Annotated in this window: 65 protein-coding genes and 1 pseudogene (1 of these 66 cut by a window edge); 38 read left to right on the top strand and 28 right to left on the bottom strand. The window is 56.0% G+C overall.

Annotation, left to right across the window (positions count from 1 at the left end):
- Nucleotides 1-208: the 5' portion of a redox-regulated ATPase YchF gene (gene ychF / locus H7K56_RS22070; protein WP_150361520.1), read on the bottom strand. Its footprint begins 884 nt before the window's first position; only the first 208 of its 1,092 coding nucleotides appear in the window; the start codon lies at nt 206-208; its stop codon lies off the left edge, out of view.
- A 107-nt stretch (nt 209-315) separates the two neighbouring features.
- On the bottom strand, nt 316-903 hold the full coding sequence (gene pth / locus H7K56_RS22065) for an aminoacyl-tRNA hydrolase (protein WP_021509932.1): 588 nt from the start codon (nt 901-903) through the stop codon (nt 316-318).
- 261 nt (nt 904-1,164) lie between these two features.
- On the opposite strand from pth, the gene ychH reads away from it, so the two are divergent.
- Nucleotides 1,165-1,443, top strand: a complete 279-nt coding sequence (gene ychH / locus H7K56_RS22060) for a stress-induced protein YchH (protein WP_021509933.1) — start codon at nt 1,165-1,167, stop codon at nt 1,441-1,443.
- Here the strand turns inward: ychH and H7K56_RS22055 are convergent.
- The 4 genes from H7K56_RS22055 to lolB all read right to left on the bottom strand — a co-directional run bounded on the left by H7K56_RS22055 (nt 1,440) and on the right by lolB (nt 5,400).
- Nucleotides 1,440-2,609 (bottom strand): GGDEF domain-containing protein, encoded by a 1,170-nt coding sequence (locus H7K56_RS22055; RefSeq protein WP_058780682.1) that lies wholly within the window; start codon nt 2,607-2,609, stop codon nt 1,440-1,442. The two genes, ychH and H7K56_RS22055, sit on opposite strands and share 4 nt — an antisense overlap.
- Nucleotides 2,610-2,834: 225 nt before the next feature.
- Nucleotides 2,835-3,782, bottom strand: coding sequence for a ribose-phosphate diphosphokinase (gene prs / locus H7K56_RS22050; RefSeq protein ID WP_006118899.1), 948 nt, complete (start codon nt 3,780-3,782; stop codon nt 2,835-2,837).
- Between the two features lie 137 nt (nt 3,783-3,919).
- The gene (ispE, locus tag H7K56_RS22045) at nt 3,920-4,777 is read right to left on the bottom strand and encodes a 4-(cytidine 5'-diphospho)-2-C-methyl-D-erythritol kinase (protein WP_150361519.1); all 858 of its coding nucleotides are present in this window, start codon (nt 4,775-4,777) and stop codon (nt 3,920-3,922) included.
- Nucleotides 4,774-5,400: a lipoprotein insertase outer membrane protein LolB gene (gene lolB / locus H7K56_RS22040; protein WP_021509937.1), complete on the bottom strand. Its 627-nt coding sequence runs from the start codon at nt 5,398-5,400 to the stop codon at nt 4,774-4,776. Before lolB ends, ispE begins: the two co-directional genes overlap by 4 nt.
- Nucleotides 5,401-5,616: 216 nt before the next feature.
- Between lolB and hemA the strand changes: the two genes are divergently transcribed.
- The 6 genes from hemA to kdsA are packed head-to-tail and all read left to right on the top strand — an operon-like array spanning nt 5,617 to nt 10,923.
- On the top strand, nt 5,617-6,873 hold the full coding sequence (gene hemA, locus H7K56_RS22035; RefSeq protein WP_059009568.1) for a glutamyl-tRNA reductase: 1,257 nt from the start codon (nt 5,617-5,619) through the stop codon (nt 6,871-6,873).
- Between the two features lie 41 nt (nt 6,874-6,914).
- A complete protein-coding gene (gene prfA / locus H7K56_RS22030) occupies nt 6,915-7,997 on the top strand; it encodes a peptide chain release factor 1 (RefSeq protein WP_058780680.1) in 1,083 nt (360 codons plus the stop codon).
- Nucleotides 7,997-8,827 (top strand): peptide chain release factor N(5)-glutamine methyltransferase, encoded by an 831-nt coding sequence (gene prmC, locus H7K56_RS22025; RefSeq protein ID WP_058757489.1) that lies wholly within the window; start codon nt 7,997-7,999, stop codon nt 8,825-8,827. The genes prfA and prmC overlap by 1 nt, the downstream gene beginning before the upstream one ends.
- A gap of 9 nt (nt 8,828-8,836) precedes the next feature.
- Nucleotides 8,837-9,235 carry a SirB2 family protein gene (locus H7K56_RS22020; protein ID WP_150361517.1) on the top strand — a complete coding sequence of 133 codons (399 nt, stop codon included), beginning with the start codon at nt 8,837-8,839 and terminating at the stop codon, nt 9,233-9,235.
- Nucleotides 9,232-10,041: an invasion regulator SirB1 gene (gene sirB1 / locus H7K56_RS22015; RefSeq protein WP_021509943.1), complete on the top strand. Its 810-nt coding sequence runs from the start codon at nt 9,232-9,234 to the stop codon at nt 10,039-10,041. Before H7K56_RS22020 ends, sirB1 begins: the two co-directional genes overlap by 4 nt.
- 27 nt (nt 10,042-10,068) lie before the next feature.
- The gene (gene kdsA, locus H7K56_RS22010) at nt 10,069-10,923 is read left to right on the top strand and encodes a 3-deoxy-8-phosphooctulonate synthase (RefSeq protein ID WP_021509944.1); all 855 of its coding nucleotides are present in this window, start codon (nt 10,069-10,071) and stop codon (nt 10,921-10,923) included.
- 299 nt (nt 10,924-11,222) lie between these two features.
- Here the strand turns inward: kdsA and H7K56_RS23440 are convergent, their stop codons facing one another.
- Both H7K56_RS23440 and chaA read right to left on the bottom strand, forming a co-directional pair.
- A complete protein-coding gene (locus H7K56_RS23440; protein WP_249042758.1) occupies nt 11,223-11,597 on the bottom strand; it encodes a hypothetical protein in 375 nt (124 codons plus the stop codon).
- A 996-nt stretch (nt 11,598-12,593) separates the two neighbouring features.
- Nucleotides 12,594-13,685: a sodium-potassium/proton antiporter ChaA gene (gene chaA / locus H7K56_RS22000; protein WP_021508693.1), complete on the bottom strand. Its 1,092-nt coding sequence runs from the start codon at nt 13,683-13,685 to the stop codon at nt 12,594-12,596.
- Nucleotides 13,686-14,054: 369 nt separating this feature from the next.
- Between chaA and chaB the strand changes: the two genes are divergently transcribed.
- Nucleotides 14,055-14,285 carry a putative cation transport regulator ChaB gene (gene chaB / locus H7K56_RS21995; protein ID WP_021313035.1) on the top strand — a complete coding sequence of 77 codons (231 nt, stop codon included), beginning with the start codon at nt 14,055-14,057 and terminating at the stop codon, nt 14,283-14,285.
- Nucleotides 14,286-14,523: 238 nt separating this feature from the next.
- On the top strand, nt 14,524-15,195 hold the full coding sequence (locus H7K56_RS21990; RefSeq protein ID WP_021508695.1) for a gamma-glutamylcyclotransferase: 672 nt from the start codon (nt 14,524-14,526) through the stop codon (nt 15,193-15,195).
- 2 nt (nt 15,196-15,197) lie between these two features.
- Here the strand turns inward: H7K56_RS21990 and H7K56_RS21985 are convergent, their stop codons facing one another.
- The 8 genes from H7K56_RS21985 to H7K56_RS21950 all read right to left on the bottom strand — a co-directional run bounded on the left by H7K56_RS21985 (nt 15,198) and on the right by H7K56_RS21950 (nt 24,196).
- On the bottom strand, nt 15,198-16,613 hold the full coding sequence (locus tag H7K56_RS21985) for a serine/threonine protein kinase (protein ID WP_058771211.1): 1,416 nt from the start codon (nt 16,611-16,613) through the stop codon (nt 15,198-15,200).
- A 66-nt stretch (nt 16,614-16,679) separates the two neighbouring features.
- A complete protein-coding gene (locus H7K56_RS21980) occupies nt 16,680-17,630 on the bottom strand; it encodes a hypothetical protein (protein WP_058757494.1) in 951 nt (316 codons plus the stop codon).
- Nucleotides 17,631-17,644: 14 nt separating this feature from the next.
- Nucleotides 17,645-18,421, bottom strand: a complete 777-nt coding sequence (locus H7K56_RS21975; RefSeq protein ID WP_150361898.1) for a PP2C family protein-serine/threonine phosphatase — start codon at nt 18,419-18,421, stop codon at nt 17,645-17,647.
- Nucleotides 18,418-19,548, bottom strand: coding sequence for a type VI secretion system-associated FHA domain protein TagH (gene tagH, locus H7K56_RS21970; RefSeq protein WP_150361899.1), 1,131 nt, complete (start codon nt 19,546-19,548; stop codon nt 18,418-18,420). Before tagH ends, H7K56_RS21975 begins: the two co-directional genes overlap by 4 nt.
- 33 nt (nt 19,549-19,581) lie before the next feature.
- Nucleotides 19,582-20,280, bottom strand: a complete 699-nt coding sequence (gene tagF, locus H7K56_RS21965) for a type VI secretion system-associated protein TagF (protein ID WP_058771215.1) — start codon at nt 20,278-20,280, stop codon at nt 19,582-19,584.
- Between the two features lie 13 nt (nt 20,281-20,293).
- Nucleotides 20,294-22,408: a type VI secretion system membrane subunit TssM gene (gene tssM / locus H7K56_RS21960; protein ID WP_150361900.1), complete on the bottom strand. Its 2,115-nt coding sequence runs from the start codon at nt 22,406-22,408 to the stop codon at nt 20,294-20,296.
- Complete coding sequence (gene icmH / locus H7K56_RS21955) at nt 22,408-23,619, bottom strand: type IVB secretion system protein IcmH/DotU (protein WP_058774571.1); 1,212 nt, start codon at nt 23,617-23,619, stop codon at nt 22,408-22,410. Before icmH ends, tssM begins: the two co-directional genes overlap by 1 nt.
- 85 nt (nt 23,620-23,704) lie before the next feature.
- Entirely contained in the window at nt 23,705-24,196 is a 492-nt protein-coding gene (locus H7K56_RS21950; protein WP_021509952.1) for a hypothetical protein, read from the bottom strand.
- Between the two features lie 641 nt (nt 24,197-24,837).
- On the opposite strand from H7K56_RS21950, the gene flhB reads away from it, so the two are divergent.
- Genes flhB through flhE form a run of 3 tightly spaced genes read left to right on the top strand, consistent with a single transcriptional unit; the run spans nt 24,838 to nt 28,476 of the window.
- Nucleotides 24,838-25,989: a flagellar biosynthesis protein FlhB gene (gene flhB, locus H7K56_RS21945; RefSeq protein WP_021509953.1), complete on the top strand. Its 1,152-nt coding sequence runs from the start codon at nt 24,838-24,840 to the stop codon at nt 25,987-25,989.
- Nucleotides 25,982-28,069: a flagellar biosynthesis protein FlhA gene (gene flhA, locus H7K56_RS21940; protein WP_150361901.1), complete on the top strand. Its 2,088-nt coding sequence runs from the start codon at nt 25,982-25,984 to the stop codon at nt 28,067-28,069. Before flhB ends, flhA begins: the two co-directional genes overlap by 8 nt.
- Nucleotides 28,069-28,476: a flagellar protein FlhE gene (flhE, locus tag H7K56_RS21935; RefSeq protein WP_104093213.1), complete on the top strand. Its 408-nt coding sequence runs from the start codon at nt 28,069-28,071 to the stop codon at nt 28,474-28,476. The genes flhA and flhE overlap by 1 nt, the downstream gene beginning before the upstream one ends.
- 50 nt (nt 28,477-28,526) lie before the next feature.
- On the opposite strand, the gene argS is transcribed toward flhE, so the two are convergent.
- Together argS and H7K56_RS23435 are read right to left on the bottom strand one after the other, a co-directional pair.
- Entirely contained in the window at nt 28,527-30,257 is a 1,731-nt protein-coding gene (gene argS, locus H7K56_RS21930; protein WP_150361855.1) for an arginine--tRNA ligase, read from the bottom strand.
- A gap of 166 nt (nt 30,258-30,423) precedes the next feature.
- On the bottom strand, nt 30,424-30,546 hold the full coding sequence (locus H7K56_RS23435; protein WP_007889544.1) for a hypothetical protein: 123 nt from the start codon (nt 30,544-30,546) through the stop codon (nt 30,424-30,426).
- 313 nt (nt 30,547-30,859) lie between these two features.
- Here H7K56_RS23435 and H7K56_RS21925 point away from each other — a divergent pair, with 313 nt between their 5' ends.
- Nucleotides 30,860-31,420: a VOC family protein gene (locus H7K56_RS21925; protein WP_141495350.1), complete on the top strand. Its 561-nt coding sequence runs from the start codon at nt 30,860-30,862 to the stop codon at nt 31,418-31,420.
- On the opposite strand, the gene H7K56_RS21920 is transcribed toward H7K56_RS21925, so the two are convergent.
- On the bottom strand, nt 31,417-32,556 hold the full coding sequence (locus H7K56_RS21920) for a MalY/PatB family protein (protein WP_125310396.1): 1,140 nt from the start codon (nt 32,554-32,556) through the stop codon (nt 31,417-31,419). The genes H7K56_RS21925 and H7K56_RS21920 overlap by 4 nt on opposite strands.
- Before the next feature lie 85 nt (nt 32,557-32,641).
- On the opposite strand from H7K56_RS21920, the gene cutC reads away from it, so the two are divergent.
- Complete coding sequence (cutC, locus tag H7K56_RS21915; RefSeq protein WP_021509959.1) at nt 32,642-33,394, top strand: copper homeostasis protein CutC; 753 nt, start codon at nt 32,642-32,644, stop codon at nt 33,392-33,394.
- A 225-nt stretch (nt 33,395-33,619) separates the two neighbouring features.
- Here the strand turns inward: cutC and H7K56_RS21910 are convergent, their stop codons facing one another.
- The 9 genes and pseudogenes from H7K56_RS21910 to H7K56_RS21870 form a co-directional block, all read right to left on the bottom strand.
- Nucleotides 33,620-33,880, bottom strand: coding sequence for a pyocin activator PrtN family protein (locus H7K56_RS21910; RefSeq protein ID WP_150361854.1), 261 nt, complete (start codon nt 33,878-33,880; stop codon nt 33,620-33,622).
- Between the two features lie 38 nt (nt 33,881-33,918).
- Nucleotides 33,919-34,026, bottom strand: a pseudogene (locus tag H7K56_RS21905) (3'-5' exoribonuclease domain-containing protein); the annotation flags it as partial.
- Nucleotides 34,027-34,049: 23 nt separating this feature from the next.
- Nucleotides 34,050-34,394: a hypothetical protein gene (locus tag H7K56_RS21900; protein WP_150361853.1), complete on the bottom strand. Its 345-nt coding sequence runs from the start codon at nt 34,392-34,394 to the stop codon at nt 34,050-34,052.
- Complete coding sequence (locus H7K56_RS21895) at nt 34,387-34,905, bottom strand: hypothetical protein (protein ID WP_150361852.1); 519 nt, start codon at nt 34,903-34,905, stop codon at nt 34,387-34,389. The genes H7K56_RS21900 and H7K56_RS21895 overlap by 8 nt, the downstream gene beginning before the upstream one ends.
- The gene (locus tag H7K56_RS21890; protein ID WP_150361851.1) at nt 34,905-35,270 is read right to left on the bottom strand and encodes a hypothetical protein; all 366 of its coding nucleotides are present in this window, start codon (nt 35,268-35,270) and stop codon (nt 34,905-34,907) included. The genes H7K56_RS21895 and H7K56_RS21890 overlap by 1 nt, the downstream gene beginning before the upstream one ends.
- Nucleotides 35,263-35,892 carry a hypothetical protein gene (locus H7K56_RS21885; RefSeq protein WP_150361850.1) on the bottom strand — a complete coding sequence of 210 codons (630 nt, stop codon included), beginning with the start codon at nt 35,890-35,892 and terminating at the stop codon, nt 35,263-35,265. The genes H7K56_RS21890 and H7K56_RS21885 overlap by 8 nt, the downstream gene beginning before the upstream one ends.
- Before the next feature lie 10 nt (nt 35,893-35,902).
- Nucleotides 35,903-36,064, bottom strand: a complete 162-nt coding sequence (locus H7K56_RS21880; RefSeq protein ID WP_127833981.1) for a DUF1317 family protein — start codon at nt 36,062-36,064, stop codon at nt 35,903-35,905.
- A gap of 761 nt (nt 36,065-36,825) precedes the next feature.
- Nucleotides 36,826-36,981 carry a hypothetical protein gene (locus H7K56_RS21875; RefSeq protein WP_170264776.1) on the bottom strand — a complete coding sequence of 52 codons (156 nt, stop codon included), beginning with the start codon at nt 36,979-36,981 and terminating at the stop codon, nt 36,826-36,828.
- Between the two features lie 157 nt (nt 36,982-37,138).
- A complete protein-coding gene (locus H7K56_RS21870) occupies nt 37,139-37,969 on the bottom strand; it encodes a S24 family peptidase (RefSeq protein ID WP_249042769.1) in 831 nt (276 codons plus the stop codon).
- Between H7K56_RS21870 and H7K56_RS21865 the strand changes: the two genes are divergently transcribed.
- From H7K56_RS21865 to H7K56_RS23605, 24 genes are all read left to right on the top strand, one after another.
- Nucleotides 37,947-38,189 carry a transcriptional regulator gene (locus H7K56_RS21865; RefSeq protein ID WP_127833982.1) on the top strand — a complete coding sequence of 81 codons (243 nt, stop codon included), beginning with the start codon at nt 37,947-37,949 and terminating at the stop codon, nt 38,187-38,189. The two genes, H7K56_RS21870 and H7K56_RS21865, sit on opposite strands and share 23 nt — an antisense overlap.
- A 19-nt stretch (nt 38,190-38,208) precedes the next feature.
- The gene (locus H7K56_RS21860) at nt 38,209-38,742 is read left to right on the top strand and encodes a YmfL family putative regulatory protein (protein WP_150361849.1); all 534 of its coding nucleotides are present in this window, start codon (nt 38,209-38,211) and stop codon (nt 38,740-38,742) included.
- 276 nt (nt 38,743-39,018) lie between these two features.
- Nucleotides 39,019-39,201, top strand: coding sequence for a DUF4222 domain-containing protein (locus H7K56_RS21855; RefSeq protein ID WP_150361847.1), 183 nt, complete (start codon nt 39,019-39,021; stop codon nt 39,199-39,201).
- Nucleotides 39,198-40,076, top strand: coding sequence for a conserved phage C-terminal domain-containing protein (locus tag H7K56_RS21850; RefSeq protein ID WP_150361846.1), 879 nt, complete (start codon nt 39,198-39,200; stop codon nt 40,074-40,076). Before H7K56_RS21855 ends, H7K56_RS21850 begins: the two co-directional genes overlap by 4 nt.
- Before the next feature lie 2 nt (nt 40,077-40,078).
- Complete coding sequence (locus H7K56_RS21845; RefSeq protein ID WP_150361845.1) at nt 40,079-40,489, top strand: MarR family transcriptional regulator; 411 nt, start codon at nt 40,079-40,081, stop codon at nt 40,487-40,489.
- Nucleotides 40,486-40,608 (top strand): hypothetical protein, encoded by a 123-nt coding sequence (locus tag H7K56_RS23430; protein ID WP_259395522.1) that lies wholly within the window; start codon nt 40,486-40,488, stop codon nt 40,606-40,608. The genes H7K56_RS21845 and H7K56_RS23430 overlap by 4 nt, the downstream gene beginning before the upstream one ends.
- The gene (locus H7K56_RS21840; protein WP_150361844.1) at nt 40,605-41,435 is read left to right on the top strand and encodes a ParB/RepB/Spo0J family partition protein; all 831 of its coding nucleotides are present in this window, start codon (nt 40,605-40,607) and stop codon (nt 41,433-41,435) included. Before H7K56_RS23430 ends, H7K56_RS21840 begins: the two co-directional genes overlap by 4 nt.
- The gene (locus H7K56_RS21835) at nt 41,435-42,061 is read left to right on the top strand and encodes an MT-A70 family methyltransferase (RefSeq protein ID WP_150361843.1); all 627 of its coding nucleotides are present in this window, start codon (nt 41,435-41,437) and stop codon (nt 42,059-42,061) included. The genes H7K56_RS21840 and H7K56_RS21835 overlap by 1 nt, the downstream gene beginning before the upstream one ends.
- Nucleotides 42,058-42,525, top strand: coding sequence for a hypothetical protein (locus H7K56_RS21830; protein WP_150361842.1), 468 nt, complete (start codon nt 42,058-42,060; stop codon nt 42,523-42,525). The genes H7K56_RS21835 and H7K56_RS21830 overlap by 4 nt, the downstream gene beginning before the upstream one ends.
- Nucleotides 42,525-42,896 carry a RusA family crossover junction endodeoxyribonuclease gene (locus H7K56_RS21825; protein WP_150361857.1) on the top strand — a complete coding sequence of 124 codons (372 nt, stop codon included), beginning with the start codon at nt 42,525-42,527 and terminating at the stop codon, nt 42,894-42,896. The genes H7K56_RS21830 and H7K56_RS21825 overlap by 1 nt, the downstream gene beginning before the upstream one ends.
- Before the next feature lie 125 nt (nt 42,897-43,021).
- Complete coding sequence (locus H7K56_RS21820; RefSeq protein WP_150361841.1) at nt 43,022-43,807, top strand: KilA-N domain-containing protein; 786 nt, start codon at nt 43,022-43,024, stop codon at nt 43,805-43,807.
- Between the two features lie 7 nt (nt 43,808-43,814).
- The gene (locus H7K56_RS21815; RefSeq protein ID WP_150361840.1) at nt 43,815-44,831 is read left to right on the top strand and encodes a DUF968 domain-containing protein; all 1,017 of its coding nucleotides are present in this window, start codon (nt 43,815-43,817) and stop codon (nt 44,829-44,831) included.
- Between the two features lie 16 nt (nt 44,832-44,847).
- A complete protein-coding gene (locus tag H7K56_RS21810; RefSeq protein WP_150361839.1) occupies nt 44,848-45,663 on the top strand; it encodes an antitermination protein Q in 816 nt (271 codons plus the stop codon).
- 549 nt (nt 45,664-46,212) lie between these two features.
- Nucleotides 46,213-46,554 (top strand): hypothetical protein, encoded by a 342-nt coding sequence (locus H7K56_RS21805; protein ID WP_127833994.1) that lies wholly within the window; start codon nt 46,213-46,215, stop codon nt 46,552-46,554.
- 2 nt (nt 46,555-46,556) lie between these two features.
- Nucleotides 46,557-47,096 carry a lysozyme gene (locus H7K56_RS21800; RefSeq protein WP_150361838.1) on the top strand — a complete coding sequence of 180 codons (540 nt, stop codon included), beginning with the start codon at nt 46,557-46,559 and terminating at the stop codon, nt 47,094-47,096.
- Nucleotides 47,093-47,548, top strand: a complete 456-nt coding sequence (locus H7K56_RS21795; protein ID WP_150361837.1) for a lysis protein — start codon at nt 47,093-47,095, stop codon at nt 47,546-47,548. The genes H7K56_RS21800 and H7K56_RS21795 overlap by 4 nt, the downstream gene beginning before the upstream one ends.
- A gap of 267 nt (nt 47,549-47,815) precedes the next feature.
- Nucleotides 47,816-48,130 carry a hypothetical protein gene (locus H7K56_RS21790; RefSeq protein WP_150361836.1) on the top strand — a complete coding sequence of 105 codons (315 nt, stop codon included), beginning with the start codon at nt 47,816-47,818 and terminating at the stop codon, nt 48,128-48,130.
- A gap of 32 nt (nt 48,131-48,162) precedes the next feature.
- Nucleotides 48,163-48,504, top strand: coding sequence for an HNH endonuclease (locus tag H7K56_RS21785; protein WP_150361835.1), 342 nt, complete (start codon nt 48,163-48,165; stop codon nt 48,502-48,504).
- A gap of 117 nt (nt 48,505-48,621) precedes the next feature.
- Nucleotides 48,622-49,089 (top strand): phage terminase small subunit P27 family, encoded by a 468-nt coding sequence (locus H7K56_RS21780; protein WP_119177142.1) that lies wholly within the window; start codon nt 48,622-48,624, stop codon nt 49,087-49,089.
- Nucleotides 49,043-50,788 carry a terminase large subunit gene (locus H7K56_RS21775; protein WP_150361834.1) on the top strand — a complete coding sequence of 582 codons (1,746 nt, stop codon included), beginning with the start codon at nt 49,043-49,045 and terminating at the stop codon, nt 50,786-50,788. Before H7K56_RS21780 ends, H7K56_RS21775 begins: the two co-directional genes overlap by 47 nt.
- Nucleotides 50,788-52,092, top strand: coding sequence for a phage portal protein (locus H7K56_RS21770; RefSeq protein WP_150361833.1), 1,305 nt, complete (start codon nt 50,788-50,790; stop codon nt 52,090-52,092). The genes H7K56_RS21775 and H7K56_RS21770 overlap by 1 nt, the downstream gene beginning before the upstream one ends.
- Before the next feature lie 11 nt (nt 52,093-52,103).
- Nucleotides 52,104-52,952, top strand: a complete 849-nt coding sequence (locus tag H7K56_RS21765) for a head maturation protease, ClpP-related (protein WP_150361832.1) — start codon at nt 52,104-52,106, stop codon at nt 52,950-52,952.
- A 9-nt stretch (nt 52,953-52,961) separates the two neighbouring features.
- Nucleotides 52,962-54,179, top strand: a complete 1,218-nt coding sequence (locus H7K56_RS21760; protein WP_150361831.1) for a phage major capsid protein — start codon at nt 52,962-52,964, stop codon at nt 54,177-54,179.
- Between the two features lie 2 nt (nt 54,180-54,181).
- The coding region (locus H7K56_RS23605) for a DUF7210 family protein (protein WP_510630249.1) at nt 54,182-54,363 on the top strand (182 nt) is incomplete at its 3' end.

Raw genomic sequence — 54,363 nt, 5'->3', positions numbered from 1 at the left:
ACTCCATGGTGGTTGGCACCACGCGCTGTGGCTTAACAATCTCGCTCAGCTGATCGAGGCGCAGGTCAGGCATCGGCACCACGCCGGTGTTGGGCTCGATGGTGCAGAACGGAAAGTTGGCTGCTTCGATACCCGCTTTGGTCAGCGCGTTGAACAGGGTGGATTTACCGACGTTCGGCAGGCCCACAATACCGCATTTAAATCCCATGATCTTACCTTTCTCACTGAGTGTGCAGCGCTGGCAGACAGCGCCGACTGATTCAAAAATTTTCGCGCATTATACACAGAATTCCCTGCGGCGGCGCGGGAATTGGCTTAGCTGGCTTTGAAGGCGTGCAGGCGGTTCATCGCCTTAATCTTGTCTTCTTTTAGCCACAGCTCGGTACAGCGCACCGCTTCGTCGACCGCCTCGTCAATCAGCTTCTGTTCGCTGGCCGGTGCCTTGCCGAGCACAAATCCGGTGACCTTGTTACGATCGCCCGGATGGCCGATACCGACGCGCAGGCGATGAAAATTGTTGTTATTACCGAGCTTGCTGATGATGTCTTTCAGGCCGTTATGACCGCCATGGCCGCCGCCCTGTTTGAATTTCGCCACGCCTGGCGGCAGGTCCATTTCATCGTGTGCCACCAGAATCTCTTCCGGCGTAATGCGATAGAACGTTGCCATCGCCGCCACCGCTTTGCCGCTCAGGTTCATAAAGGTAGTGGGCACCAACAGGCGCACATCCTCGCCGGCCAGCGACAGGCGCGCGGTGTAGCCGAAAAACTTCGGCTCCTCTTTGAGGGACTGATTATGGCGCGAGCAAAGTAAATCCACATACCAGGCGCCAGCGTTATGGCGCGTTGCCGCGTATTCAGCGCCGGGATTGGCCAGCCCCACAATCAGTTTAATGCTGCTCACGATGTTTATCCTGTCTCGCTGCGAAAGGGCGATAGTTTACTGCCTGCCGGCGGGGATGACAAAGGGCGTAATGGCAGATTAATGACCTGAGGTGACTAATCAATTTCTATCGAAATCAAGGCGCTGGCGGTAAAGTTTTGTCAGACATTGTGAAGGATGTGTGATCCTGTACGCATCTTAACCGCCAGTCATTGCCTAAACTTATGGCCAGTTAACCAAACGTGCTGTTTTCTGCGTTGCTGAAAAGGATGGAGGTAAATCATGAAACGTCAACACTGCCGCACCGTCGGTAATGGTTTGATGTGTCTCGGCTTGTTAACCATGGTGCTCGGAGTGGGTTATTCCATCATTAACCAGCTACCGTCGGTCAACCTGCCACAGTTCCTCGCGCATGGAGCGATGTTCAGTATTTTTGTGGGTGCCCTACTGTGGCTGGTCGGCGCACGCGTCAGCGGACGGGAGAGGGTGGAAGACCGCTATTACTGGCTGCGTCACTACGGTGACAAACGCTGCCGTCGCGATCACCACTCAACGCACTAACCGGCTTCCGCCATTGCCGCCTGCGGCGTCTGATAACCTTCGACGCGGTTACGTCCGGCGGCTTTAGCGCGATACAAGGCTTCATCAGCCAGCGCCAGCAGGGCGGGAAACGCCTGATGCCGCTGGCTGGCAGTGGCAAAGCCAATGCTCACCGTATAGCCGATGTCGTTGGGTAGCGACAGCTGTGTCGCCAGCCGGATACGCTCACATATGCGCTGCGCCTGCTCACTGTCGCCAGGAAGCAACGCGGCAAACTCCTCACCGCCCAGCCGGGCAAACTGACCCTCAACCGGCATTAACGCTTTTACCACCTGACAAAAATCGACCAGCACCCGATCCCCCTGCTGATGGCCATAACGATCGTTGATGCTTTTGAAATGATCGAGGTCGAACAGCACTGCACTGTAAATATAGGGCTGCGGCAAACGTGCGTGGCGCAGCAGCAGTTTTTCTGCGGCTTCAAACAGCGCGCGCCGGTTCCAGACGCCGGTGAGCGGATCGTGTAGCGACGCCAGCTTATGGGCGATCTGCGTCCGCTCATTAACCATCGCCAGGATAGTGAATGTCAGGCCGATGACGAAGAGGATCGACTCCAGAATCACATACACCGAAAAGCCGGAACCGCCAATGGCACCCGGCACGGGGGTGGCTACCGCATCGTCAAGGAAAATGCGTGCCAGATGGAACAGTAAGTGGATCCACAGCAGTATCTGCGCGGGCCAGAAAGTGACGGTCAGCGTGGCGCGCGCCTGCCACAGCAGACGAATCAGCGCGGCGGTAAAGATGATGCACAGCAGGCACATGACCAGCACGCGTTTCGGCTGGCCGTGATAGAACTGCGGAAAAGCACAAAGCAGCGCCCACAGCAGCGCGCCAGTGATCCAGCAAAAACCGAGCGGTAGGCGGCAAAAAGTACGAAAGGCGTTGAGCAGGGTGCCGTAGGCCAGCAGCATAATGACATTCCCGACCGCCACCGGCAAAAAGTGCAAACCGGCGCTGCGCAGGCTGCTGAGCAGCACGGCGGCAAGCGTCAGTATTAGCGTCAGGGTGGTAAAACCCAGCACCCGGTCGTACTGCGCCCCGACCCAGGCAAAAATCAAAATAATGCTCAGAAACCCCAGCACGTAGAGCTCGCAAATAAACAACGTATAAATGTCGAGTGGCATGGTGGTCGGAGTTCTCAGCAAAAGTGTGGTGAAAAATATCACTAATCACTGGACCGCTAAAGCCCGGATGCGCTTGTCTGATAAAAAGAGTGGAAGGCGGGGAGATTGGCGGATTTTGAGGCCATTTATCGCGCAAATAGTGGCGGCGGAAGCGGCTTTATCGGGATGTTACTCCGCGCACAGGCAATAAAAAACCGGGCAGGGCGCCCGGTTTTTCGCGAACAATTAATGTTCGAACATCGCCGAAATCGATTCTTCGTTGCTGATACGACGAATGGCTTCGGCCAGCATGCCAGACAGCGTCAGCGTACGCACGTTTGGCAGTGACTTCATCTCTTCCGACAGCGGAATAGTGTCGCAAACAATCACCTGATCAATCACTGATTTGCGCAGATTTTCCACCGCGTTGCCAGAGAAGATTGGATGGGTGGCGTAAGCGAACACGCGTTTCGCGCCGCGCTCTTTCAGTGCTTCAGCCGCTTTGCACAGCGTACCGCCGGTGTCGATCATATCGTCGACCAGTACGCAGTCACGACCGGCAACGTCACCGATGATGTGCATCACCTGCGACACGTTCGCACGCGGGCGACGTTTGTCGATGATGGCCATGTCGGTGTCGTTGAGCAGTTTGGCGATAGCGCGAGCGCGCACTACGCCACCGATGTCCGGCGAAACCACAATTGGGTTTTCCAGACCAATCTGCAGCATATCTTCCAGCAGAATCGGGCTACCGAACACGTTATCCACCGGGACATCAAAAAAGCCCTGGATCTGTTCAGCGTGCAGGTCAACCGTCAGTACACGGTCCACGCCGACGCTGGAGAGGAAATCAGCCACAACTTTGGCGGTAATTGGCACGCGGGCAGAACGCACGCGGCGGTCCTGACGGGCATAGCCAAAGTAAGGGATTACAGCAGTAATACGACCAGCAGAAGCCCGACGCAGTGCGTCGACCATCACAACCAGCTCCATCAAGTTATCATTGGTGGGGGCACAGGTGGACTGGATGATGAAAATATCACCACCGCGTACATTTTCATTAATCTGTACACTTACTTCGCCATCGCTGAAACGGCCGACAGCGGCGTCTCCGAGGCTGGTGTAAAGGCGGTTGGCAATACGTTGTGCTAGTTCCGGGGTGGCGTTACCAGCAAATAGCTTCATATCAGGCACGAGAAGAACCTCAGGCTTGGCGTCCAGAGAATGAACCGCTCAAAAATAACCGGCGAATACATTTGAGCCTGTTCATACGGGTGTGTTAATGCGTCACGTGCAGTGTCTGGAACAAGGTGACACTGTCACGTTTACGCTTAGAGCCCGGAAAGGGTGCGCTGTAACGGCGAGAGATTAAGCCCACGCGCCACAAATCCGCACATCCATTTCGGGGCAAGCTCCAGCACCTGACGAGCAGCGGACTCGGTGTCAAATTCAGCAAACACACAAGCGCCGGTCCCTGTCAGGCGCGACGGCGCGTATTCTAGCAGCCAGGAAAGCAGCGCATCAACCTCACGAAAACGTTTTCTTGCTACCGCTTCACAATCATTGTGAAAAGGACGCTGCAACAGTTCATCTAATGTGCGTATTGGTGAATCGCGCGTCAGTTCAGGATCGCGAAACAGATCCGGGGTAGCGATGCTGACGCCAGGATGCGCCACCAGATACCATTTTTCCGCCGGAAACGCGGGCTGCAATTGCTCGCCGACCCCTTCGGCAAACGCCGCATGGCCGCGCACGAATACCGGCACATCAGCACCGAGACGCACGCCAAGCGTAGCCAGCTCATCCACGCTGAGCTGGGTGCGCCACAGATGGTTCAGCGCCACCAGCACCGTCGCGGCATCAGACGAGCCACCGCCCAGACCACCGCCCATCGGCAGGCGCTTCTCCAGCGCGATCCGGGCACCGGCCTGCGGCGGCAGCGTGCCTTTGTCCGCCGCTGCGGCGCGCAGCGCCAGCGCCGCCCGCACGATCAGGTTGTCTTCATCAGCCACGCCGTCGAGCGGCGTCAGCAGGGTGATACTGCCGCTGTTATCCGGGGTAATCTCCAGGGTGTCGCCAACATCGAGAAACTGAAACAGCGTCTGCAAATTGTGGTAGCCGTCTGCACGACGGCCGGTAATGTAGAGAAACAGGTTGAGCTTTGCCGGCGCGGGCCAGGTGGTGATCATTGTGTGGTCCAGCTATCCATGCGCAGTTTGATGCGCTGACCGCCTTCGGTCAGTTCGAGGTTGGCCGGCAGCGGCGGGTTCACCTTGCTGTCGTAATCGCTGATATTCACCTTCCACTGCTGGCCGTTGCGGCTGTAGGTCAGGCTTTGCAGCTGATAATTGTTGTTCAGCTGGTAGTCGCTGGCGTCGCCTGGCAGCCCCATCATCCACTGACGCAGGTTCGCCAGCGGAATATCCATGCCGGTGAGCTGGGAAATCATCTTCTCCGCGTCGTTGCTGACGTAGCGTTTGCCTTTGTTATCGACAATCTGCACCACCGAACCCTGCGCGTCGAGCTGCAGTTCGGTGCTGCCGAGCGGGTTAGTCAGCAGCAGACGGTAGCGGTCTGCAGCAGTTTGCTGCCAGTTAAATCGGGCATAAACCTTTTGTTTATCCGACAGATAGGCAAACGCGCCGCGCGTCTGGTACTGGGTGATTTTCGCTACCGCCTGCTGATGTTGCTGCCACTGCGGCGATGTCGTGCTGGGACCGGGACCTTGCTGCGGTTTATTGATGCTACAGGCAGCCAGCAACACGCTGGCAAGGGGCAAAAGGCGCAACAGCTGGCGCGGGGGCAAATGCATCACGTGGTCGTCTCCTCAGACACGTTTTTACGTCGTAACAGGTAACGCTAACCATCCGTCTCTGTGCCGTCAATGGCGATGTCAGGATAATTGCGCACGATCAGTTTAATCTTATTACAGTCATAGGCTTTGTATGGCTTTTCTTGATCTGTTGCATCTTGTAGAATGCGCAGCACAAAACCTGACAATTATTGGGACTTCCCAACCCGAATCACCATGACGCTGCTTGCTCTCGGAATCAACCACAAAACCGCACCTGTTGCGCTGCGCGAACGTGTTTCGTTCACGCCAGACACGCTGGACCAGGCGCTGAACAGCTTGCTGTCTCAGCCGATGGTGCAGAGCGGGGTGGTGCTTTCTACCTGTAACCGGACGGAACTCTACCTCAGCGTAGAGCAGCAGACCGATCTGCAGGAGCGGCTGGTGCGCTGGTTGTGCGAGTATCACGACTTACGTGAAGAGGACGTGCGCAACAGCCTGTACTGGCATCAGGACAACGCGGCGGTCAGCCACCTGATGCGCGTGGCCAGCGGGCTCGACTCGCTGGTGCTGGGCGAGCCACAGATTCTCGGTCAGGTCAAAAAAGCCCATGCTGACTCCTCGCGCGACCATGCGCTGAGTAGCGAGCTGGAACGCATGTTCCAGAAAACCTTCTCGGTGGCCAAGCGCGTGCGCACCGAAACCGAAATCGGCGCCAGCGCGGTGTCGGTCGCCTTTGCTGCCTGCTCCTTAGCCCGTCAGATTTTCGAATCACTCAGCAGCGTTAACGTGCTGCTGGTCGGTGCCGGTGAAACCATCGAACTGGTGGCGCGTCACCTGCGCGAACACAGCGTGCGCAAACTGATGATCGCCAACCGCACGCGCGAACGCGCACAGCTGCTGGCGGACGAAGTGGGCGCCGAAGTGATTGGCCTTGCCGATATCGAAACCCGCCTGGCCGATGCCGATATCATTATCTCCTCCACCGCCAGTCCGCTGCCGATTATTGGCAAAGGCATGGTGGAACGGGCGCTGAAGGCGCGCCGCAATCAGCCTATGCTGCTGGTGGATATCGCCGTGCCGCGCGATGTCGAGCCGGAAGTGGGCAAGCTCGCTAACGCCTACCTGTACAGCGTGGATGATCTGCAGGCGATCATCGAGCAGAACATGGCGCAGCGCAAAGCGGCGGCGGTGCAGGCGGAAAGCATTGTGGTGCAGGAGAGCGGTGAATTCATGGCCTGGCTGCGCGCGCAAAGCGCCGGTGAAACCATCCGCGAATACCGCGCGCAGGCTGACGACGTGCGCGCCGAGCTGCAGGATCGCGCGCTGGCGGCGTTGCGTCAGGGTGCTGATGCCGAAAAAGTCTTGCAGGAGCTGGCACACAAGCTCACCAACCGTTTAATTCATGCACCAACCAAATCACTGCAGCAGGCCGCGCGCGACGGCGACAGCGAACGCCTGCAGATCTTACGTGACAGCCTCGGTTTAGAGTAATCTGGTCTGTCACGACCTATCACTGGGATACCCTCTATTAGATGAAGAGCTCGATTGTTGCCAAGCTGGAAGCGCTGCAGGAACGCCATGAAGAAGTTGAAGCGTTACTGGGCGATGCCGGCGTAATTGGCGATCAGGACCGTTTCCGCGCGTTATCACGTGAATATGCCCAGCTGAGCGACGTCACCCGTTGTTTCCGCGAATGGCAGCAGGTGCAGGAAGATGTCGAAACGGCTGAAATGCTGCTCGACGATGCGGAAATGCGCGACATGGCGCAGGAAGAGTTGAAACTATCGCGCGACAAGCGCGAGGTGCTGGAACAGCAACTTCAGGTGCTGCTGCTGCCGAAAGATCCCGACGATGAACGTCCGTGCTTTATCGAAGTGCGCGCCGGCACCGGTGGCGACGAAGCGGCGATTTTCGCCGGCGATCTGTTCCGCATGTACAGCCGCTATGCCGAAGCGCGCCGCTGGCAGGTGGAGATCATGAGCGCCAACGACGGCGAGCATGGCGGCTACAAAGAAGTCATTGCGCGTATTACCGGTGATGGCGCCTATGGCCGCATGAAGTTTGAATCCGGCGGCCATCGCGTGCAGCGCGTGCCGGAAACCGAATCGCAGGGGCGCATTCACACCTCCGCCTGTACCGTGGCGGTGATGCCGGAGCTGCCGGAAGCCGAGCTGCCGGACATCAATCCGGGCGATCTGAAAATCGACACTTTCCGCTCTTCCGGCGCGGGCGGTCAGCACGTTAACACCACCGATTCGGCGATCCGTATCACCCACCTGCCAACCGGCATCGTGGTGGAGTGCCAGGATGAGCGCTCGCAGCACAAAAACAAAGCCAAAGCGCTGGCGGTGCTGGGTGCACGCATTCACGCAGCGGAAATGGCGAAGCGCCAGGCGGCGGAAGCCTCGACGCGGCGTAATCTGCTGGGCAGCGGCGACCGTTCCGACCGTATTCGTACCTATAACTTCCCGCAGGGGCGCGTCACCGATCACCGTATCAACCTGACGCTCTACCGCCTCGACGAAACCATGGAAGGCAAGCTGGATACGCTGATCGAGCCGATTGTGCAGGAGTATCAGGCTGACCAGCTGGCCGCACTGGCCGGGCAGGAGTGATGAACGTCCGGCGCTGGCTGCAGCAGGCGCAGGCTGCGTTGTGCGGAGGCGATAGCCCGAAGCGCGACGCGGAGATTCTGCTGGGTTTTGTCACCGGCAAGTCGCGCAGCTGGCTGATAGCGTTTGACGACAGCCCGCTCGATGATGCGCAACTGGCACAGCTGGAGACGTTACTGGCACGCCGCGTGCGCGGTGAGCCGATTGCGCATCTGGTGGGCGAACGCGAGTTCTGGTCGCTGCCGCTACGCGTCAGTGATGCCACGCTGATTCCGCGTCCGGATACCGAAGTGCTGGTGGAGCAGGCGCTGCTGCGGCTGCCCGCGACGCCCTCCGCGGTGCTCGATCTCGGCACCGGCACCGGCGCCATTGCGCTGGCGCTGGCCAGCGAGCGGCCCGATTGTCAGATTACCGGCTGCGACCGCATCGCCGCTGCGGTTGCGCTGGCGCAGGACAACGCCCAGCGCCTGCACCTCACCAACGCCGGATTTGTGCTCAGCCACTGGTTCGACGATCTGCCCGCCCAACGTTTCGATCTGATTGTCAGCAATCCGCCTTACATTGATGCCGCCGATGAACATCTGCAGCAGGGCGACGTGCGTTTTGAGCCGCTCAGCGCGCTGGTGGCGGAGGAGGCCGGGCTGGCCGATTTACGATTAATCATTGAACGCGCGCCGCACTGGTTGCAGCCGCAGGGTTGGCTGCTGCTGGAACACGGCTGGCAGCAGGGCGAGGCTGTACGCGCGCTGCTAACCCGTAATGGCTTTCAGGCGGTCACCACCGTTGAGGATTACGGCGGCAATCCGCGCGTCACGCTTGGACAACTTACTTAAGGAAGCACTATGGCCAGCTGGTATCCGCTGATAAAAAATTTCCATCTGCTGACAGTCGCGATCACCATCACACTGTTTCTGCTGCGTTTTTACTGGCTGACCACCGGATCTGCCCTGCTGCAGCGCCGCTGGGTGCGCATTGTGCCGCACATCAACGATACATTCCTGCTGCTCAGCGGTGCACTGCTGGTGCTGATTACCCACTTTTATCCGTTTACCCCACAAGGAAGCTGGCTGACGGAGAAGCTGTTAGCGGTTATCATCTACATCGCCTTAGGTTCCGTGGCATTGAGTCGTCGCCCGCGCAGCATGGCGACCCGCTGGGTCGCCTGTTTAGTCGCCGTGGTCGCATTGTTGCTGGTGATTAAACTGGCGATGACCAAAATGCCGTTATTGGGGATAGTATGACCTCGCCAGTGCAACTTGATTACAGTGAAACACCGTTAAGTGAAGCGGTGATCGGCGCGACCTGCGCCATACGCAATGATTTTTCCGCGCCTTCCGTCCAGCAGCAGCTGGCTGACCTGGTTGAAGAGGCGCGGCGCTATGTCAGTAGCGAACAGGATGCGGATCTGCAGCTGGAGAAGCTGCTCGATCTGTTTTACCAGCAGTGGGGCTTTGGCGGTGCCAGTGGCGTCTACAATCTGTCAGACGCGCTGTGGATCGATAAAGTGCTGAAGAGCCGGCAGGGGACGGCGGTATCGCTCGGCGTGATTCTGCTGCACATTGCGGATGAGCTAGAGCTGCCGCTGATGCCGGTGATTTTCCCGACGCAGCTGATCCTGCGTGCCGACTGGCTCGACGGTGAAATGTGGCTGATCAATCCGTTTAACGGTGAGACGCTCGACACCCATACGCTGGAAGTGTGGCTGAAGGGCAACATCAGCCCGACGGCAAAGCTCTACTCTGACGACCTCGACGAAGCGAAAACCGTCAGCGTGATGCGCAAAATGCTCGACACGCTGAAAGCGGCGCTGATGGATGAGAAGCAGATGGAGCTGGCGCTCAATGTCAGCCAGGTGCTGCTGCAAATCGACCCGGACGATCCCTATGAGATTCGCGACCGCGGTTTGATTTACGCCCAGCTGGAGTGCGAGCATATCGCACTGACCGATTTGACCTATTTCGTTGAACAGTGTCCTGAAGACCCGGTCAGCGAGATGATTAAAGTGCAGATCCACGCAATTGAACAGAAACAGGTGACGCTGCACTAAGCGTCCCCCGACATTTAAGGAAAGGGCATGACACAGAAAGTAGTGAGTATCGGCGATATCAAGGTCGCAAACGATCTGCCATTTGTTCTCTTCGGCGGCATGAACGTGCTGGAATCCCAGGATCTCGCCATGCGCATCTGCGAACATTACGTGAAGGTAACCGACAAGCTCGGCATTCCGTACGTGTTCAAAGCCTCTTTTGACAAAGCCAACCGCTCTTCCATCAAGTCTTACCGTGGCCCTGGCCTCGACGAAGGCATGAAAATTTTCCAGGCGCTGAAGCAGGCGTTCGGCGTGAAAATTATCACTGACGTGCACGAAAGCTGGCAGGCGCAGCCGGTCGCCGATGTGGTGGACGTGATTCAGCTGCCGGCCTTCCTGGCGCGTCAGACCGATCTGGTGGAAGCGATGGCGAAAACCGGTGCCGTGATCAACGTGAAGAAGCCGCAGTTCGTCAGCCCAGGCCAGATGGGCAATATCGTCGATAAGTTTGCCGAAGGCGGCAACGACAAGGTGATTCTGTGCGACCGCGGCAGTAACTTCGGGTATGACAACCTGGTGGTTGATATGCTCGGTTTCAACGTGATGAAGAAAGTCACTAACAACAGCCCGGTGATTTTTGACGTTACCCATGCGCTGCAGACGCGCGATCCGTTTGGCGCGGCTTCCGGTGGTCGTCGTGCGCAGGTTGCCGAACTGGCGCGTGCGGGCATGGCGGTAGGCATCGCCGGTCTGTTCATCGAAGCGCACCCGGAACCGAACAGCGCCAAATGCGACGGCCCGTCCGCGCTGCCGCTCGATAAGCTGGAACCGTTCCTGGCGCAGATGAAAGCGATTGACGATCTGGTCAAAAGCTTCCCGGAGCTGGATACCAGTAACTGATTTGTCATAGCAACAGCAAAGGCACCCGCGGGTGCCTTTGTAATAGAATGGTAAATTCTGTCGCAGGCGCTTAACAACGAAGGGATTACATAAAGTATCAACTGAAATTGACCGTCAAAACCATCTAAAATATTTCACGTAGATAGCACCCATGGCAATGACCCAGAGTAGAGTCAATAACAGCCCATAATGAGGGAAAAGCGCTGTCAAAAGTATTCCACCTGCTACTGCCGCAATCACCGGTATTAGTGAAAAAAAAGACTGACTTAACCATGCATAGAACCAGGAAAAGATTCGTTTCATTTTGTCAGTAACCGTTCTACTAATGCCAATATTTGCTCATCATTTGTTGAGCCGGATTTGTTTAAGTAAATAATTTTAGACATTTCAGGTTCTATGAGATAATAAAGCATTTCTAATTTCTGTTGATTCAGATCGAAATAATACTCCGGATCCGCAAATTTCAAATGCTGAGCTGCTGTTGCAGCGATTTGTATTTTCCCATAAAATTTTAAAACTGTGACACTATAAAGCGATGTCCGGTCAATCACATCAACCAGCGAGCTCTTAAAAACTTTAGATTCGGTAACTATGCGCGCGATAAGAAATGAAATGGTGAGTTTTGAAGCTTTACCGCTTGTATAATTAGCCGCCTTTTCAGCAAGTTGGCGCACCAGATTTTGAACATTATGTTCACTGAGACGCGCAAGTTTTTTCTAAAGTAGATTTCAACCATATCAAGGATGACATCATGTCGTGAAAAAACCTGTGGCAGAGCTGAAAACATACGAACATCTTCACTTCTCAGTCGTTTACATACATCTTTGTAATCATCAAAAACGCAGGAACTATACCAGCTAGCTCTTTCAATTCCCGAGGCAACCGTAGTACTGACGGTTCGCGTTTCTTCACGCAGTTGCACCAGTGCTTTTTCAAAATTGAGTGCAATTGTACGATCAGCCTGAAGCTTCAATTTCAGATACGACATGGTTAATCATCCCTTACTGTAAAAATCCTTAATAAACGATTATATACTCATCACATCTTGTTGCAAGGAGCATGCATGGAAATGAAACGGATACTATTACTAATTGTCTTAACATTAGGCTACGGAATTGTTATTCCTGAGATCATGTTCAGGTTCCTTTCCGAATCATCGTATATGCTGTCAGGTAAATTAGTGAACCCTTTTCATGTTTTTTTATCGACCATTGATGCGTTGATTATCGCAACTATTTTATTATCTGCTTTTCTCTCATGGTTGACATTAAAGCTGATAGCGTCCATCGCTAAGCGGTAAGGTTTTAATGTACAAGCAGCATTTTGATACGGTGTCGGGGCTGAAAATAATGTAAGTCAATTGACGTATGGATTGTTTACAGGCAATCATAAACAATGACTGGCAGCCAGAGTAAATGCAGTGAACATTTTAACTTCTTCGGGTAAACAGAATATTAGCAATAAACTATTCGATTTAAGGCTTAATTTTTAGCAAATAGCTGGCAGGGCCAGATGTGCTAACGGCTGTTATTAAGCCGTAAAGATATCTTTATCCAGGTGCGCATAAATGCGCACCCTACATTGTACGGTCGCCGCTCATGGCGACCGATTCACCTGATGCGCACCCTGCGTTGTAGGGTCGCCATTCATGGCGACCACTTCATTTAACATCACAGCATAATCGTCAGCAGATAGCCGGCAAACAGGGCCAGATGCGCTGCGCCGTTGAGCACGTTGGTGCGGCCAGTGGAGAACGAGATGTGGCACAAAATCAGCACCGCGCTCATCACCACCATATGCGGCGGCTCAAGGCCGAAAATCAATTGCTGACCGGTCAGGGTGGCGATAATGGTCACCGTCGGCACCGTCAATGAAATGGTGGCCAGCACCGAACCGAAAAACAGGTTCATCGCGCGCTGCACCTGATTCATCAGCACCGCCTTGATTGCGCCCAGACCTTCCGGCGACAGAATCAGCAGCGCGACGAGGAAACCGGTAAACTGCTCCGGCGCGTTCATTTCAGTGAGCAGCATTTCCAGTGAGTTGGCGTTCATCTTGGTCACGCTGATCACCGCAATCAGATGCACAATCAGCCACGCGGTGTGCCACAGCGAGCTGTGCGCGGAAGGCTTACCGTGATGCGGGTCGCCATCATCGCTCTCGTCTTCATGCTCGTAAACAAACAGGCTCTGGTGGGTTTTGGTCTGAATCAGCAGGAACACGCCGTACATCGCCGCAGAGATCGCAGCAATGATCAGCGCCTGCGCGGTAGTGAAATTGCCGCCGGGCAGGGCATTGGGAAACACCAGCACCAGAATCGCCAGCGGGAAAATGGCGATCATGTACTGCTTCACGCCGGCCAGGTTAACGTACTGGGTGGCAAATTTACGCCCGCCTAGCAGCAGGGCACAGCCCACCAGTCCGGCGGTAACGATCATGATGATGGAGTAGAGCGTATCGCGCATCAGCGCGGGCGCTGCATCGCCGGTCGCCATCAGCGCCGAAATCAGGCTCACTTCCAGAATTACCACGGACAGGCTGAGAATCAGCGAGCCGTAGGGTTCACCTAACCGGTGCGCCAGAACGTCGGCGTGACGTACTACGCTGAAGGCGCTGCTTAAAATCGCTACCAGCGCCAGCAGATTGATGCCAATTACCGGCAGAAGCGCTGTCTGGCCGCCAAAAAAGCTCAGCACCGCCAGCGCCAGAATCGGGAAAATCAGCGAATACTCGCTGTGTCGGGTCTTCTCATGTCCAGCCATGCGCCATCCTCTTCGGCAAAAAGAACAAAAACAGGCAATTGCTGCCTGATAAATATAGTGACTCATCTGACGAAGCGCAGTGTAACTTTTCACCACTGCTGACGCAGATTTTTTACGCGTTTTTACTTTTTGTCATTTTTGCCTGAACGAAGCGAAATTAGCGCTAATCAGCGGATTAACCCTTTTCATCAGCAGGTTAATAGTGCGTGTTTCGCATCTATCCTGCGTGAAACGAGGAAGAACAGAACTGAATCATCTGGCCTTATCCCCACTATCAGCCTTATTTGCTGGCAGAAGTATGAAATAGCAGGTTTGCGTTTTTGCCGTTCTCTTCCAGACTTATACAGGGAACCTGAAACAGGAGGAACTATGCCTTATTCATCGAACCGGGAACTGCCGGACAGCGTGCGCCACGTGCTGCCGGGCCATGCGCAAACCATCTACCAAAAGGCGTTTAACAGCGCCTGGGATCAGTATAAAGATGAAGATGATCGTCGCGGTGATGAATCGCGCGAGCAGGTGGCACACAAAGTCGCCTGGGCGGCGGTCAAAAAAGAGTACGCCAAAGGCGAGGACGACAAGTGGCATCCTAAACACTAGCTCCCGCGCGGGCCACTGCGGCCCGCTTCACACTTCTCCGCGCTTCGTTCAAGAATCCTGCCAGGCAGCCGATGCTATTTACAGATAATTTCCCCTTTGTGATCGGGGTCAATCTTGAAACGTTTATGGCAAATGCATTACTGTCTTGTCTTAAGTCGACGCCGCGTGCGCCGCCTGTAAAATCGCAGATTCAGGGAGCCATAACGACAGGAAGGTCAGCGCAGTAGAGGAGATCGCAGTGTTAACCCGGGAATTCTTACTAAAAGCGGATTGCAAAACTTCATTTGGTGATATTGACGAAGCGCTGCTGTGGAGCTGTGAGAAGCGCGCGGCGTCGCTCTGCGCCACGCTTGCCTGTCGTCCCGATCAAAGCCCGGTGTGGATCTTCGGCTACGGTTCCCTGATGTGGAACCCGGTTTTTGAAGCGGAAGAGGTGGCGACCGGACGGCTTGAGGGCTGGCATCGTGCTTTTTGCCTGCGGCTGACCGCCGGACGCGGCACCGTTGCCGCACCGGGACGGATGCTGGCGCTGAAAGAGGGCGGTTCTACCAGTGGTCTGGCGTTTCGCCTGCCGGAAGCGCGCCTGCATGAAGAGCTTGAGCTGCTGTGGAAACGGGAAATGATCACCGGCTGCTATCTGCCCACCTGGTGTGAACTGACTCTGGAGGATGGCCGCACGGTTACGGCGCTGGTGTTTATCATGGATCCGCGTCATCCGCTGTATGAAGCCGACTCCTGCCGCAGTACCATTGCTCCGCTGATCGCTCAGGCCAGCGGCCCGCTCGGCAGCAACGCGCAGTATCTGTTCTCGCTGGAACAGGAACTGGGCAAACGCGGCATGCAGGAAGAAGCGTTAACGCGCCTTGCGGCCGAAGTGCGCGCGCTGCAGCAGAGCGCCGCGCGCGGCTAACCTCAATTACCCGGATTAATCAGCCAGGTGCCCGGCTGGTTAATCGTCAGCATCTGGCTGCGCACCTGGCTGCCGTGATGCACTTCAATACGATAGCTGCCTGCCGCCAGATTCAGCGAGGCGAAACCGCTGCTGGCGGGTTTCACATCCTTCGCTTCGCCGTTCAGTACGATATTTTCCCCTGCCTGCAACTGCAGGTAAACCGTCGCCATGGTTGGTGCGCTGCTGGCGGGCGCGCTGCCCGCTGATGGGGTCGCCGCCGGGGCGCTGCTGGCCGCCACCGGCGGTGCGTCGCTCGGGCGATTGGCTTTCCACACTACGACCACCACGGCAAGCAACGCCACGGCAGCGGCGGCGAGCAGGGCAGGCGACAAACGGCGCACATTGCGCGGCGTCACCGGTTCAATCGCGGCGGCGGCATGATTAACCGCCATTACCTGCGGTTCCGGCACGGCCGCTACCGGCTCCGGCACGGGCTGGCTCTCCGCGGTCACCGGGAAGGTCGTCACCAGCGCTTCGACATCGCTCACCGGCAGATCGATCAGCCGGGCAAAAGCATCAATACTCTGTGGACGGTCTTCCGGCTTCATCGCCAGCGCGCAGTCGATCGCGTGCAGCAGCGGCAGCGAATACCCCTCAGGCTTGCGCTCCACCAGCGGCTGGTAGTTATCTTCAATGCAGCGCACCACGCTGACCGGCGGCGCGTGGCCGGTGATCAGCGTATGCAGCACCGCGCCCAGCGCGTAAATATCGGTCCAGGGTCCCTGTTCGACTTCTCCCTCTTCGCTGTACTGCTCAATCGGCGCGAAGCCCGGCTTGAGCATGATCTCGGTTTCATCCGACAGGTTGCCAATCTCTTTGCGCGCCGAGCCAAAGTCGAGCAGCACCGGCAGCTGATTTTCCTGAATCTGAATGTTATCGAGCGAAATATCACGATGCAGGTAACCGGCGGTGTGAATAGTGTTAATGGCACCAAACAGCGGCGGTAACAGACGGCGAATCCACGCTTCGTCAATGCTGTCCGGGCTGGTGAGCTGCCACTCTTTCAGCGTCATGCCGCTGTAGTAGAGCGTGCCCATGTAAGCCGTGCCGTTCTCTTCCCAGAAGCGCAGGACGTGCAGCAGACCGGGATGATTGAAGCGCGCCAGCAGCCGTGCCTCCTGAATAAAGCTGTTGCGTCCGGCATTAAACAGTTTCTGGAAGCGCTCGCCGCGCAGTTCCAGCGCCAGATCCGCACCGCGTACCGCCAGTGACACCGGCATGTACTCTTTGATGGCGATAGTGCGTTCCAGCTGATGATCCCAGGCGCGATAGACAATGCCAAAGCCGCCGCCGCCGATCACTTCCTTGATTTCAAACTCGTTAAACCGGTAGCCCGCAGGCAGGGCATTGGGGGTATGATTTTCGTTTGCCGACATAGTGAGCTCTCTGAACACGTCCTGTAGCGCCCCGTCACGCCGGTGACGGCGGGCAACAACCGCTAATTAATTAATGTTACGCCAGGCACCAATTGCCGGATCGGCCAGATCGGCGTGCAGGGTGTCAATCAGTAACACAGTCACTTTTTGCTGTGGCATAAACTGCGGCGACCAGATGCCGCGTAAGCTATCAACCCGCGATTTCACCGCTTCGCTATCCGTGCCGGTGTTTTTATCCATTTTAATCAGCAGCGTGCCGCTGAAGCGCCAGACGTGCTGCTGAGCATCAAACGGCAGCACCAGCCAGCTATCGCTGGCATCGGGCCGCGTGACAATCATGCGCTGTTTGTTCACCGCCACCACCTCCAGCGGCGTGCGGGTCAGCGTAAGATCGGCGATGGGATAACCCTGCAGGAAGGTTACCGTCTGGCTGCGCGTTTTGCCGTCACTCAGCAGCGTCATCGCCGCCGGACCTTCCAGCCAGCCCTCGGTTGAGCAATGCTGCTGCGGGTTCTCAGGAATAAACAGCGAACCGCCGTTTTCATCCCACCAGGTACGGAAATGGCAGCCGCCGGGCAGGGCGAAGTGCTGCAGCGGCGTGCTGTCGGCCGGACGCGATAAATCCAGCGGCGCCGCGGTATTTGCACTGGCGCTGGCGGTCGCGTCGTTGAGGATGATCGGCCGCCAGTTCTGCAGTTTTGCCGCGCTGCCGTTAGCCAGCACGCTGCCCTCTTTGCTGGTCATCTGCCAGGGGATCTCATCCAGCAGGCCGCACTGGTTCGCCAGCAGCGTACCGACGCGCGGCAGGAAGCTGGTAAGAATGCTGGTGTCGCTGCTTTTGCCGGACACGATGCGCAGCGGCAGCGTCTCTTTACACCAGTCGTCGGGCGCATTACTGGCAACGTTATCGATATAGACTTCCAGCGACAGGCTGGGCGAGTAGACCACCCGGTAATCTTCCGCCTGCGCATTCAGGGCCAGTAACAGGGCGGCAACGCCCGGCAACCACAGTTTCATAATGATCCTTGCAATCAATAACGTGACGGCAGAAAACGTGCCGCATCAGCCTGGGAATAAAGCAGCGTCGCGTCCTGCGGTTCGCCAATCCAGATTGCCAGAGCGCTGAGATTGTCGCTTTTAACACTGCGGTTTACGGCCTGTTCCATCAATGCCAGCCACTCTTCGCAAGCGTTCACCATGCGCAGTGCCTGTTCCATTTCGTCGGTGGTGAGGTTGAGCCAGAAACCGTCGGTACAGACCAGAAATGCGTCACCATCGGTCAGCTCAATCACCTCGCTGAAGGTGGCCGGTCGGGCCGGCTCAATACCCAGCGCATTATAAAGTAAATTACTGTTAATGCCGGTATTTTCATAGCCGGCTTCGCGCAGCTGCTGCGCCAGACTGTGGTCACGCGTCACCTGATGCAGCATCCCGTGGCGGAAGTGATAAACCCGGCTATCACCGGCGTGCGCCCACCATGCGCGCTGCGTTGTGCGGTCAATAAACAGGGCGGCAAGGGTGGTGCTCATGCGCGAAAAATTCGGATTGTTCCCCTGGGCACTGACCAGCGTTTGCTGACACTTTTCTATCGCCGCGCGTGTACTCTCCAGCGTGAACGTGTCGTTTTGCTGCAGCTGCGTCAGCAGGGTATCGCGCACCAGCTGGGCGGCATAATCGCCGCCGGGCAGACCAGCCACGCCGTCGCACACCAGAAAACAGGCTTTCTGTTCATCGACTTCGGCACCGGTGCGATCCTGGTTTTCGTCACGCATACCCTGCTGGCAGCGGCTGGCAAACTTCATCTTCATGCGTCTTCGGTCCGCGTCTGGGAATCTTTGTACTGATTCACTTCCATGTCGTAGGCATGCAGAAAGGCTTCACCAAACAGGGTGTGGAAGTCATCTTCAATCTCGCCCGCGGTGCGCTGATAGTGACGGAGAAAATAGTCCCACAGCGCCGCTTTACGTCCGCCGCTGAACGGCATCTTAGGCAGCACGCCGTCTTTGCGCGCTTCCTCTTCCAGACGCTGCGGATTAAACGACTGCAGCATCGCGGCAATGATGGCGCGAATGCCGGCAATCATCCCCAACTGATGCGCCTGTAAATCCACCAGCGCATCGCGCACCGCTGCTTCCGGTGGCATAAAGCCAGGCATCTGGCTCTGGTACATCTGCATCAGCACGGTTTTGCCGGAAGGCAGAATTTTAAACGGGTTATTGGCTTCGTTAAGGATCATCGTCATGTCGGCTTTCACGCCGCGCTTGAGGATGGAGCGCGAAGAGAGCAGGGCAACCGTACCCTGCGAAAACAGGCTGAGCATACGGCCGGTGACGCGCATCTGCTCTTCGGTGATCGGCGTCTGGTGACCATTATTCAGGCCCATGCCTTCCAGCAGCGCGGCGATCAGTTTGTCCTGTTCGGCGCCTGCCAGCACGGCTGGCACTACGGGCGCATCGCTTTGTGGATCGATCGCCAGGCGCGCGTCCGGGCGGCGTTCGTGACGCGGACTGTCACTCTGTGGCAGCACTTCCGGTTCCGGCACGTTTTCGTCCTGCTGCATACCCAGCGGATCGGCGGCGCTGTCAGCAAAAAACGCCAGCGGATCATCCTGCGGTGCGTTCTGACACGCCGGGTCACGCACTTCCAGGCCATATTCGCCAATCTGCAGCGTATCGCCGTGGCGTAGCCGCACCTGCGAGCCGCGCTGCAGCGCCACGCCGTTCAGCACCACTGAAGTGACGCTGCCCTGGTTGGTCAGGCGGCACTCGCCGTCTGGCGACAGGTGCACCAGTGCCTGCAGGCGCGAGATAGCGCGCGATTCGTCGGGCAGCACCAGGTCGTTATCCTGGCTGCGGCCAATGGTCCCGCCAGGCGGGCTAAACGCGACGGTTTTGGCGGGCACATCCGTATTGCACTGCACAATGGTAAATTGCATGAGTCATCCCGTTAACAAGGCAAGCGCACTGGCCTATTCAAACATCGGTGGATAGAGGCCATTACGTCCCGGCTGGGCACCCGCCGCCGGGTTAAACAATAACGAAAAAAGTTGCGCGGTGAGCGGGCCACTGTGTTTATGCGTGGCGTGGGCAAAGCCGTCACTGCGATTACTCCACCAGTAGCTAATGTGCTGTTGGGGATCAAAACGATCGGCCACTTCACGCCAGCTCAGGGTGCAGGGCAAATCGTCAAAACCAATCACATCCATGATGTCGCTGCGCTGCTTATCCGGCAGCAGCAGCGGAGCCAGCTGCTGAATCTGCGTCTCAAGCGCGTCCGGGCTGTGGCGATCGCGCACCGCCTGCCACAGCAGCGCGCCGAGTTCCTGATACCAGTCGCCGGAGATCGCCAGTTGTGAAGCATGCCACGCGCTGAGCGGAATGCTGTGCAGCGCCAGCAGAGGCCACGCACGGCCGACGCGATCGCACGAGGGCAGCAGACAGCCCAGCTGCACCTGCTGGCGCAGCGGCGATAGCGGCAGGACAAAATTCCATACCGGCGCGCGTAAAAACTGTTGCGTGCTGGCCTCTTCCTGCTGATGCCAGTGGATTAAGCCTTGTTGAAACCAGTGGCTCCACGGCGTCACCGTGGCTTCACTGAGCCGCTGGCGCAGAAAATCACCGGTGGCCGGTAATTTGCCATACCAGCCCGGCGCGGTGTAACTCGCCATGGTTACCTCACCATTACTCACTGTGTCCGGTCAATCGCTGCGATACGGTGTGTGGCGCAACCGCCAGCATACGGCCATTCTGACCGGCATTTTTCAGATTTTCCGCAAGCTTACGCATCATCAGCGCATTGTCGCGCGCATAAGGTGACGACTGAATCTGCTGATCGAGCAGCTGGCTAAGGTGCCAGTCAAGCTGCTGCAGATCGCGCGCGCTGACGTTGTCCGGCAGCGTGCGCTGCAGATTTTGCATCAGCCAGCCGCGCAGAAATTCGCCGTCATAGTTACGCGGCTGATACAACATCTGATAAGCGCGCAGCGCATTGCGGCTGTAGTCATTGTCGGTGCCGGGATCGTCACGCAGCAGGTTGGTAATTTGCTGGGCCACGCGCGGCAGCAGTAAAGACTTAAGCGCATTTTGATAAAGCACCCATGCGGCATCGCTCACCTGGTTACCTCGATACAGTCCAGCGCGCATGGTAAGCGGTGGATTGTCGAGAGAAAAATGCGCCGACAGCGGCAGTTTCACCAGGTTATTTAAGAAGGGTAGCAGATCAAAAATATTATCGGCTGGCTGATGAATAACCTGCTGACTTTGCGTGGTAATCGGCCCGATACGCGCCGCGACCTGATCGAGATAACGCTGATTCTGCACGTAGCTGGTGAGCCACAAACCGGACAGCAGTACCAGCGCGCCGGTGAGCGCGCCGTAACCGATCCAGTGCAGCAGCCGGTTACGATACTCCCAGTGACGGTTGCTGCCGGCGAGGCCGCTTTCGCGGAACACCAGGTCGCTTAACAGGTCGCGAATAAAGAAGCTCTGGCCTTTGGTACCCGGAATCGGATTGCTGCGGTTAACGCTGTCCCACGCGGCAAGGCTCGACTCGCCGGTGTGTGGCAGCTGTAGCTTACGGTTGAGTTCGCCCATGATGCGGTCAAACGGCAGACCTTCCTGGGTACCGCTGGTGAAGAACAGGCCGCGCGCCGACCAGGCAATCTCATCCTGATGGCGGGAAAATACCACGTCGAGATATTCGTTGAGTAACGGACGCAGCGAACTGAACTCTTGCGGGAACAGGAAGCTGTCGGCGCGCTGGGTGAGATCGCGCTCGCCGGCCATCACGTCGGCCAGCTGCTGCTGCAGACGCTGCTCCAGCTGCTGAAAGCGCTCGCTAAAGCTGCGGTGCCAGTCATCTTTATGCGGCTTGCCCGGTTCCCACGGGAAGGTGAAGCCCCAGATGGCATCGCGCTGCGGTTTACTCAGGTTGCCGTAAAAGCTCATAAACCCTTTCAGCAGGTCGGTTTTGGTGACCATCACATACACCGGGAAGTGAATGCCGGTTTGCTGATGCAGCTCGACCATGCGGCTGCGCAGCGCGCTGGCCTGGGCGTGACGTGCCTCAGCGGAATCGGTCAGCAGGTCGGCCACGCTGATGGTCATGATCACGCCGTTGATCGGCTGGCGCGTGCGGTAGCGCTTTAGCAATTTAATGAAGTTATGCCACTCGGCGCCGTCGCGCGCGCGCTGGCTCTCCTGCAGTGCGTAACGGCCCGCGGTGTCGATTAAGACGGCGCTGTCGGTGAACCACCAGTCGCAGTGACGCGTGCCGCCGACACCGCGTACCGCCTCTTTGCCGAGGCTGTCAGTTAACGGAAACTCCAGGCCAGCATTCAGCAGCGCGGTGGTTTTACCGGCGCCGGGCGCACCTATCATCACGTACCACGGCAGCTGATACAGATAGTGACTCTGAAAACGCGCCAGCCAGCTTTTCTGATGCCGGCGACCAAACTGGGTGCGTTTCAGCCGCAGCGCTGCTTCACTGAAGCGCTGGGTCAGCAGCGTCTCGGTCGCCTGGCGATCGGACGCTTCTTCGTGGCTCATCTCCTGCAGGCGATTGAGCAGCTTGCTGTTAAACCAGCCGCGCCAGATGGCGGGAATAAACTGGAACAGCACCCAGCAGAAATAGAGCAGGCCGACCGCCAGCTGGCGCGGGAATACCGGCTCCAGTGGGCGGGTGTCACCCCAGCTCCACAGCGGACCGAGCATCCACAGCACGCAGCTCAGTGCCGTGACGCCAATCAGGCCCCACAGCAGGCGATGGGTTAACAGATGTTGGAGTGATGCGCGCATCACTGGCCTCCCTGATGGTTGCCGAGGGTTTCCGGTGCCGCAAACAGGGTGATCTCCACCCGGCGATTGCGGGCGCGGTTTTCATTGCTGTCATTGGGTAAGAGCGGATTGCTGTCGCCGCGGCCTTCGGCTTTAACGCTGTGACCGTCCGCCAGCTGCGTATTCAGCAGTTGCGTAACGGCACGGGCACGGGCGAAGGAGAATTCATAGCTGGAGGCGAAACGGCCATCCACCGGACGATTATCGGTATAGACCGATACCAGCACCGTGCCTTTTACCGTCTTCATCGCGCTGGCCACGTGCGCCAGCAGCGCGCGGCCAACCTGGTTCACTACGGTACCGTCCGGCGCAAACAGCTTGTCCGCAGGAATGATCACTTTACTGCCAAAGGCACCGTCGCTCACTTCCAGCTGGCCTGCGGCAATCACGTCGTTAAGACGCTGATGCAGATCGAGCAGCGCCTGCGGTGAGGTGGGGCGGCGGCCCGGCATGATTTGTGGCAGCGGGGTTTGATAGATGGCGCGCAGCAGCGGTTCGGCCGCATTGCCCAGCCGCCAGTTGAGCCCGCTGTAGATTAGACAGGCAATCAGCGTAGCCAGCGTGACGCAGGCCCACAGTGGTACCATCGGCCGCGTCAGGGTGCTGACCAGCGGATGCACTTCCACCAGCGGCGCGCGCGGTGGTGGTGCCGGGCGGGTTTCCGCAATCAGCTGCGCCAGCCGTTTACGGATGCCTTCACACTGCGCGCGTCCGCTGTCGCTGCCGCGATAGCGCCCTTCGTAGCCCAGCAGCAGGCAGTAGTGAATCACTTCCAGCAGCCATAAATGCTGCTGCGGGCTTTGCGACACGCGTGACAGCAGCTGGAACACTTTTTCGCCGCCCCAGCTTTCGTTATGAAAGGTCACCAGCATGCCGTTGCCGGACCAGACGCCGCGCGTGCCCCAGGGAGTTTGCGCCGCCGCTTCGTCCAGCACGCTACACAGGCAGTAGCGTGCGCCGATGATCATCTCAAATGGCAAACCCGCCTGCTTGCAGCGTTGCTCGAACTGGCGGATCTCTTCAATCAGCAGCTGACGCAGGCCAGCGGGATCGTCGTGCGTCGCCGCCTGCCGTATACGCACGACGGCATTCAGAATCGGGGCTGCGGCATTCAGCAAAAGGTTATCGTTGCCCGCGACAATGCCATCGCGGGCAAGGGAGTCCTGAGTCATTAAATCTCAATTATCCTGGCAATAACGGAACGGTTAGCCCGCAAAGCAGCGGTGTGCTGCGGGCAATATGCGCCGGATTGCATCATCAGTCTAAGATCCAGGTCGCGGTATCATTGGTGCGGCATGCTTTACTGGCGCCGCCCACGGCCACGCAGACCTGTTTAGTACGACGGGGACGCGGCCGGTCGCTGCGCAGCGTGGCATCATAGCGGCTACTCTCCACGCCAGCTTTGGGGGGCACGTAGCCAATCAGCTGACCGCTGGGTTCTTCTGCAATCGCCAGCCAGTTGTGCTCGACGCGACCCAGCACCTCAAAGGTTTGGGCGTTATCCAGATAACGCACCACTTTGCCGCCGTAATCCGGCAGGGTCATCACAGAGGCGGCATACAGCGCGCGAAAGCTCTCATTCACCGGGGTAAATTCACCGGGTGCTGCCACTGCATGACGATGAACCAGTTTTACGCCGTTCACTTCGCTGGTGACCAGGGTGTCATCCGTCACGGGCGGTGGAGGCGCTTTACATCCCGCCAGCGTTAAAGCCGCCAGCAGCGTTAGCAAGAGACTCTTATTCACCATGATCCTCAAATTTTCATCAGTATCGCTGCAGAGTTGTATCCGGCACGCACTTAGCGGGCGGGCAGATTATGCAGTGAGAAGGCCACTAAAAAACAGTCAAATTACAGAAAGATAGTGCTGACTTAAGTCTACCTAAGACTTTTGAGAATTCAAACCATTGCACCGCGGCAAATCCCGTGCTACCGGGCGAAAAAACGCCTTAACGGCACGCCGCGATCGTTCTGGCTGGGACGATAGATAAGCTGCATTAATTTATTTGCGTAAGCAAGAGCGGCTGGCGTGCGGCGCGACATTTGCCCCCTGATGGTGCTTAAGGGAATTGGTAAATAAGATTTATCTATTTTTTCAGATAAAAAAAGATTGCGCGGCGAAACAATTTTATGATTTTCGGAATTTCCGGGCGCAGCCGCGTCATTAACCCAGCCAGTCCGGCACGGCTTTTGCTTGGCTGCGCCACTTAACCCGTATTGCGCAGCAAAGGTCGCGGAACCGTTCGCTGGTGATTGGCCCGCACCAGGTTAGCGCAGGTCCTGATTTCACTTATGGCTAAATAAACCCATCTTTTTCTCGCTTAATCCGCGCTTTAGACCCGAAGGGTTTTGGCATCCTATGCTCAGAATTCCTGCCAGCTGAGGTATGTCGTGGCTGAAGAGAGCAACGAGGACAAAACAGAATCGCCCACCCCCCACCGACTTGAGAAAGCACGGCAGGAGGGGCAGATTCCGCGTTCGCGCGAGCTGACTTCGGTACTGATGCTGCTGGCCGGGCTGCTGATCATCTGGCTGGGCGGCCACAATATGGCGCAACGGCTGGCCAGCATGGTGGCCACCGGCTTCCGCTTTGACCACGGCATGGTCAACGACGATAAAATTATCGTCTCGCACATCGGCAACCTGGTGATGCAGGCGGTGATCGCGCTGCTGCCACTGATGGCCGGGCTGGTGATCGTGGCCATCGCCGCGCCGATGATTCTGGGCGGAATCAACATCAGCGGAAAATCCATCAAATTCGATTTTAAAAAGCTCAACCCGTTACCGGGCATTGCGCGCATGTTCTCCGGTCAGACGTGGGCGGAACTGGTGAAGGCGATCCTCAAAGCGGTGCTGGTGGCGCTGGTGGCCGGCTGGTATCTGTGGAGTCACTGGCAGGAGATGCTGCGTCTGATGAGCGAATCGCCGGTGAATGCGCTGCAGCATGGCCTGTCGATGACCGCCATCAGCTGCGCGCTGGTGATGCTGGGTCTGATCCCGATGGTTGGCTTTGATGTGTTCTGGCAGCTCTACAGCTACTTCAAAAAGCTGCGCATGACGCGCCAGGAAATTCGCGATGAACACAAGCAGAACGAGGGCGATCCGCACGTTAAAGGGCGTATCCGCCAGGCGATGCGTGCCGCCGCCCGCCGCCGCATGATGGCCGACGTGCCGAAGGCGGACGTCATCGTGACTAACCCGACGCACTACTCGGTGGCGCTGCAGTATCAGGAAGGCAAGATGAGTGCGCCGAAAGTGATTGCCAAAGGCGCCGGTGACATTGCCCTGCGCATTCGTGAAATAGCAAAAGAGCACCGCGTACCGATTCTGGAAGCGCCGCCGCTGGCGCGTGCGCTCTATCGTCATACGGAAATTGGCCAGTTTATTCCCGGCGCGCTCTATGCCGCCGTGGCAGAAGTGCTGGCGTGGGTCTGGCAGCTGCGACGCTGGAAGCGCGAAGGCGGCCTGATTCCAAACAAACCAAAACATCTGCCGGTCCCGGCAGAGATGGACTTTGCAGGAGAGAACACCAACCATGGCTAATCTGGCCGAAAAGCTGCGTTTACCGGGCAATTTTAAAGACACGCAATGGCAGGTGCTGGCTGGTCCGGTGCTGATCATGCTGATCCTGTCGATGATGGTATTGCCGCTGCCGGCGTTCATCCTTGACCTGCTGTTTACCTTCAACATTGCGCTGTCCATCATGGTGCTGCTGGTGGCGATGTTCACCCAGCGCACGCTGGAATTCGCTGCCTTCCCGACCATTTTGCTGTTCTCAACGCTGCTGCGTCTGGCGCTGAATGTCGCCTCAACGCGTATCATCCTGCTCGAAGGGCATACGGGTGCTGATGCCGCCGGGCGCGTGGTTGAAGCCTTTGGTCACTTCCTCGTCGGCGGTAATTTCGCCATTGGTATCGTGGTATTCATCATCCTCGTGATCATCAACTTCATGGTCATCACCAAAGGTGCCGGACGTATCGCCGAAGTGGGCGCGCGTTTCGTGCTGGATGGTATGCCCGGCAAGCAGATGGCGATCGATGCCGATTTGAACGCTGGCCTGATTGGTGAAGACGAAGCCAAACGCCGGCGCGCCGAGGTGACCCAGGAAGCGGATTTCTACGGCTCGATGGACGGTGCCAGTAAGTTTGTGCGCGGCGACGCCATCGCCGGCATCCTGATCATGGTGATCAACGTGATCGGTGGTCTGCTGGTGGGCGTGGTGCAGCACGGTATGGATCTCGGCCATGCCGGGGAAACCTATACGCTGCTGACCATCGGTGACGGCCTGGTGGCGCAGATCCCGGCGCTGGTGATCTCTACCGCTGCCGGTGTCATCGTTACCCGCGTCAGCACCGATCAGGACGTCGGCGAACAGATGGTGGACCAGCTGTTTAACAATCCGCGCGTGCTGATGCTGAGCGCCGGCGTGATTGGCCTGCTGGGCCTGGTGCCCGGCATGCCGAACTTTGTGTTCCTGCTGTTCACCGCGGCGCTGCTCGGCCTGGCCTGGTGGCTGCGCGGCCGCGAAATGCAGCCGAAGAAGCAAAGTGAAGCCTCCAGCGTGGTGAAAACGCAGGAGACGCCGGCCACGGTCGAAGCCTCGTGGACCGACGTCCAGCTGGAAGATTCGCTTGGCATGGAAGTGGGCTATCGCCTGATTCCGATGGTCGATCATCTGCAAAACGGCGAGCTGCTCGGGCGTATCCGCAGTATCCGTAAAAAGGTGGCGCAGGAGGTCGGCTTCCTGCCGCCGGTGGTGCACATTCGTGACAACATGGAGCTGCCGCCGGCGCGTTATCGCATCCTGATGAAGGGCGTGGAGATTGGCAGCGGCGATGCTTATCCGGGACGCTGGATGGCGATCAACCCGGGCACGGCGGCGGGCACGCTGCCGGGTGAAGCGACGGTTGACCCGGCGTTTGGCCTCGCGGCCATCTGGATCGACAGCGCGCTGAAAGAGCAGGCACAGATTCAGGGCTACACCGTAGTGGAAGCCAGTACCGTGGTGGCTACCCACCTTAATCACCTGATCGGCCAGTACGCCAGCGAGCTGTTTGGGCGTCAGGAAGCGCAGCAGCTGCTGGACCGCGTCACCCAGGAGATGCCAAAGCTGACGGAAGATCTGGTGCCGGGCGTGATTACCCTGACCACGCTGCACAAAGTGCTGCAAAATCTGCTGACCGAGCGCGTCTCGATCCGCGACATGCGCACCATTATCGAAACGCTGGCCGAACATGCGCCGGTGCAGAACGATCCGCAGGAACTGACCAGCGTGGTACGCGTCGCGCTGGGCCGTGCGATTACCCAGCAGTGGTTCCCGGGCAACGGCGAAGTGCAGGTGATTGGACTGGATGCCACACTGGAGCGTCTGCTGCTGCAGGCGCTACAGGGTGGTGGCGGTCTGGAACCGGGTCTTGCCGATCGACTGCTGATGCAGGCGCAGGCCGCGCTGCAGCAGCAGGAGATGACCGGTGCGCCGCCGGTGCTGCTGGTTAACCATCCGCTGCGGGCGCTGCTGGCACGCTTCCTGCGCCGCAACCTGCCGCAGCTGGTGGTGCTGTCCAATATGGAGCTGACCGATAACCGGCAGATCCGCATGACTGCAACCATAGGCGGCAAATAATGCGCGGCGTGACGCTCTCATGGCTGCTGGCGGCGCTGCTGGCGCTGCCGCTAACGGGCAAAGCCGCCAGCGGCGCGTGGCAGGCCAGCGCCAGCGGCCCGAGCCTGGGCGTGCGCGGCAACTGGCTGCTGTCGCCGGCGCTTAAAGCGCCCTCGGCGGCTGCAGGGACTATTTCGCTGGTGAACTGGCGCTACACGCTAAGCCGCCCGGCACCATCAGGTCTGGTGGTGCGGCTGTGCGCCAGCCAGCGCTGCGTGGAGCTGGACGGCGCCAGCGGCAGCACGCGCGGCCTCGCCAACGTGGCAGCCGATGAAACGCTGCATCTGGCTTTTGGATTTCAGGGGCAGGGCGCGTTGCCGCCCGGCCTGCGGGTGGTGAGCAGTGAAGTGATGGTCAATTACCAATAGCAAATAGCCAATAGCCAATAAAAAACCCGCCGCAGCGGGTTTTTTTAGGCTTACATTCGCTCGACGGTTTTGATGCCCAGCGTATCCAGCCCCTGCTTCAGGGTTTTCGCCGTCAGCGCCGCCAGCTGCAGGCGGCTGTTGCGTACGTTTTCCTCTTCGGCGGAGAGAATCGGGCAGTGCTCATAGAAGCCCGAGAACAGACCGGCCAGATCGTACAGATAAGCACACATCACGTGCGGGGTGCCATCGCGCGCGACCTGGGTGATGGTCTCTTCAAACTGCAGCAGACGGGTCGCCAGCAGCGCTTCGCGCTCGTCAGTCAGGATGATATCACCGTGCAGGCTGTCTGCCTCAATGCCCGCTTTACGGAATACTGAGAGCACACGCGTGTAGGCATACTGCATGTACGGCGCGGTGTTGCCTTCAAACGCCAGCATGTTGTCCCAGTCAAAGATGTAATCGGTGGTGCGGCTTTTTGACAGGTCGGCGTACTTCACCGCACCAATGCCGACCACTTCCGCCAGCTCTTTCAGCTCGTCGGCGCTCATCTCCGGATTCTTTTCGCTCACCAGCGCATGAGCACGCTCAACCGCTTCATCCAGCAGGTCGGAGAGTTTGATGGTGCCACCGCTGCGCGTCTTAAACGGACGGCCATCTTTGCCCAGCATCATGCCGAACGCATGGTGCTCCAGCGGCACCGACTCCGGCACGTAGCCCGCTTTGCGCACGATGGTCCACGCCTGCTGCAGATGCTGATGCTGGCGAGAATCGATGTAGTACAGCACGCGATCGGCATGCAGCGTTTCATAGCGATATTTGGCGCAGGCGATATCGGTGGTGGTGTAGAGATAGCCGCCATCCTTCTTCTGGATGATCACGCCCATCGGTTCACCTTCCTTGTTTTTAAACTCATCAAGGAAGACCACGGTGGCGCCTTCGCTGGTCACCGCCAGCCCTTTTTCGCGCAGATCGGCGACAATGCCCGGCAGCATGTCGTTATACAGGCTTTCACCCATCACATCCTTACGCGTCAGGGTGACGTTAAGGCGGTCATACACCTGCTGGTTCTGACTCATGGTGATATCCACCAGCTTTTTCCACATGGCGCGGCAATATTCGTCGCCACCCTGCAGTTTCACCACGTAACCGCGGGCGCGCTCGGCGAAGGCTTCGTCTTCGTCATAGGTGCGTTTCGCTTCGCGGTAGAAGGCTTCAAGGTCAGCCAGCGCGATATCTTCATGGTGCTCGTTCTGCTGCTTCTCCAGATAGGCTATCAGCATGCCAAACTGTGTGCCCCAGTCACCGACGTGGTTAGCGCGGATGACGTGATGACCGAGAAACTCCTGGGTGCGCACTGCGGCATCACCGATGATGGTGGATCGCACGTGACCGACGTGCATCTCTTTCGCCACGTTAGGCGCCGAGTAGTCAATCACGATAGTCTGAGGTGTCACTTCGCTGACGCCCAGGCGTGGCAGCTGCAGCGCCTGCGCGGCCTGCTGTGCCAGCCACTGGCGGTCGAGGAAGATGTTGATAAAGCCGGGACCGGCGATGTCGACTTTGCTGGCGATACCAGCCAGATCCAGATGCTGAACTACCTGTTCAGCCAGCTGGCGCGGCACCTGACCGAGCTTTTTCGCCACGGCCATGATACCGTTCGCCTGGTAATCGCCGAACTGCACTTTTGCAGACTGACGAACCTGCGGTTCGCAATCGGCCGGTGCGCCTGCCGCCACCATCGCCTGACTGACTTTATCGGAAAGAAGAGCCTGAATATTCACCGCGTTACCTTCATATGCTGAAAAGGCCCGCCAGCTGAGGGCGAGCCGATGTCGTCATCCCGCGTGCGTGTCGGGACGGAAAAAATAAGAGGGGAAGTATACGTGAAATGTTGGGGTGCGTCAGCAATCGGTTATGGCTGCCGGTGGACGCAGGCCCGCGCGCCGGTTAACGGCGGCGCGGGTGGCGACGGGGATTTTTAACGCTTTTGTCTTCACGCACCTTCCAGTGGCGGGAAATTGCAAATCCCATCAAGGCTATCAGGACCGCGACAACAATGAGCATAGACATAGGGCCATTCCTTGTAGTTGTGAAACCCAAATTTATAAGAAAGGGTCAGCTACTGCAATTGATTGACGGGTAAATAAGAGTTATCTCATTGTATTAACTATTGTTAATAATAACAGTTGGTTAAGGCACTTTTATAAAGTAACGTGTGGACCTGATTACGCGATTAATCCGAAAGAGAGGGGCGATTTATGCGGTTTTTGAAGGTTTCTGGCGTGAAATCGGATGAATCCGAGCATTTTGTCAAGCGAAAGCTGCGGCAGCCCTGTTTTTTTATTGATTAAAAGATCTGAACTGAGTTTGAGGTATTTAACGTATGAATCTGGATTTTCCTTCAGAACTGAGTGACTTAAAACAAGACCTGTCCCGATTTGAACAGGCTTTGCAACACTTTGCGGCACGCCTCGGTCTTGACCTCACGCAGCACGAGGCGGACCACGTGGCGGTGCGCTGTCACCAGTTCGCCACGGCAGAACGCTGGAAAGCCGGGTTAATGCAAATCGGCGAGCAGTTTTCCGAAGCGATGATTAATGGACGGCCGATCTGCCTGTTTAAGTTGCATCAGCCGCTGCGCATCGCGGGCTGGCAGGTGGATGTTATCGAGCTGCCGTGGCCTGGTGAGAAGCTGTATCGCCATGAAGGCTGGGAGCATGTGGAAATTGTGTTGCGCGGCGAGCCCGAAACGCTGGGCATGCGTGCGATGGCGTTGCTGGCAGATGAGGCGCTGACGCAGCCGGGCATCGCGTTTAAAACCAGCACGCCGCAGGGCGAAAATGAACGTCTGCCCAATCCGACCTTAGCGGTGACGGACGGGCAAACTACCATCAAGTTTCATCCGTGGCGGCTGGAGGAGATCGTTGCCAGCGAACAGGCTTAGCGCCGCGCTGCCACCGCCTGCTGCAGGCGCGATACCGCCTGCTGCAGGGTGGCGTGCGTGCAGCCAAAGTTGAAGCGCACGAAGCGATCGTCGCCGAAATCACGGCCCGGCGAGAAACCGAGACCGTGTTTTTCGAAATACAGCGCCGGGCTGGCGACATCCAGCTGGCTGGCGTCAATCCAGCCGAGGTAGCTGGCCTCTGGCGCGACCATGCTGAGTTCCGGCAGCGCATTCACCTGCTGCACCAGCCAGTCACGATTGGCGCGCAGGTAAGCCAGCTGGTCTGCCAGCCACGCATCACCGCCGCGCCATGCGGCTTCCGCCGCTACCAGCGCCAGAATATCCACACCCGGTACGATGCCTTCACGCACCTGCTTAAAGCGTTTCCGCAGTTCGGGATGAGGGATAATGGCCATGGACGCACCCAGCCCGGCGATGTTGAAGGTTTTAGACGGCGAAATCAGGGTGATGCTGCGCTGGGCGGCGTCTTCGCTCAGCGAGGCAAACGGAATGTGCTGTACGCCAGGCGTCAACAGCAGGTCACAATGGATTTCATCGGAGCACACCAGCAAATCGTGGCGTTGGGCAAAGGCCAGCTGCGCCTCTAGTTCATCACGGCGGTAGACGGTGCCGCCCGGATTCTGCGGATTGCACAGCATGAGCAGGCGCTCGTTGCCCTGCATCTGGCTGTCATCCAGCTGCATCACCCAGCGATCCTGCTGCAATTGCAATGGCAGATTGACCTGAGCGCGCTGCGCCAGCCGCGCCGCCGCGCGAAACGGCGGATAAATCGGCGTCGGTGCCACGGTGCTCTGCGACGACTCGGTAAATGCCCGGACCGATAAATTCAGTCCGCTCACCACGCCCGGCAGCAACACAATCCATTCTGGCTCAATCTGCCAGCCATAGCGCTGGGCTAAGCGGGAAATAGTGATATCAATCAAACCGTGCGGCGTCGCGCCATAGCCGAAAACACCGTGGTCGGCACGCTGTTTAATGGCCTCAATGATGCACGGCGGCGAGCGAAAATCGGTGTCGGCAACCCACAAAGGCAGCACATCGCGATCACCATATTTGTGCCATTTCAAACTATCGCTGTGACGACGGTCTATCCCTTGATCAAAATCGAATGCCATAGTGCGCTTTCCACGTAAACTGTCTGAATGAGCAGACTAACTGATGCACTCCTCCCGAGCCAGCAGTCATGAAAAGGAGCAAGGTATGACGAAACTGGAAATTTGTTGCTATGGCATCGACTGCGCAATGACTGCGCAGGCGTCCGGTGCCGATCGCGTGGAGCTGTGCAGTGCTCCGCGTGAAGGCGGACTGACACCTTCGGCGGGTATGCTGGAAGCCGCACAACGTGAACTGACCATTCCGGTCCACCCGATCGTGCGGCCGCGCGGCGGCGATTTTTGTTACACCGCACGCGAATTTGAGGTGATGAAATCGGACGTGGCGCGTATTCGCGAGCTGGGTTTTCCTGGCCTGGTGATTGGCATGCTGGACGAAGATGCGCACGTCGACACGGTACGCATGCAGCAGATTATGGCGCTGTGCGACGGCATGGCGGTGACTTTCCATCGCGCCTTTGATTTGTGCCACAGCCCGAAGCGTTCGCTGGAGGTTCTGACTGATTTAGGGATCGCCCGCATTCTGACTTCCGGTCAGCAGCAGAGCGCTGAAACCGGAATTGCATTATTACGGGAACTAAATGAATACAGCACCGGTCCAATCATTATGGCAGGGGCAGGCGTGCGCCTCAGCAATCTGCAAAAGTTCCTCGACAGCGGATTGCAGGAAGTCCACAGCTCCGCCAGCCGTGCCGTCGCGTCACCGATGCGCTACCGTAAAGCCGGTGTCTCGATGTGTTCTGAAGCGGAAACCGATGAATTCAGCCGCTCCTGTGTCGATGGCGATGTCGTCGAAGCCATGAAGAGCATGATGCAGATGAGCGTTGACCGGGTCGCCTGACCCGTACCAATTTTGCCGCGCAGCACGCCGAAAACCTGACGTGATGTTTGCAAGTACCAAACCCCAGTTCCTTGCTGGGGTTCTTTTTTGATAAATCAATGAGTTATGTGTTTTTGGGGGCCTCGTGGGGACCCGAATATCAAAAAAATATCTCAGGGAAATGCGAATATCAACGGAAATGAACGAAAGTTCGAAGAAAAGAAAAGGGCCCTAAGGGCCCTTGAATCACTGTCTAACAGAGAGCGACGCATGAAGTTCCTGGCTTGCTCTACGTTGATGATCAATGTAATCAGCTAAGTCGGCAATATGCACCATTCGGGGTGCCTTCTGGCTTTCGGCAGTGCGAAAGGTTGCGATTGGTAATTTATTTTCCGCCGCCTTGCGTTCAGCAGTTGATGCTTTCATCCCAAAATATTTTTCACATACATCGCTGAGCGGAACGGTTGCGGTCTCATACTCTGCCATTAACAAAAACATTGTGTTCATACCTTTTCTCCACGCTGGCCTGCTGCATCAGGCGTAAGTTAAATATTGCTGGTGGCAGGGATAAGCCGCTGCCAGATTGCTGCCACGTATTTCGCCTGGTGAATGGCATCATCCAGCGCGTTGTGAACTTCTCCGGTAAACGGTATGCACTAAACTCCCGCGTGACATGTCACGGAAAAATTTTCAGTTTTGTCTCATGCCAGCCGCCATTAACCCAGCAGGCGGCTTCACCTTTGCAGGGACAATCCTGCACTGGCAGCTGATCACCACAGCGGCCACAGTCACGCTTTCCCAGCTCTGCGATTAGCTGCTGCAGCTCAGCGTTATCTTTCCGGATGAGCAGGGTGATGTATTCGCTGAGGTCGTAGGGTTCGCGCCCTGGGCGACGAGCGGCGCAGTTCTGCGCCAGCATCGTTACTTCCTGTGCATCGAGCACCAGTTCAATCTTTGTCACACCGGCAGCGGCCTGCCGGGCGCGCTGCGCTGCTTTGCGTTCGGCGGGGGATTTAGGCATTCAGCGTCTCCTGCACCATGTCTTTAACAGGCATACCGTCATAGATTTCTTTCAAATGTCCTCGAATATCCATACGGCGCAGAGCGCTAAACATCATGTCGCACTCAGCCTGTTTGTTTGCCTTAAATGGCTTAGATTCAATATTCACCCAATGCATGTTGCCCGGCCAGCCGTGAACCTTCTTCACTCTGCCTTTTACGACATGCAGTAATCCCCACCCCTCTGGCAGGTCACTAACCTCGACAATGCCAGGCTCGCTAATCATGAATCGCCAGTCGCCCATGCCTTTAGAAGGGTCAATCCGGAATGGCTTCTTCCGGTCTGCCAATAGATCGGCGCGGGAACACTTTGCTTCAACCAGGCAGGATGCCCCGTTACGGAATCCAATTGCGTCCGGCTGCTCACCGTATGAAGTCCATGCCCGGAACTTGTCATGAAATGCCACCTTGAAGCCGTTGTTTTGCAGGAAACGACAGGCAACATCGCAGAGTTCGTCATGAGATAAGGGCATTACTCCGCCTCCGGTGCTGCTGCCAACATGGCCGCATAGCACAGTCTTGCTTTGTGTGCTGCCTGCTGGCATCCGCTCATGGCGTTAAATGCTTCCCAAACGTCAGCATCGCTAAGAACTTCATCAGGTGCAGATTCAAAGCCGCGAATGACCATGTCCTCTGTCGGCTCGATTGGCACCAGCTTCCACCCATCCTGCACCCGAAGAACCGGCGCTGGCGAGGCGTTAAGCGCCGCGAGGGCGATTTTATAAATATCCTCTTCATTAGTGTCGCCGCCGTACTGGACGTGACCTGCTAGCACAGCCTCGCATAGCTCAATCAGCTCCTGCCGCCGTTCCTCAGTCATAGCCGGGAAATTATTCATGGCTGCCATCCTTACCAGCATTGCCGGCGCGGAGCTGAGCGGCGAACTGCTGAGCCTGCTTAGTGGTGCCATTCCATGCGCCATTACGGCTGGCTATCCACTTCTCCACACCTTCCGCCCGCACCGCGTTCAGGTAAGCGTCAGTGGCTGGGGTAGCGAGATTCGGCAGCAGCGCATAATCACAGACGGATGAGATATGGCTACCGAGGTAACTATCTTCTTCAGTGCGTGGACGCTCATCGATCATCGTTGCCCGCTGCAAAATCACACCCCATACAGTACAGTCAGTTTCTTCAGACCATCCATCGCATGCATCACCACGGTAATAGTCGATGTCACTGTCAGCGGCTGCTATGGCCTTTTCAGCAGATTCATGTTCTTCGAATCCACTGTCAGTGCCATAGCTGAAGAAGCCAATCCCATTTTTCAGAGCTACATTCTCCAGCGCCAACTGGTCGCGCTGCTTACATGCTTCAGCAGCAGCTGCCAGCGCCACATCGAGCTGAGTTGCCAGCTCACTGACCATCTTCGCCATATCGAGCAGCGGCGTATCTGCGCTGATATTGGCTGCGAACTTATGCCCTGCAGCGACCAGTTCTTTATTTGATAATTTCTTCAGCATGCCGGTGGCCTCAGTGGATTGAACGGGGCGCGTTGTTCAGGCGCTCAGCGGCGTTCTGCGCGGTGATAGGGTTTTTGATTACGGTGCCATCAGGCATTAACCAGCCGCCCAAAATTACGCTGTAGGGAAGGGTGACAATCCCGACAGTGATGTTGTCATTTGGCTTCTGCATATCGTCTCCACACGAATTCAGGTTGATAAAATCCCTTGCCGGTAATGGCAATAAATCGAAGGGATTAAACGTAAATGGCTGGTGGGTCTCTGCACTGACCCACAGCCGCGCTCTCCACACTGGAAAGAAGTTGTGATGCCGGGTGCCTCCCGGAGCTCTGGCAGAACGGGCAACATCCAGAGCGGCGACTTTAGACTTGAAGCATCGCACGATTGGAATATGTGGATGCCGGTTCTGCCGCGCTCGCACTTGGCGCCATCACCACAACGGAAAGAGCATTGCTAGATTAACGGTTATAAGGCTTCAAGGTTTCTCAGGCCCGCCTTAACACCGCCCCTGCTCCAGCTCATGCAATGCTCTTACCTGTTGTGTGCTGACCTCCCAGCCAGCTTGGTTCGGGTAACACGCAATCACGTGGTTTACGAACTGGCAGACTTTTTCGGTGCTGCCCCCGGTTGTGGTGGCCGGTACTGAAATCTCCCGGCATGCTGGTGAGTCTTATTGGCCTCTGGATTTAACCAGGCTCGCGTTAACGCCTATTTCCAGTTCGCCCGAATAACGCTGTTTGTTCTCGGCCACAATTTCCAGCTATCAAAACCGCTACTCTTAGCGCATCAGTCTGCGCATTCACCACAACGAAAAGGGCACTTACTCCACGTCTCTAAAGCGTCCGAAAACACCCGCTTTGCAAATACCCTTATCGTTGTGAAAAAGGGCGGTTTACCTGAAACAGAGGGAAAAGGTAGCCGCCAATCTCTCCACTAAAACGACGCCCTGAATGGTGCTGGTGCATCATTGAGTTCAACCGTCATCACGCCGGAGTCGGCATCACAGATCAGCTCAGCTGCAGGAAACAGACGCAGGAAGGTGATCAGGTTCTGAATGCTGGTGTCGGCCATGTGCTTAATCATCTTCATTGCAGGTTACCGCGCTGTTGCGTTGAATTGATTAAACTATATGTTTATAAGGCAGTCAACATTGTGTTGATAAATTTTTTGTTTATGCAGATTTGGATAGGGTGATTGGTGGTAACAAAAAAACCGGCATAAGCCGGCTATTTGAAAAAGATGGTGTTTAATCTTTCGATACGTCGTCTGCTGAGATGAAGCGAGTAGACTTGATGATGCCTGAAACGAAGTGAACTTTCTCTACTTGGTCAACAGTTAACGTGATCGGTTTATGATCGTTATTGATACTCGTAAATTGATAATCCCCAGAGCGATTGTAATTGAGAATTTTTATCATATTGTGACCATCTCTGGTCCTGATAAACACCTCATCTCCCGGCGCTACTTTTGTACTTGGCTCAATTACGACAAACTCACCAGACTGGATTCTAGGCCACATACTATCGCCCCTGACGCGCACGCCATATGCATGTTTATCATCACTATAAATGCGCAGCCAGCCCGCATGAAACTCCATCATGTCAATAAGACCATCCATACCTAATACCGCGTCTCCAATCACTGGTATTAAACCATCACTCAATTCCCCCAGAACTTCAACTTCTGACTTTACGTCATGCAAAGTCGGCTTGGATGTAGGCATGCCATCGCTAAAACCGAGTATCCAAGAAAGGTCGATTCCGGTTGCTGCCGCGATCTTAATGGCAGAATCCTTCCCAATCTCACCTCTTTTAAACCAACTGTTCACAGCCTGAGGGGATACACCCGCTATCCTCGCGAGTTCCGCCTTGCTCAACGCGGTTAGCCGTATCAATTCTTCCGGCCTGTTTGCTTTGCTCATCTGCATCATCGCACCGTTAATTAACTCCCTCATATAGTAAACGGAATGTTTATAGGAAGATATAAACCATGGGTTGACAATGGTATAAACTTTTTGTTTAATCCAGCTGTCGATTTCAACCTGGAGATAAACGATGAAAGCACTTAACAAAGCCATCAACGCGGCAGGCTCCGCTAGGGCTTTGGCTTTGAAGCTCGGTGTATCCCCTATGACTGTTAGCTACTGGCAAAACCGTTCGGCTGGAGTAGTCCCAGCAGAGCGCGTGCTTAGTATTTTTCAGGCCACCGGAGTTACTCCTCATGAGCTGCGACCGGATATTTATCCGAGCCCAACAGATGGCATAGCCGATCATAAGCAATTTCAGCAGATACGATAACTACCTGAAGGAAATCAAAATGGTAGCCACATTAAACGAAGCCGTAAGCCAGATGTGTAAGTCATTACCGCAGGGGCGGAATGGTATGGCGGCCGCGCTGGGCATGACAATTGACCAGTTCAACAACCGACTGCACCGCAAATGCAACAGCCTGTTTTTCACAGTTGATGATCTGATGCGGATGGAAGAAATCTCCGGCACATCGTTCCTGGCAGAATTTTTCGCAAATCGCCACGGCTTAACGCTGGTGGACGTCTCAGCTGTGAGTGAGGTCGATAAGGTTGAGCTGTTCGACATTGAGATGCGCGCTAATGCAGCAGCTGGAGAGCTGGCGATCGCTAAGCAGATGGCGGCGGAAGATGGGGTGATTGATCAGAAAGAGCTTAAGACGTTATCGCGCCTGTTTCAGACCAAAGTGCGCCATCAGATTCACGGCTTTCTCGGTTTTCTCGCGCTCTATGGCGCTGGTGTATCTGATCACTCGGTGGATTTGTTCATGGCTAACCGAAAAGCGGAGGTGGCTGGTGTTCAGCTTGAAGCGACAGAGATGTGAGGCGTCAGGCCCCGTAAAGGGTGACGCCCGAAGTGTGCAGCTTCGGGCGTCGAGTGCAGTTAAATCAGCGTGTGGAGATTCAACCTACATGAGCAGTTTAAGACAAAACTTGTATCGAGAGCAATTCCGTTGCCGTTTATCGGCTGGCGTCCTTGTCTATGAGCAAATCATACCGGCGGCTGGTGGGCCTAACAACTACCAGAAGACCGATCGGAAGGTAGTCGAAAAGGCCTGGGCAGATTTTTACACCCGGCCAGAAGGCAAGGCGGTGAGCTGATGGAAAGCGAACACATTAAACCCTGGGTGGCGCGCTACAAAGATTCGCATGGCGTCGAGGTTGAGACTATCGGCGTCGATGTCGTGAATCACCGAGTGATCTTCATGCGTTCAGGTTATCCGTATCCCTGCGCTCAGCCGCGCGAGCTGTGGGGCCGTAAGTTCAGGAAGGTGGGGCCATGAGTTTATTACTGAAAGTGAAACCGCTTGTGGTTAGCCCCATGCTGGCGTCACGTATCGGCCTGAACGAAGCTATCGTGCTGCAGCAAATCTGTTACTGGCTGGAAGATACAGCGTCAGGCGTTGAGCACGATGGCCGGCGCTGGGTCTATAACACGATTGAAGAGTGGACAGAGCAGTTCCCGTTCTGGTCTCCGGACACGGTAAAGCGCGCACTCACGTCGCTGAAAAAGAATGGCCTGATTTACGTTGAGCAGCTGAAAAAATCGCAGCATGACCGTACGAATTTTTACGCGATTAACCACGAAAACCCACTTCTCACCGATGAGGGCAATTTGCACTCATCGAGCGGTGCAAATTGCACTGTTCGAAAAGTGCAGATTGCATCCGTCGATAAGGGCAACTTGACCTCATCCATCGGGGCAAATTGCCCTGTTCTTACAGAGAATACAACAGAGAATACTACAGAGATTACTACAGGTAATTCTTGTCAGGTTGCTGGGCAACCCGACCGCGATGTTGAACTGACCGATCAGGCCAAAAAGGTTTTAACCCATCTGAACCAGGTCACCGGCGCAAAATTCCAGGTGTGCAAATCCTCAATGGAGAATATCCGTGCCCGCCTGGCTGAGGGGTATGAGGCTGAAGAGCTGATGCTGGTGGTCGATTACAAAAACGTTCACTGGCAAAACACTGAACAGGCTCAGTACCTGCGTCCGGCAACGCTGTTCATCCCTAAAAACTTCCCCGGCTATCTCCAGTCGGCAACCAAATGGCACAACTCCGGCCGTCCGCCATGCGTTAACGGCAAGTGGCAGCGCGATGTTATGCACGTGCCGAACGCTAACTACGACATTCCTGAAGGCTTCAGGGGGTAACGATGAACACTGAAACTTTGATTCTGACTCACCTGATGCTGCATAGCGGGCAGAAGCCGGGCCAAATTGCCGATGCGGTTGGACGCTCTGTCAGCACCGTTAAGAGCTCGCTTCAGGCTCTGACCACTACCGGCGATGTCTGGTATGACGCTGAAGCCCGCTATTACGCCGCTGAAGAAATGGGCCAGTGCGATGAGGCATACGCAACGCTGAGCGACAAAGCGCTGAGCCTGCAGGATAAAAACCTCTGGTACCGCGCGGCGCGCGTCTGGCTTGAAGCTCATGACGCTACCCAGCGCCCCGGGCTTCGGCAGAAGGCAATCATCTGCCGCGCCCAATGTATTAAGCGCGGGAACAGCATGGCACCGAAGCCATTGCCCGATCCGCTGGTTATGGGAAATAAGCGCCGATGATAGCTGCCATCAAACGCCATTACTGGCGTAACGAAGATTTTTACCGTGGCGCGCGCATCGCGGCGCTGATGATTACCGGATTGATTATTGCCCTGGCTTGGGAGCTGCAAACAAAATGACAACACTTTCTCAGTACTACGCGCAAAAAAGCAAAAACGGCACGAGCACCACAACGAAGAAAACCTTCATGGTGCCGGTGGAGGAAATTTATCTGGAAGAAGGGGCCAACATTCGCCCGGTTGACCAGGAGCACGCCGAATACATGCGCGACTGCTGGATTGACGGTTCTGATTTACCTCCGCTGTCAGTCGTGGTTACAGAGCGCGGCGTGATGGTAATCGACGGTCAGCACCGTTTCGTCGGTGCGAAACTGGCTATCGATATGGGGCATCCAATACCGCGAATTGAGTGCAAGGACTTCGTCGGTACCGAGCTCGATAAACTCGCGCACATGGCGAAATCATCCCAGGGCAAACCAATCACCCCGCTTCAGCGAGCAGGCGCGTACAACCGCGCCAAACGTCAGGGGCATACAACTGCTGAAATAGCCAAAGCATTTGGCAGGTCAGTGGCTGACGTTGAAGCGCATTTGCAGCTGCTTTCATCCGGTGACGTCTTGATAGGCATGGTCGAATCAGGGGAGGTTGCCGCAACAACCGCAGTAGCGCTGTCGCGCGAGCACGGGCCCAAAGCAGGGACTATTGCAGCTGAGGGACTGGCAAAAGCCAAAGCCAGCGGCAAGAAGAAGCTGACCCGTTCGGCTGCCATGCCGCAATTCAGCGCCGCGCGCGCACGCCGGTTGGTTGAACTGTTGAAAGACGCTGCGTTGCTTCAGGACACCCCTGACTTCAAATACTTCATATTGCCGCCTGGCGTAGCTGTTGAGGTGACTGGAATCCTGCAGGAGTACGAGCAGCACTTATCCCGTAACGGGGAGGGCGCGTAATGCCATACCAACTCATTTACGCCGATCCGGCGTGGCCTTACAACAACAGCATCAGCAATGGTGCTGCTACTGACCACTACCAGACCATGTCCATGACCGATCTGAAGCGCCTGCCCGTATGGGCGCTTGCCGAAGAAAACGCGGTGCTGGCGATGTGGTACACCGGCACCCACAACCAGGAGGCGCGCGAGCTGGCGGAAGCGTGGGGCTTTCGTGTGCGCACGATGAAGGGGTTCACCTGGGTGAAGCTGAACCAGCTGGCTGAGCAGCGTTTTAACCGCGCGCTGACGGAGCAAACCATCCACGACTTCACCGACCTTCTTGACATGCTCAACGCTGAAACCCGCATGAATGGCGGCAATCACACCCGCAGCAACACCGAGGATGTGCTGATAGCGACGCGCGGCGCCGGGCTGGAGCGCGCCAGCGCATCGGTTAAGCAGGTGGTGTATTCCTGCCTGGGCGAACACAGCGCGAAGCCGTGGGAAGTTCGCCGCCGGCTTGAGCAGCTTTACGGTGACGTGTCACGCATTGAGCTGTTCGCGCGAACCGCCGCCGATGGCTGGGACTGCTGGGGCAACCAGTGTGACAGCAGCGTGCAACTGATTACCGGGAGCGTGGCATGACAGATGAAACCGAACATCCTGACGATAGCGACAATGTCCTCGCCTTTACCAAACGGTTTGATAGCAACAGCGACATCCGTGAGATGCGAAACCTTGTTGAGGCCGAAAAGCCTGAAGGAGTGCCGCATAATTGCGCTCATGTCAATGTGCTGGTGGATGAACATGGCCGAGCCCTGACGTGCCGCCGCTGTGGTGCCGTCGTCGATCCTTTTGACTGGATGCTTGCGAGGGCCAAAGGTGAAACGCTTATTGAATGGGAGCTGAAGAGCCTAAGAGCTGAAATAACCAATCACCGGGAAGGGCTGGAGAAACTGAAGCGTGAAGAGGTGAACTGCAAAGGTCGCGTAAGAACTGCGCAATTTAAGCTCAACGATTTAAACATGGAGATTGCCAATAAGACCAAAGAGCTTGGCTTTTTGGCTGAACGGCTGGATCAGGTTAAGAAACTTAGGGGGAATGCATGATGAAGCTGACCCTTCCGTTCCCTCCCAGCGTCAACACCTACTGGCGAAACACCAGGAAGGGAGTATTAATCAGCGCCTCCGGGCGCTCTTTCCGATCTAACGCGCTGGCGGACATCATGGAGCAGCTCCGCCGTGCGCCTGAGCCGATTACAGTGAACGTGGCTGTTTCGGTAATTCTCTATCCGCCGGACAAACGGCCACGCGACCTGGACAACTACCTGAAAGCAGCTTTCGACAGTCTGACGCATGCTGGCGTATGGGTAGACGATAAGCAGATTAAGCGTTTTACGGTGGAGTGGGGGCCGTTGACTAAAAGGGGTAAAACGGAAATCACTATAAATCCATACAGTGAAATCTGCAGCGATAGGTAAGAATTGTCTGTGCGGTTATGATGTTTTGGCGGCGAGGATGTGCAGAATTTTCGCCGCGTTGGTTGGTCCCGTTCTCGTGCAGGTGATGGGGCGGGGCCTAAGAAAAATCAGTGTGGAGATTACCCATGAATCAACTTCTGGTAGTTGAAGGCGTTTCAGTTCGTCGCGACTCAGTTGGTCGTTACAACCTCAACGATTTGCATCGCGCAGCTGGTGGAAATGAACGTCACAGCCCTAACCGCTGGACACGCACTGAATCCTTTAACGGGTTAATTTCTGAGCTAACGCCAGATATGGCGTTTGCCCCTGCTGACGTTCAGCGGGGAGGTATCACGCCGGGTACTTACGTTTGCAAAGAGCTGGTATACGCCTACGCAATGTGGATTAGCCCGTCTTTCAACCTGAAGGTTATTCGCACATTCGACGCTGTTAATACTCTCTCAGCGCCACCCGCATATTCGGACCGCATTCAGGCCGGAGTAATTCTGCTGGAATCGGCAGCCAGAACGCTCAACCTGTCTAACTCATCAAAGCTGGGTGCTTACCACAAGCTGCAGCAGGTGGCTGGCTTACCTGACCTGATGCCTCATTACGCTATCGACGCCCCTGCTGACGCGGTAGATGGTTCCAGCCGCCCGACGCAGTCACTTACCCAACTGCTGAAAATTCACGGCGTACGCCTTTCCGCCGGGCAGGTATACACGCAGCTGGCAAAGCTTGGCATAACCGAGCAGAAAGTCCGCCCGAGCCGTTCAGGTGTTGGCGGTGTGAAACGCTTCTGGTCGCTGACGGCCAAAGGCTGCATGTACGGCAAAAACATCACCAGCCCGGCAAATCCACGCGAGACGCAGCCGCATTTCTTCGAGTCACGCTTTGCTGAACTGCTGCGCCTGCTTGAAACAGTGCACTAAGGTGTCAATGCGAGCATTACTTACACCAGAAGTGGCCCCGCGCACCGGGATTGTGCTGTTCAAACCCGGCAGCGACCTGATGGCCCTGTTTCGTGGGCGCGTGCTGATCACCGTTCCGCCTGGCGACATGGAAAATTTGCCATCCGGACGGATTAATGACAGCGCGCAGCCACTGCTCGATGATCAGCAACTGGCGGAATTCTTTGCCAGCGAAAGGGTGATCACCGCTGCTGGCGGCATGGTGGCGCTGAGAGGGTGGCTGGAGGGTGTCACATACTGCCAGTGCGAAACGGAAGACGGCTATCACTACCACGAACTGACAACGCTCGACGTTGGCACCGGGGCGATCAGCGTCTGTCACCATCATGACAACCTGCTGCGTCAGAACGGCGTACCGCAGTCACTGGAAGCCACAGCAGCAATCAACGTGGCCGCCTGGGTGATCAGCGCCGCCTGCAATCAGATGGGGCTTGGCCGTGATCACCTCATGACGCTGCCTGAGCTGTGCTGGTGGGCGTCACTGAGGGGAGTGATTGACCTCATACCCGAAGCGCCGGCGCGCGTGGTGCTGCGGATGAAGAAGGAATCGGTGCTGACCGGAGCCATTCGCGAAGCGGCCATTACCCCGGAGCGTTCAGGGCGTGAAATCCTGCAGGATGCCGGGGAAGTGGTTAAGCAGGTGATCACCCTGCAGGCGGACCCTGACTCACCTGAATCATACATGGCACGCCCGAAGCGTAAGCGCTGGGTCAACGAGAAGTACACGCGCTGGGTAAAAGCGCAGAGCTGCGCCTGCTGCAATAAGCCGGCAGACGATCCACACCACATCATCGGACATGGACAGGGAGGAATGGGAACAAAAGCACATGATTTATTCGTGATACCGCTGTGCAGAGCGCATCACGACGAGCTACATCGCTCACCGTCAGATTTTGAAGAGAAGTATGGCAGCCAGATAGAGCTGCTGTTCCGGTTCCTCGATCACGCGATTGCAGTCGGTGTGATTGGTTCAGATAAAAAATAAAGCGTGTGGAGTGAGTATGAAAATTGAATCAGCGCTGAAGCACTTCAGCCCGAAGAGTATGAACATCAGCGACACGTCGCGCGCCACGGCGTCAGATGCGCTGACAGGCACTGACGTAATGGGGGCCTTTGGCATGTGTCAGTCAAAATCACCGCTGGGTGTTGCCGCCGTTCTGGCGAAAGCCGGCGTTGGTGAAGAGGATAAGCGCCGCGCCGTGGAATACCTGATGGCCCATGCGCGAAACACGGTTCCGCGTCTGATTGCGAAAGGCGCAGGAAAGCAGCTGCTTCCATGCCTGATGGTCATGTGTCAGCTGGCGTTCGAAGAATACACCCGATCGGCTGCCACAGTTCACAGTTGCCCTGACTGCAAAGGTCGCGGCGTTATCAACGGCCTGGCTAACGTGATGGTGCATCCGGGCTGCGGAGAAAAGACGCCGGCCAGATATCGGCTGGAAACTACTGAAGTACAGTGCGTGACATGTCACGGCAAAGGAACTATCAGTGCCCGCTGCCGGTGTAATGGTACCGGGCGTGTGCGGGACATTGAGAAATCAAAGCTTCAGGGTACCGTTGTCGAAAAAGAGTGTGAGCGCTGCAGCGGTGCCGGGTTTCGCAGAAGCACTGGCACCCGGGCTTACAAAGTGATCAGCCAGCATCTTCCCGATCTGCACGTGCGCACCTGGACCCGCAACTGGAAACCTTTCTTCGATTCGCTGGTGGCTAAGCTGGAAGCTGAAGAAAGCCACGCAGACAGTGTTTTTAAAATTGTGACGGGCAACGAATCTTTATCGTCAATTGCTGAATTATCGCAGCACGTTAAAAACAAATAGCTTGCTTTTGTCCGAAAATGGATTATTATCTTTCTCATGGTGGGCGTACTGCATACGAAACACCACCACCCGCAAAAGAACCCTGCCGCCCGGCGGGGTTTTCTGTTTTGAATCCACACAATACCAAAGGCGCACGCGCATGACGGGCTCATTACCCAAACCATGCGGGGACTGCACATCCCTGCGCGCCTTTCATATTGTGGCGAAAACCTGAGCCTATCAGGGTGACACACCAAACAATCCCCGGTCATGACGATGACAGTAATTACCGCTTAGCGTCGGGGAATTATTCAAAAGCCAGCCTGAGAGCTGGTTTTTACGTTTTTGCGCCCAGCCAATCAGCGACAGATGACCTTCACCGGAAGTGGCTGAGGCGCATTTTTATACATAAAAAAATCCGCACAGTGGCGGATTCATTATCATTGGCTACCCAGCGGCAACCAAGCTTTTACGTCTCGACAATTTAAAAGCTAACCGGACTTGCCCAGTTCAGAAAGTAGACAATTCCTAATTGGCCAAGTCCCCGATTCGGGGGTGGATATGTTTCGCATGAATCAACACGCAGACACTGCAATCAGCGGGGGCACCTGGATGGCAACTCTTTCGAGCCTTGCCGGTGTTGTGACACTCGACAGGGTGTACATGATCACCGCTCTGGCAGGTTTAGTGATAGCCATCTTTGGGTATCTGGATAAACGCCGCACTGAGAAGTTAAAGCGCAAAGAAATTGAGCAAAACATACGTAGCGAGCAGGAGCGCCTTGAGCTGGACCGCGTTCGGGCCCAGGCGGTACTCGATTACCTCAACGGGGCCAAAGATTCACCTGCTGTGCAAAAATCACCAGAAGTCATCCAGGGCATTAACAAAGTGCTCGACTCCGTTAAGGAATAACTATGGCGCTATCCCGGCAGCTCAAAACCAGGCTTAGTGCCGCCATGCTGACGCTGATTGCTGCTGGCGCGTCCGCCCCCGCTCTGATGGAGCAATTCCAGAAGGAGAAGGAGGGCAGTAGCCTGACGGCATATCCTGATGCTGGTGGCGTCTGGACCATCTGCGGTGGTGTGACCCGTGTTAACGGCAAGCCTGTAGTTAAGGGCATGAAGCTGACAGCAGAGCAGTGCCGGGCCATCGATAAAGCGGAGCAGGCTAAAGCGCTGGCATGGGTAGACAGAAACGTTCACGTTCCGCTGACTGAACCGCAGAAGGTAGGAATTGCGTCATTCTGCCCGTGGAACATCGGCCCCGGTAAATGCCTGCCTTCAACCTTCTACCGCAAACTTAACGCCGGTGACCGAAAGGGAGCGTGTGCTGAGATAAAACGCTGGATATTTGACGGTGGCAGAGATTGCCGCATTCGTTCGAATAACTGCATTGGGCAGGTTGAGCGACGCGATCAGGAATCAGAACTGACGTGCTGGGGGCTGGATAAATGACACGGGTACTGCTGATTATAATCGCGGTGTTTGTGCTGCTGCTGGCCGGAACCGGATTACTTGCAAGCCATTACCGTGGCAACGCCATCGACTACAAAGCGCAGCGCGATAAAGCGACGGGCGACCTTAAGCTTGCAAACGCCACAATTGATGACATGCAGGTGCGCCAGCGTAACGTTGCCGCTCTCGATGAGAAGTACACAAAGGAGTTAGCAAGTGCAAAAGCTGAAAATGATGCTTTGCAGCGCAAGCTTGATCGCGGTGGTCGGGTGCTCGTCGCTGGCACCTGTCCGAAGCAGGCCACCCAGCCCGCCGGCGTGGACGATGGAGCCACCGTCGAACTCTCTCCAGTTGCTGGACGAAACGTTCTCGGTATCAGAGCCGGAATCAAAGAAGACCGGGCAAAAATAGCTGCACTGCAGCAATACATCAAAGAGCAGTGTCTGAAGTGATTATCACAGGGCGCATTTGCGAGCGCGCCCGAAGTTGAAAAAAAGCCCCGTTAGGGGCTAATGGGGTGATAACGATCTTGTTTTTATGCAGACACCCCAGCCTGGCACATAAGACCATTCTAACAAGCGTAAGCGCGAAACTTTGCAAATCCACCGACAAGGGATAACGGTTAGCCAAGCTGTGAAGTGTTGCGAAGGTGGTTATAAATTTCGTATTAACAAAATCTGATGTTAATTTGGTATCTCATTTCAAAGAGAGCAAAAACCATGACCAAGCTAACATTGGAAAGAACCTTGCTTTACCGTGGCGAAGATGGAAAATTGACGCGCTATGAAATTTTCAGGAACGATGGAAATTCAGCGGACAATATTGAATTAATTATCGTATACAGGGAAAAGGATATTAACGGACATAAATTATGGGTGTTAACAGAAGATGAAGTTCCGTTAAATCACTTAATTCCTCAGCAAAATAGAGGGTTTCCTACAATGGTCAGGGATTCAATGAGTTCTGGCAGTGGTCGACAGATATCCTCCGTTGTAGATGAATGTGATAAGCACTGGTCTCAACATTACGAGTAACCGCCTACGGGCGGTTTTTTATTGGAGTGAATATGTCCGAGCCTCGCATCTACAATAGCCGCTGGGACAAAGCCAGACTGTCATTCCTCAAGTCTCATCCTCTATGTGCAATGTGCCACCGACAGGGCAGAGCAGTTGCAGCAGCTGTCGTTGACCACATCAAGCCGCATAGGCTGAAAGAAGCACTGAATGGCGGGAAGCAGGAAGAGATAGCGAAGGCTCAAAAGCTCTTCTGGGATAAAGCAAACTGGCAACCTCTCTGTAAGCAGCACCACGACTCCACCAAGCAGCGCGAAGAAAAACGCGGTCACATCATCGGGTGCGATGAGAACGGCCTGCCGCTGGACCCACAGTCGCACTGGCGCAGGGGATAGAGTACAGACACTAGGGGGAGGGTGGGTAAAGAGTTCAGGGGATAACGTCTTACTGACCGCCCGCCCCCCTTTTTGTGCACAACCGCGAAATGAAAAGTTTTTTTCTGGGAGGTTTTAATGGCCGGAAGACGACCAAAACCTACCCATCTGAAAGTTGTAACTGGTAATCCCGGCAAGCGCGCGCTCAATAAGAAAGAGCCTAAGCCCGCCCGTGAAATTCCAAGCCCGCCATCTCATCTGACCGACTGGGGAAAAACAGCCTGGGGCAAGCTCACTGTTCTTCTTGACGGTATGGGGGTGCTGACAGTTGCCGATACTCTGGCGCTCGAAAGGCTTTGTGATCTGTATGCGGAAATTCTTCAGCTGCGCCAGATAGTGGATATCGAAGGGCGCACTTACACGACCAAAACGCAGATGGGTGATTTTCTGATAAAGGCAAATCCGGCTGTTGCCATGCTGGCAGATGCCGATCGTCGTTTTAAAAGTTATTTAGTTGAATTTGGCCTGACACCGGCCGCGCGGTCAAAGGTAAACGCAGATGGTGGAGAAAAAGAAGAAGACCCGCTCAACGCATTCTTCGGCTGACCCGGCAACGCAGTATGCGCTGGACGTAAACAGTGGAAAGATTCTTGCTGGTCCGGATATTCGCGCCGCATGCGCCCGCCACATACGCGACCTGGAACACGGACAAACGCGCGGTCTCTTCTGGGACGTTGACGCGGTAACGCGCGTGATAAATTTTTTCGCTCAGGTACTGAAACTTAACGGTGGTGAGCATGAGGGGAAGCCCTTCATTCTGCTGCCGTGGCAGTGTTTCATTGTTGGTTCTCTGTTTGGCTGGAAATCAGCAGACGGAACGCGCCGCTTTCGTATGAGCTACATCGAATCCGGCAAGGGTTCTGGTAAATCGCCGCTGGCGGGCGGGGTGGGTCTTTACCTGCTGATGGCTGATAAAGAGCCGCGCGCCGAAGTTTACGCGGCGGCCACAAAAAAAGACCAGGCGATGATTTTGTTTCGGGATGCCGTAACGATGGTCGACCAGTCTCCTGCATTGGCGCAGCGCATTACGAAATCCGGCACCGGCCTGAACGTATGGAACCTTGCATTTCTGCAGACCGGTTCTTTTTTCAAGCCAATCAGCTCTGATGATGGTCAGTCAGGACCTCGCCCGCATGGTGCGCTAATTGACGAAGTGCATGAGCACAAAACGAACGCCGTTGTTGAGATGATGCGCGCAGGCACAAAAGGCCGCCGTCAGGCGCTGATGTTCCTGATCACTAACAGTGGCCATGATAAAACCAGCGTCTGCTACGAGTACCATGAATATGGGCGAAAGGTTGCCGCCGGTGATCTGGAAGATGACAGTTTTTTCAGCTTCATCTGCTCGCTGGATGAAGGTGACGACCCATTCAAAGATGAGTCGTGCTGGGGGAAAGCAAATCCCTCTCTTGGGCATACATTCAGCGATAAGTACCTGCGTGAACAGGTGACGCAGGCTCGTGGCATGCCTTCAAAAGAGAGCATCGTCCGCCGCCTGAACTTTTGCCAGTGGGTGGAAGCGTCCGATCCGTGGATTGACAGCGACACCTGGATGAACTGCGAACAGGACTTTGACCCCGAAGATTTGGCGGGTGAAGAGTGCTATGGCGGGCTGGACCTGTCCGGTTCGCGTGACCTGACGGCACTGGCACTTTACTTCCCGAAATCCAAAAAGCTTTTAGTTGAGTTCTGGACGCCAAAAGACTCCCTGATGGAGAGGGCCAAAACTGACCACGTCCCATATGACGCCTGGCTGCGTAATGGCTTTATTCACGCGCCACCGGGCAAGGCTGTCAACTACGGTTTTGTGGCGGTTCGCATCGGTGAGCTGGCGGCCAGATACGACATCAAATGCATAGCTTTTGATCAGTATCGCATTAAGTATCTGGAGCCCGAACTCGAAAGCGAGTCTGTAAGCGTGGACCTCGTTCCACACGGTCAGGGCTTTTATAAGGCCCAGGAGTCCGGTTTATGGATGCCACGATCCATTGAGCTGTTTGAGGAGCATCTGAACAACCGGGTGCTGATTATCCGGCCTAATCCCTGCCTGCGCTGGAATGCCGCCTCTGCAGTACTTGAGGCTGACCAGAAGGACAACCGCATATTTGCCAAAAAGAAAAGCACCGGCCGTATCGATGGCGTGGTGGCCTCAGCAATGGCAATCGGTGCAGCGGAAGATGCTGTTTTGATAGAGATCGGCGATCCCGATGACTTTTTTGACGACCCGATCATGGTAGGTATCTGATGAAAGAAAAGAAAAGGCCGGGCCGCATCAAAAGCGCGATAGTGAACTGGCTGGGTGAGTCGATTGGGCTCAACGATGCCGCGTTCTGGCAGGAGTGGTACGGCGCAAGCAGCAGCGGCAAAGTCGTTACAGCAGAGAAAGCACTGGCGCTGGCCTCCGTATGGGCCTGTGTGCGCCTGCTGAGCGAGTCGGTTTCAACGCTGCCAATGAAGGTATACGAAAGGGCTGCAGACGGCTCCCGCAAACTGGCGTTGAATCATCCGGCTTATCAGCTGCTGTGCCGCCGGCCCAACAGCGAAATGACGCCATCACGATTTATGCTGATGGTTGTTGCCAGCATCTGCCTGCGCGGTAATGCCTACGTTGAGAAAAAAATGATAGGCCAGAAGCTGGTCTCTCTGGTACCGCTCCTTCCTCAGTGCATGAAGGTAGAGCGGCTGGACAGCGGCGAACTGCAGTACACATACACAGAGAAGGGCGTGCCGCGCATTATCCCGGTGAAAAACATGATGCACATCCGGGGATTTGGTCTGGATGGCGTCTGTGGAATGATGCCGATGCGCACCGGGCGTGACGTATTTGGCGCGGCGATGGCGGTTGAGGAATCAGCCGCCAAAATTTTTGAAAACGGTATTCAGACGTCAGGCTTCTTTCTCTCAAAGAACCTGCTGACCAAAGAGCAGCGCCAGAAAAACCGCGAAAACCTTAACCGGTTCGTCGGTTCGAAAAACGCCGGTAAGGTGATGGTGCTTGAGGGTGATATGTCCTATCAGGGCATTACCCTTAACCCCGAAGATGCTCAGATGCTGGAGTCACGGTCATTCAGCATTGAGGAAATCTGCCGCTGGTTCCGCGTGCCACCATTTATGGTAGGTCACGTTAACAAGCAAAGCAGCTGGGCCTCAAGCGTCGAAGGCATGAACCTTCTGTTCCTGACCAATACGCTGCGCCCGATGCTGGTAAACATTGAGCAGGAGATTTCACGCTGCCTTCTCAACAGTGATGAAGACCTGTTTGCTGAGTTCTCCGTCGAAGGTCTGCTGCGTGCTGACAGCGCCGGACGCTCAGCCTACTACACCACTGCCCTGCAAAACGGCTGGATGTCTCGCAATGACGTGCGCCGCCTGGAGAATCTGCCGCCTATTGAGGGTGGTGATATTTACACCGTACAGCTGAACCTGACCCCGCTTGAGGACCTGCGAAAAAACAGTAAAGCCGTAAACGCTAGGCTGCTGCGCGAAGTCCACGATGCTGTTTTCCCGGATATCCCTTTCGAAAAATCACCGCTTAAACAGGCGGCTTAGGAGCATCCCCAATGACAGTAAAAAGTCTTCCGGCAGCGCCGGAGGGGCGGCCTTTTGCGCGCGAAAATCGCGATTTGCCGTCTTCTGCAATGGAGCGCTGGAACGGCGGCATTAAAGCCGCAAAGAGTGATGACAACAGTATTTCAGTCTTTGACGTTATTGGCGCTGACTGGTACGGCGACGGCGTTACCGCCAGTCGTATCGCGGCGGCGCTGCGCGCAATTGGCGGTGCTGACGTGACGGTGAATATCAATTCGCCTGGCGGAGACATGTTTGAAGGCCTGGCCATATACAACCTGCTGCGTGAATACGACGGGAAAGTCACCGTCAAGGTGCTTGGCCTTGCTGCTTCCGCTGCGTCGATTATCGCGATGGCCGGTGATGAAGTCCAGATTGGTCGGGGTGCTTTCCTGATGATCCATAACTGCTGGGTATATGCGATGGGCAACCGTCACGACCTGGCGCAGGTGGCAGCTGACATGGAACCGTTTGATAAAGCAATGAACGATATCTATGGCGCCCGTACCGGGCTAAGCAGCGAAGCCATTGAGGCGATGATGAATGCGGAAACCTATATCGGCGGCAGTGATGCGGTTGAAAAGGGTTTCGCAGACCGCCTGCTTGCGGCAGATGAGATTGCTAACGGAGACGATAGTCCGGCAACTGCGCTGCGCAAGCTGGACGCCATGCTGGCAAAAACCGATGCCCCGCGTTCTGAGCGTCGAAAACTTCTTAAAGCATTAACCGGCGGCAAGCCTGGCGCTGCTGCCACCCCTGAAGGTATGCCGGGCGCTACCGACGAAATCAACCCTGAAAGTATTGAACAACTTCAAAACGCGCTGGCCGCGTTCGGCAAATAAGGAATCATCATGTCAGATGTAAATGAGTTACTTAAGAAAGTATCTGCAAAGCTGGAAGAGGTCTCCGGCACCTTCAGCGCAAAGGCTGAAGACGCGCTTAAGGAAGCAAAGAACTCTGGTCAGCTGTCAGCCCAGACTAAAGAAGCGGTAGATAAAATCGCCACTGAATTTAACGCCCTGAACGAGGCAAATAAAACGCTGAAAGCTTCACTCGGAGAGCTTGAGCAGCACGTCGCACAGATGCCGATGAACCACGCGGCCAAAGTTGTTGAAACCGTGGGTCGTCAGGTCGTCTCATCTGAAGCGCTAAAGGCCTTCACCGCTGGCGTGGAAGGTAATAAACGCATCAGCATTCCGGTAAGTGCCGCGCTGGTTTCAGTAGATGTTCCTGGTCAAATCGTTGCACCTGATCGCCTGCCGGGTATTGACACCCAGCCAAAGCAACGCCTGTTTATTCGTGATTTGATTGCGCCGGGCCGTACATCTTCTAACACCATTTACTGGGTGCAGCAGACCGGTTTCACCAACAGAGCCGCTGCCGTTGCTGAAAATACGACCAAGCCGTACAGCGACATTGCATTTGCTGAGAAGATCACGCCAGTTCGCACGATCGCTCATCTCTTCAAAGCTGCTAAGCAGATTCTGGATGATATGCCTCAGCTGCAGTCAACGATAGACGCTGAGCTGCGCTACGGTCTGAAGTATGTTGAAGAGCAGGAAATCCTGTTCGGCGACGGCACCGGTGCGCACCTCGACGGCATTGTTCCGCAAGCTTCAGCGTTTGCCGCCGCTTTTGAAGTAGAAAGTCAGAACGGTATTGATGATCTGCGCTTAGCCATGCTTCAGGCTCAGTTGGCGCGATTCCCGGCTTCGGGTCACGTCCTGCACTTTATTGACTGGGCCAAAATTGAGCTGACTAAAGATACGCTGGGTCGCTATATCCTTGCGAATCCTGCAGCGCTGACCGGTCCTACCCTTTGGGGGCTGCCGGTAGTCGCGACCGAAGCGGCTGCGTTCCAGGGCAAATTCCTGACCGGCGCATTCAATGCCGGCGCGCAGATTTTCGACCGCGAAGATGCCAACGTGGTTATCTCGACCGAAAACGCCGACGACTTTGAGAAAAACATGATCTCAATTCGTTGTGAAGAACGCCTGGCACTGGCCGTCAAGCGTCCTGAAGCGTTCGTTTACGGTTCCTTCACTGCTCCGGCTCCTGCAGCTGGTTAATCATGGTAGCGGCCTCCGGGCCGCTTTTCCGGGAGTTATATATGAAACTGCTTCTGATTAAACCGAATTACTTCGGCGGCTCGGTCGTGTCTGAGGGCAATATCATCGAGACTGATGAGCAGCATGGTCGCGAGCTGATTAAAAAAGGCTATGCAGAGCTTTCTGCAGAAGATACTGCTGCTCT

Source organism: Pantoea dispersa (genome assembly GCF_014155765.1).
In the GTDB taxonomy this organism is placed as follows: Bacteria; Pseudomonadota; Gammaproteobacteria; order Enterobacterales; family Enterobacteriaceae; genus Pantoea; species Pantoea dispersa.
This window is presented reverse-complemented; position numbering and strand designations above follow the sequence as displayed.

Excerpts from the sequence above, each read along its gene's own strand:
- ychH (WP_021509933.1), top strand. The coding sequence starts at position 1,165 with ATGAAACGTCAACACTGCCGCACCGTCGGTAATGGTTTGATGTGTCTC.
- H7K56_RS22055 (WP_058780682.1), bottom strand. The coding sequence starts at position 2,609 with ATGCCACTCGACATTTATACGTTGTTTATTTGCGAGCTCTACGTGCTG.
- ispE (WP_150361519.1), bottom strand. The coding sequence starts at position 4,777 with ATGATCACCACCTGGCCCGCGCCGGCAAAGCTCAACCTGTTTCTCTAC.
- lolB (WP_021509937.1), bottom strand. The coding sequence starts at position 5,400 with ATGCATTTGCCCCCGCGCCAGCTGTTGCGCCTTTTGCCCCTTGCCAGC.
- hemA (WP_059009568.1), top strand. The coding sequence starts at position 5,617 with ATGACGCTGCTTGCTCTCGGAATCAACCACAAAACCGCACCTGTTGCG.
- prfA (WP_058780680.1), top strand. The coding sequence starts at position 6,915 with ATGAAGAGCTCGATTGTTGCCAAGCTGGAAGCGCTGCAGGAACGCCAT.
- prmC (WP_058757489.1), top strand. The coding sequence starts at position 7,997 with ATGAACGTCCGGCGCTGGCTGCAGCAGGCGCAGGCTGCGTTGTGCGGA.
- H7K56_RS22020 (WP_150361517.1), top strand. The coding sequence starts at position 8,837 with ATGGCCAGCTGGTATCCGCTGATAAAAAATTTCCATCTGCTGACAGTC.
- sirB1 (WP_021509943.1), top strand. The coding sequence starts at position 9,232 with ATGACCTCGCCAGTGCAACTTGATTACAGTGAAACACCGTTAAGTGAA.
- kdsA (WP_021509944.1), top strand. The coding sequence starts at position 10,069 with ATGACACAGAAAGTAGTGAGTATCGGCGATATCAAGGTCGCAAACGAT.
- chaA (WP_021508693.1), bottom strand. The coding sequence starts at position 13,685 with ATGGCTGGACATGAGAAGACCCGACACAGCGAGTATTCGCTGATTTTC.
- chaB (WP_021313035.1), top strand. The coding sequence starts at position 14,055 with ATGCCTTATTCATCGAACCGGGAACTGCCGGACAGCGTGCGCCACGTG.
- H7K56_RS21985 (WP_058771211.1), bottom strand. The coding sequence starts at position 16,613 with ATGTCGGCAAACGAAAATCATACCCCCAATGCCCTGCCTGCGGGCTAC.
- H7K56_RS21980 (WP_058757494.1), bottom strand. The coding sequence starts at position 17,630 with ATGAAACTGTGGTTGCCGGGCGTTGCCGCCCTGTTACTGGCCCTGAAT.
- H7K56_RS21975 (WP_150361898.1), bottom strand. The coding sequence starts at position 18,421 with ATGAAGATGAAGTTTGCCAGCCGCTGCCAGCAGGGTATGCGTGACGAA.
- tagH (WP_150361899.1), bottom strand. The coding sequence starts at position 19,548 with ATGCAATTTACCATTGTGCAGTGCAATACGGATGTGCCCGCCAAAACC.
- tagF (WP_058771215.1), bottom strand. The coding sequence starts at position 20,280 with ATGGCGAGTTACACCGCGCCGGGCTGGTATGGCAAATTACCGGCCACC.
- tssM (WP_150361900.1), bottom strand. The coding sequence starts at position 22,408 with ATGCGCGCATCACTCCAACATCTGTTAACCCATCGCCTGCTGTGGGGC.
- icmH (WP_058774571.1), bottom strand. The coding sequence starts at position 23,619 with ATGACTCAGGACTCCCTTGCCCGCGATGGCATTGTCGCGGGCAACGAT.
- H7K56_RS21950 (WP_021509952.1), bottom strand. The coding sequence starts at position 24,196 with ATGGTGAATAAGAGTCTCTTGCTAACGCTGCTGGCGGCTTTAACGCTG.
- flhA (WP_150361901.1), top strand. The coding sequence starts at position 25,982 with ATGGCTAATCTGGCCGAAAAGCTGCGTTTACCGGGCAATTTTAAAGAC.
- flhE (WP_104093213.1), top strand. The coding sequence starts at position 28,069 with ATGCGCGGCGTGACGCTCTCATGGCTGCTGGCGGCGCTGCTGGCGCTG.
- H7K56_RS23435 (WP_007889544.1), bottom strand. The coding sequence starts at position 30,546 with ATGTCTATGCTCATTGTTGTCGCGGTCCTGATAGCCTTGATGGGATTT.
- H7K56_RS21925 (WP_141495350.1), top strand. The coding sequence starts at position 30,860 with ATGAATCTGGATTTTCCTTCAGAACTGAGTGACTTAAAACAAGACCTG.
- H7K56_RS21920 (WP_125310396.1), bottom strand. The coding sequence starts at position 32,556 with ATGGCATTCGATTTTGATCAAGGGATAGACCGTCGTCACAGCGATAGT.
- cutC (WP_021509959.1), top strand. The coding sequence starts at position 32,642 with ATGACGAAACTGGAAATTTGTTGCTATGGCATCGACTGCGCAATGACT.
- H7K56_RS21910 (WP_150361854.1), bottom strand. The coding sequence starts at position 33,880 with ATGAACACAATGTTTTTGTTAATGGCAGAGTATGAGACCGCAACCGTT.
- H7K56_RS21900 (WP_150361853.1), bottom strand. The coding sequence starts at position 34,394 with ATGCCTAAATCCCCCGCCGAACGCAAAGCAGCGCAGCGCGCCCGGCAG.
- H7K56_RS21895 (WP_150361852.1), bottom strand. The coding sequence starts at position 34,905 with ATGCCCTTATCTCATGACGAACTCTGCGATGTTGCCTGTCGTTTCCTG.
- H7K56_RS21890 (WP_150361851.1), bottom strand. The coding sequence starts at position 35,270 with ATGAATAATTTCCCGGCTATGACTGAGGAACGGCGGCAGGAGCTGATT.
- H7K56_RS21885 (WP_150361850.1), bottom strand. The coding sequence starts at position 35,892 with ATGCTGAAGAAATTATCAAATAAAGAACTGGTCGCTGCAGGGCATAAG.
- H7K56_RS21880 (WP_127833981.1), bottom strand. The coding sequence starts at position 36,064 with ATGCAGAAGCCAAATGACAACATCACTGTCGGGATTGTCACCCTTCCC.
- H7K56_RS21875 (WP_170264776.1), bottom strand. The coding sequence starts at position 36,981 with ATGAAGATGATTAAGCACATGGCCGACACCAGCATTCAGAACCTGATC.
- H7K56_RS21865 (WP_127833982.1), top strand. The coding sequence starts at position 37,947 with ATGAAAGCACTTAACAAAGCCATCAACGCGGCAGGCTCCGCTAGGGCT.
- H7K56_RS21870 (WP_249042769.1), bottom strand. The coding sequence starts at position 37,969 with ATGGCTTTGTTAAGTGCTTTCATCGTTTATCTCCAGGTTGAAATCGAC.
- H7K56_RS21860 (WP_150361849.1), top strand. The coding sequence starts at position 38,209 with ATGGTAGCCACATTAAACGAAGCCGTAAGCCAGATGTGTAAGTCATTA.
- H7K56_RS21855 (WP_150361847.1), top strand. The coding sequence starts at position 39,019 with ATGGAAAGCGAACACATTAAACCCTGGGTGGCGCGCTACAAAGATTCG.
- H7K56_RS21850 (WP_150361846.1), top strand. The coding sequence starts at position 39,198 with ATGAGTTTATTACTGAAAGTGAAACCGCTTGTGGTTAGCCCCATGCTG.
- H7K56_RS21845 (WP_150361845.1), top strand. The coding sequence starts at position 40,079 with ATGAACACTGAAACTTTGATTCTGACTCACCTGATGCTGCATAGCGGG.
- H7K56_RS23430 (WP_259395522.1), top strand. The coding sequence starts at position 40,486 with ATGATAGCTGCCATCAAACGCCATTACTGGCGTAACGAAGATTTTTAC.
- H7K56_RS21840 (WP_150361844.1), top strand. The coding sequence starts at position 40,605 with ATGACAACACTTTCTCAGTACTACGCGCAAAAAAGCAAAAACGGCACG.
- H7K56_RS21835 (WP_150361843.1), top strand. The coding sequence starts at position 41,435 with ATGCCATACCAACTCATTTACGCCGATCCGGCGTGGCCTTACAACAAC.
- H7K56_RS21830 (WP_150361842.1), top strand. The coding sequence starts at position 42,058 with ATGACAGATGAAACCGAACATCCTGACGATAGCGACAATGTCCTCGCC.
- H7K56_RS21825 (WP_150361857.1), top strand. The coding sequence starts at position 42,525 with ATGAAGCTGACCCTTCCGTTCCCTCCCAGCGTCAACACCTACTGGCGA.
- H7K56_RS21820 (WP_150361841.1), top strand. The coding sequence starts at position 43,022 with ATGAATCAACTTCTGGTAGTTGAAGGCGTTTCAGTTCGTCGCGACTCA.
- H7K56_RS21815 (WP_150361840.1), top strand. The coding sequence starts at position 43,815 with ATGCGAGCATTACTTACACCAGAAGTGGCCCCGCGCACCGGGATTGTG.
- H7K56_RS21810 (WP_150361839.1), top strand. The coding sequence starts at position 44,848 with ATGAAAATTGAATCAGCGCTGAAGCACTTCAGCCCGAAGAGTATGAAC.
- H7K56_RS21805 (WP_127833994.1), top strand. The coding sequence starts at position 46,213 with ATGAATCAACACGCAGACACTGCAATCAGCGGGGGCACCTGGATGGCA.
- H7K56_RS21800 (WP_150361838.1), top strand. The coding sequence starts at position 46,557 with ATGGCGCTATCCCGGCAGCTCAAAACCAGGCTTAGTGCCGCCATGCTG.
- H7K56_RS21795 (WP_150361837.1), top strand. The coding sequence starts at position 47,093 with ATGACACGGGTACTGCTGATTATAATCGCGGTGTTTGTGCTGCTGCTG.
- H7K56_RS21790 (WP_150361836.1), top strand. The coding sequence starts at position 47,816 with ATGACCAAGCTAACATTGGAAAGAACCTTGCTTTACCGTGGCGAAGAT.
- H7K56_RS21785 (WP_150361835.1), top strand. The coding sequence starts at position 48,163 with ATGTCCGAGCCTCGCATCTACAATAGCCGCTGGGACAAAGCCAGACTG.
- H7K56_RS21780 (WP_119177142.1), top strand. The coding sequence starts at position 48,622 with ATGGCCGGAAGACGACCAAAACCTACCCATCTGAAAGTTGTAACTGGT.
- H7K56_RS21775 (WP_150361834.1), top strand. The coding sequence starts at position 49,043 with ATGGTGGAGAAAAAGAAGAAGACCCGCTCAACGCATTCTTCGGCTGAC.
- H7K56_RS21770 (WP_150361833.1), top strand. The coding sequence starts at position 50,788 with ATGAAAGAAAAGAAAAGGCCGGGCCGCATCAAAAGCGCGATAGTGAAC.
- H7K56_RS21765 (WP_150361832.1), top strand. The coding sequence starts at position 52,104 with ATGACAGTAAAAAGTCTTCCGGCAGCGCCGGAGGGGCGGCCTTTTGCG.
- H7K56_RS21760 (WP_150361831.1), top strand. The coding sequence starts at position 52,962 with ATGTCAGATGTAAATGAGTTACTTAAGAAAGTATCTGCAAAGCTGGAA.